The 57,671-nt window shown below is 58.0% G+C and carries 45 protein-coding genes and 2 tRNA genes (1 of these 47 running past the window's edge); 19 read left to right on the plus strand and 28 right to left on the minus strand.

Translation table 11 applies throughout. The annotated features are described in order from the left end of the window. The 10 genes from A0251_RS14090 to A0251_RS14140 form a co-directional block, all read right to left on the minus strand. On the minus strand, positions 1–973 hold a 973-nt coding region (locus A0251_RS14090; protein ID WP_197461945.1), incomplete at its 3' end, for a hypothetical protein. A gap of 344 nt (positions 974–1,317) precedes the next feature. Further along, positions 1,318–1,407, minus strand: a tRNA-Ser gene (locus A0251_RS14100). Positions 1,408–1,510: 103 nt separating this feature from the next. Beyond that, positions 1,511–1,699: a carbon storage regulator CsrA gene (gene csrA / locus A0251_RS14105; RefSeq protein WP_062817490.1), complete on the minus strand. Its 189-nt coding sequence runs from the start codon at positions 1,697–1,699 to the stop codon at positions 1,511–1,513. A 211-nt stretch (positions 1,700–1,910) separates the two neighbouring features. Continuing rightward, positions 1,911–3,137: an aspartate kinase gene (locus A0251_RS14110; RefSeq protein ID WP_062817491.1), complete on the minus strand. Its 1,227-nt coding sequence runs from the start codon at positions 3,135–3,137 to the stop codon at positions 1,911–1,913. 93 nt (positions 3,138–3,230) lie between these two features. Further along, a complete protein-coding gene (gene alaS, locus A0251_RS14115) occupies positions 3,231–5,831 on the minus strand; it encodes an alanine--tRNA ligase (protein ID WP_062817492.1) in 2,601 nt (866 codons plus the stop codon). 234 nt (positions 5,832–6,065) lie between these two features. After that, positions 6,066–6,833, minus strand: coding sequence for a sulfite exporter TauE/SafE family protein (locus A0251_RS14120; RefSeq protein WP_062817493.1), 768 nt, complete (start codon positions 6,831–6,833; stop codon positions 6,066–6,068). 230 nt (positions 6,834–7,063) lie between these two features. Next, positions 7,064–7,531: a regulatory protein RecX gene (locus tag A0251_RS14125; RefSeq protein WP_062817494.1), complete on the minus strand. Its 468-nt coding sequence runs from the start codon at positions 7,529–7,531 to the stop codon at positions 7,064–7,066. Next, positions 7,524–8,561 carry a recombinase RecA gene (recA, locus tag A0251_RS14130; RefSeq protein WP_062817495.1) on the minus strand — a complete coding sequence of 346 codons (1,038 nt, stop codon included), beginning with the start codon at positions 8,559–8,561 and terminating at the stop codon, positions 7,524–7,526. Before recA ends, A0251_RS14125 begins: the two co-directional genes overlap by 8 nt. Before the next feature lie 270 nt (positions 8,562–8,831). Continuing rightward, positions 8,832–9,350, minus strand: a complete 519-nt coding sequence (locus tag A0251_RS14135; RefSeq protein ID WP_062817496.1) for a CinA family protein — start codon at positions 9,348–9,350, stop codon at positions 8,832–8,834. A gap of 69 nt (positions 9,351–9,419) precedes the next feature. Next, positions 9,420–10,772 (minus strand): wax ester/triacylglycerol synthase family O-acyltransferase, encoded by a 1,353-nt coding sequence (locus A0251_RS14140; RefSeq protein ID WP_062817497.1) that lies wholly within the window; start codon positions 10,770–10,772, stop codon positions 9,420–9,422. Between the two features lie 390 nt (positions 10,773–11,162). On the opposite strand from A0251_RS14140, the gene rnk reads away from it, so the two are divergent. Together rnk and A0251_RS14150 are read left to right on the plus strand one after the other, a co-directional pair. Continuing rightward, positions 11,163–11,543, plus strand: a complete 381-nt coding sequence (gene rnk, locus A0251_RS14145) for a nucleoside diphosphate kinase regulator (RefSeq protein WP_082810909.1) — start codon at positions 11,163–11,165, stop codon at positions 11,541–11,543. 72 nt (positions 11,544–11,615) lie between these two features. Continuing rightward, positions 11,616–12,890, plus strand: a complete 1,275-nt coding sequence (locus A0251_RS14150) for a bifunctional O-acetylhomoserine aminocarboxypropyltransferase/cysteine synthase (protein WP_062817498.1) — start codon at positions 11,616–11,618, stop codon at positions 12,888–12,890. A gap of 164 nt (positions 12,891–13,054) precedes the next feature. Here the strand turns inward: A0251_RS14150 and A0251_RS14155 are convergent, their stop codons facing one another. The 4 genes from A0251_RS14155 to A0251_RS14170 all read right to left on the minus strand — a co-directional run bounded on the left by A0251_RS14155 (position 13,055) and on the right by A0251_RS14170 (position 17,501). Then, complete coding sequence (locus A0251_RS14155) at positions 13,055–13,528, minus strand: NYN domain-containing protein (RefSeq protein WP_062817499.1); 474 nt, start codon at positions 13,526–13,528, stop codon at positions 13,055–13,057. A 142-nt stretch (positions 13,529–13,670) separates the two neighbouring features. Beyond that, positions 13,671–14,507 carry an alpha/beta hydrolase gene (locus A0251_RS14160; protein ID WP_082810910.1) on the minus strand — a complete coding sequence of 279 codons (837 nt, stop codon included), beginning with the start codon at positions 14,505–14,507 and terminating at the stop codon, positions 13,671–13,673. Continuing rightward, the gene (locus A0251_RS14165; protein WP_062817500.1) at positions 14,504–16,003 is read right to left on the minus strand and encodes an NAD(P)/FAD-dependent oxidoreductase; all 1,500 of its coding nucleotides are present in this window, start codon (positions 16,001–16,003) and stop codon (positions 14,504–14,506) included. Before A0251_RS14165 ends, A0251_RS14160 begins: the two co-directional genes overlap by 4 nt. Before the next feature lie 178 nt (positions 16,004–16,181). Continuing rightward, entirely contained in the window at positions 16,182–17,501 is a 1,320-nt protein-coding gene (locus tag A0251_RS14170; protein WP_062817501.1) for a hypothetical protein, read from the minus strand. Between the two features lie 190 nt (positions 17,502–17,691). Here A0251_RS14170 and A0251_RS14175 point away from each other — a divergent pair, with 190 nt between their 5' ends. Next, a complete protein-coding gene (locus tag A0251_RS14175) occupies positions 17,692–18,708 on the plus strand; it encodes an AraC family transcriptional regulator (protein ID WP_062817502.1) in 1,017 nt (338 codons plus the stop codon). A gap of 15 nt (positions 18,709–18,723) precedes the next feature. Here A0251_RS14175 and A0251_RS14180 read toward each other — a convergent pair whose 3' ends face one another. Continuing rightward, complete coding sequence (locus A0251_RS14180; RefSeq protein ID WP_062817503.1) at positions 18,724–19,629, minus strand: LysR family transcriptional regulator; 906 nt, start codon at positions 19,627–19,629, stop codon at positions 18,724–18,726. A 100-nt stretch (positions 19,630–19,729) separates the two neighbouring features. On the opposite strand from A0251_RS14180, the gene A0251_RS14185 reads away from it, so the two are divergent. The 5 genes from A0251_RS14185 to A0251_RS14205 all read left to right on the plus strand — a co-directional run bounded on the left by A0251_RS14185 (position 19,730) and on the right by A0251_RS14205 (position 26,224). Then, entirely contained in the window at positions 19,730–20,596 is an 867-nt protein-coding gene (locus tag A0251_RS14185; protein ID WP_062817504.1) for a pirin family protein, read from the plus strand. Positions 20,597–20,650: 54 nt separating this feature from the next. Next, the gene (gene ycaC, locus A0251_RS14190; protein WP_062817505.1) at positions 20,651–21,277 is read left to right on the plus strand and encodes an isochorismate family cysteine hydrolase YcaC; all 627 of its coding nucleotides are present in this window, start codon (positions 20,651–20,653) and stop codon (positions 21,275–21,277) included. 61 nt (positions 21,278–21,338) lie between these two features. Then, the gene (locus A0251_RS14195; RefSeq protein WP_062817506.1) at positions 21,339–22,514 is read left to right on the plus strand and encodes a low temperature requirement protein A; all 1,176 of its coding nucleotides are present in this window, start codon (positions 21,339–21,341) and stop codon (positions 22,512–22,514) included. Positions 22,515–22,677: 163 nt separating this feature from the next. After that, the gene (locus tag A0251_RS14200) at positions 22,678–23,727 is read left to right on the plus strand and encodes an AraC family transcriptional regulator (RefSeq protein ID WP_082810911.1); all 1,050 of its coding nucleotides are present in this window, start codon (positions 22,678–22,680) and stop codon (positions 23,725–23,727) included. 235 nt (positions 23,728–23,962) lie between these two features. After that, positions 23,963–26,224 carry a hypothetical protein gene (locus tag A0251_RS14205; protein WP_156478300.1) on the plus strand — a complete coding sequence of 754 codons (2,262 nt, stop codon included), beginning with the start codon at positions 23,963–23,965 and terminating at the stop codon, positions 26,222–26,224. Positions 26,225–26,258: 34 nt separating this feature from the next. On the opposite strand, the gene A0251_RS14210 is transcribed toward A0251_RS14205, so the two are convergent. Further along, on the minus strand, positions 26,259–27,614 hold the full coding sequence (locus A0251_RS14210) for a wax ester/triacylglycerol synthase family O-acyltransferase (RefSeq protein ID WP_062817509.1): 1,356 nt from the start codon (positions 27,612–27,614) through the stop codon (positions 26,259–26,261). Beyond that, positions 27,611–28,651: an AraC family transcriptional regulator gene (locus A0251_RS14215; protein WP_062817510.1), complete on the minus strand. Its 1,041-nt coding sequence runs from the start codon at positions 28,649–28,651 to the stop codon at positions 27,611–27,613. Before A0251_RS14215 ends, A0251_RS14210 begins: the two co-directional genes overlap by 4 nt. A 275-nt stretch (positions 28,652–28,926) precedes the next feature. Here A0251_RS14215 and A0251_RS14220 point away from each other — a divergent pair, with 275 nt between their 5' ends. Both A0251_RS14220 and A0251_RS14225 read left to right on the plus strand, forming a co-directional pair. Then, entirely contained in the window at positions 28,927–29,937 is a 1,011-nt protein-coding gene (locus tag A0251_RS14220) for an alpha/beta fold hydrolase (protein ID WP_062817511.1), read from the plus strand. Between the two features lie 36 nt (positions 29,938–29,973). Then, positions 29,974–30,261, plus strand: coding sequence for a hypothetical protein (locus A0251_RS14225; protein ID WP_156478301.1), 288 nt, complete (start codon positions 29,974–29,976; stop codon positions 30,259–30,261). A 115-nt stretch (positions 30,262–30,376) separates the two neighbouring features. Here A0251_RS14225 and A0251_RS14230 read toward each other — a convergent pair whose 3' ends face one another. Then, entirely contained in the window at positions 30,377–31,492 is a 1,116-nt protein-coding gene (locus A0251_RS14230; RefSeq protein ID WP_082810912.1) for a DUF1254 domain-containing protein, read from the minus strand. Positions 31,493–31,773: 281 nt separating this feature from the next. On the opposite strand from A0251_RS14230, the gene mutS reads away from it, so the two are divergent. Both mutS and fdxA read left to right on the plus strand, forming a co-directional pair. Beyond that, positions 31,774–34,314, plus strand: a complete 2,541-nt coding sequence (mutS, locus tag A0251_RS14235) for a DNA mismatch repair protein MutS (RefSeq protein WP_062817513.1) — start codon at positions 31,774–31,776, stop codon at positions 34,312–34,314. 354 nt (positions 34,315–34,668) lie between these two features. Next, positions 34,669–35,004: a ferredoxin FdxA gene (gene fdxA / locus A0251_RS14240; protein ID WP_062817514.1), complete on the plus strand. Its 336-nt coding sequence runs from the start codon at positions 34,669–34,671 to the stop codon at positions 35,002–35,004. Positions 35,005–35,651: 647 nt separating this feature from the next. Here fdxA and A0251_RS14245 read toward each other — a convergent pair. The 4 genes from A0251_RS14245 to arsS form a co-directional block, all read right to left on the minus strand. Next, the gene (locus A0251_RS14245) at positions 35,652–35,990 is read right to left on the minus strand and encodes an Hpt domain-containing protein (RefSeq protein ID WP_062817515.1); all 339 of its coding nucleotides are present in this window, start codon (positions 35,988–35,990) and stop codon (positions 35,652–35,654) included. Positions 35,991–36,129: 139 nt separating this feature from the next. Next, the gene (locus A0251_RS14250; protein WP_231874247.1) at positions 36,130–36,774 is read right to left on the minus strand and encodes a TIGR04282 family arsenosugar biosynthesis glycosyltransferase; all 645 of its coding nucleotides are present in this window, start codon (positions 36,772–36,774) and stop codon (positions 36,130–36,132) included. Then, positions 36,764–37,453 carry a TIGR04283 family arsenosugar biosynthesis glycosyltransferase gene (locus A0251_RS14255; RefSeq protein WP_231874248.1) on the minus strand — a complete coding sequence of 230 codons (690 nt, stop codon included), beginning with the start codon at positions 37,451–37,453 and terminating at the stop codon, positions 36,764–36,766. Before A0251_RS14255 ends, A0251_RS14250 begins: the two co-directional genes overlap by 11 nt. After that, the gene (arsS, locus tag A0251_RS14260) at positions 37,450–38,409 is read right to left on the minus strand and encodes an arsenosugar biosynthesis radical SAM (seleno)protein ArsS (protein ID WP_062817518.1); all 960 of its coding nucleotides are present in this window, start codon (positions 38,407–38,409) and stop codon (positions 37,450–37,452) included. Before arsS ends, A0251_RS14255 begins: the two co-directional genes overlap by 4 nt. Positions 38,410–38,958: 549 nt before the next feature. On the opposite strand from arsS, the gene A0251_RS14265 reads away from it, so the two are divergent. Continuing rightward, positions 38,959–39,035, plus strand: a tRNA-Arg gene (locus A0251_RS14265). Between the two features lie 140 nt (positions 39,036–39,175). Further along, a complete protein-coding gene (locus A0251_RS17265) occupies positions 39,176–39,352 on the plus strand; it encodes a PLDc N-terminal domain-containing protein (protein WP_082810913.1) in 177 nt (58 codons plus the stop codon). On the opposite strand, the gene A0251_RS14270 is transcribed toward A0251_RS17265, so the two are convergent. Both A0251_RS14270 and A0251_RS14275 read right to left on the minus strand, forming a co-directional pair. Continuing rightward, on the minus strand, positions 39,309–40,043 hold the full coding sequence (locus A0251_RS14270) for an START domain-containing protein (protein ID WP_062817519.1): 735 nt from the start codon (positions 40,041–40,043) through the stop codon (positions 39,309–39,311). The genes A0251_RS17265 and A0251_RS14270 overlap by 44 nt on opposite strands. A 191-nt stretch (positions 40,044–40,234) precedes the next feature. Further along, positions 40,235–41,680 carry a phospholipase D-like domain-containing protein gene (locus A0251_RS14275; RefSeq protein WP_062817520.1) on the minus strand — a complete coding sequence of 482 codons (1,446 nt, stop codon included), beginning with the start codon at positions 41,678–41,680 and terminating at the stop codon, positions 40,235–40,237. Positions 41,681–42,091: 411 nt separating this feature from the next. Here A0251_RS14275 and A0251_RS14280 point away from each other — a divergent pair, with 411 nt between their 5' ends. Next, positions 42,092–43,450, plus strand: a complete 1,359-nt coding sequence (locus A0251_RS14280) for a KamA family radical SAM protein (RefSeq protein WP_062817521.1) — start codon at positions 42,092–42,094, stop codon at positions 43,448–43,450. A 179-nt stretch (positions 43,451–43,629) separates the two neighbouring features. Here the strand turns inward: A0251_RS14280 and A0251_RS14285 are convergent, their stop codons facing one another. After that, on the minus strand, positions 43,630–45,030 hold the full coding sequence (locus tag A0251_RS14285; RefSeq protein WP_062817522.1) for a PLP-dependent aminotransferase family protein: 1,401 nt from the start codon (positions 45,028–45,030) through the stop codon (positions 43,630–43,632). A gap of 154 nt (positions 45,031–45,184) precedes the next feature. On the opposite strand from A0251_RS14285, the gene A0251_RS14290 reads away from it, so the two are divergent. From A0251_RS14290 to recD, 4 genes are all read left to right on the plus strand, one after another. Continuing rightward, a complete protein-coding gene (locus A0251_RS14290) occupies positions 45,185–45,886 on the plus strand; it encodes a LysE family translocator (RefSeq protein ID WP_062817523.1) in 702 nt (233 codons plus the stop codon). Positions 45,887–46,143: 257 nt separating this feature from the next. Next, the gene (gene recC, locus A0251_RS14295; RefSeq protein WP_082810914.1) at positions 46,144–49,542 is read left to right on the plus strand and encodes an exodeoxyribonuclease V subunit gamma; all 3,399 of its coding nucleotides are present in this window, start codon (positions 46,144–46,146) and stop codon (positions 49,540–49,542) included. Between the two features lie 216 nt (positions 49,543–49,758). Beyond that, complete coding sequence (gene recB / locus A0251_RS14300; protein ID WP_062817525.1) at positions 49,759–53,352, plus strand: exodeoxyribonuclease V subunit beta; 3,594 nt, start codon at positions 49,759–49,761, stop codon at positions 53,350–53,352. A 198-nt stretch (positions 53,353–53,550) separates the two neighbouring features. Beyond that, positions 53,551–55,488, plus strand: a complete 1,938-nt coding sequence (gene recD / locus A0251_RS14305) for an exodeoxyribonuclease V subunit alpha (RefSeq protein ID WP_062817526.1) — start codon at positions 53,551–53,553, stop codon at positions 55,486–55,488. Positions 55,489–55,820: 332 nt separating this feature from the next. Here the strand turns inward: recD and A0251_RS14310 are convergent, their stop codons facing one another. The 3 genes from A0251_RS14310 to A0251_RS14320 form a co-directional block, all read right to left on the minus strand. Then, positions 55,821–56,927: an OmpA family protein gene (locus A0251_RS14310; RefSeq protein ID WP_062817527.1), complete on the minus strand. Its 1,107-nt coding sequence runs from the start codon at positions 56,925–56,927 to the stop codon at positions 55,821–55,823. A 341-nt stretch (positions 56,928–57,268) separates the two neighbouring features. After that, positions 57,269–57,595, minus strand: coding sequence for a YdbL family protein (locus tag A0251_RS14315; protein WP_231874249.1), 327 nt, complete (start codon positions 57,593–57,595; stop codon positions 57,269–57,271). 8 nt (positions 57,596–57,603) lie between these two features. Continuing rightward, positions 57,604–57,671, minus strand: the end of a protein-coding gene (locus tag A0251_RS14320; protein WP_062817528.1) for a YnbE family lipoprotein. The gene runs 121 nt beyond the window's last position; the window shows 68 of its 189 coding nt (coding positions 122–189); its start codon lies off the right edge, out of view; it ends in the stop codon at positions 57,604–57,606.

The raw sequence follows: 57,671 nt of genomic DNA on the forward strand, positions 1-57,671 counted from the left end.
AGTCATCACCCGCTTCGGCGGAAAGATTACCTAGATCGTGCAAGTCAGTTGGCCGGTTATCCATGTAAATCAAGGTTGTGGCTGATTCGGCAAAAACCAACACATCCCACTTTTCGCCATTTTCTTCGCCAACGCCTTCATAAACCAAGGTAAACTCATCGGGATTGTTTTCGAACTTCAGGCTTTTAGCCGTTGCGGTATACCCTTCCGTGGTATTTTCCTCCGGCGTACCTACCTGATTGTACCAACCTCCCTCTTGGGCGTTTGTGAAGCTAATTGTCTCGCCATCATTAAAAGTGACGTTCCGAATACCGGGATCTTCACCAACGACATACAAGCGCCAAACCCCAGTGCCTGACAGAAGCAAATCTTCCATCTGACTATCAAGGTGCTCTTTCGCCGCATCTGCTGTAACCGGAGCTGAATCACCCTCGACAAGCGCCGCCTGAACCCCTGTCTCTGTATCACTTACAAAGTCATTAACCGGCTGGTCGAAATCAACATTAGCCGCCTTGTCAGCAGTCTCTTCCGTTTCGTCAGGAATCTGGATGCCATTGCTGGCATCGCCATCGCTGTCCAAGGATTGCAAAAGAATGGCGATATTCAGACCAAGATCACCACTATCCGCAGTTGATACTTTGTCAAAATCATTGATGGTCACTTTGCCTGTAGCAGGCACAGAAGGAAGATCAACGCCTCTAACCGAGAAAGTCACAGTATCGCCACTTTCAAAATCGAAGAACCCGTTTTCATCTGTGAAACCGGTGGTTCCAGACGGAGAAGCAGTGTAAGCGATATTGGCCACAGCAGAATCCACGAACTGCCCAGAGCGAACCTCCCCGCTTCCTCCGGCATCACCGCCATCGCCACCATCATTGTTGGTTCCTCCACCAGAGGAGCTTCCGCCTCCTCCGCAAGCATATAGAGCAGCCGTTCCACAAATCAGAGCCAAAGCTTTCAACTTAGTATTCATTTCAGTCCCTTAGTATTAGCAAAACCACAATCCCGCCACCTTCCGTGAACAGGCTCACACATTCTGCCGGGCCAAAGTCACATATTCAAATTGGATATACCGGGGTTCTGAAACGTCATAGACAGATTAGAGATGCGCAGAAAAGGCTTTGAACGTTACAGCAATAGGCGAGGACGAGAGAATGCAAGGAGGGCCGTTACAGGCCATTTTGGTGGCTTTAAGGGGGCCTTCAGCTTCTGCCCTACCCCATCAATCCTGCCACGCTCATTTTGCTACAAAGTTTTGCTACAAAACGCCCAACAAAAAGCCCCGTAACTCATTGAATTACGGGGCTTTTCTTTATATGGCGGAGAGGGCGGGATTCGAACCCGCGATACGGTAACCCGTATGGTTCCTTAGCAGGGAACTGGTTTCAGCCACTCACCCACCTCTCCGGAATGCGGTCATATTGTCAGTCTGGAATCTGGGATCTTGCCGGCCTGTTTCCAAACTCGCCGCGCATCATAACGATTTTGCGGAGAAAATACAGCCCAAAAATCAGGCAGACTCACCGTCTGGTGATTTTTCGTGCTGTATACGCTGGTAGATTTCTTCCCGATGCACGGCAACCTCTTTCGGCGCGTTCACACCGATGCGAACCTGGTTACCTTTTACACCCAGAACAGTCACGGTGACTTCATCACCTACCATCAGGGTCTCACCAACTCGACGCGTAAGAATTAACATAATGATCCCTCCTGGGGTCCTTCAATTTCCGTGAGCGCATGCCGTACCCGGGGCTCGCGGGTTGTCGTCCGTGACGACTCCTTGGTGCGGGACCATTTACCCACCCCTGGTACGGGGGCGGTAGTATGCCTGAAGCGTTTTCGTAAGTCTCGCCGTGAAGGGGGGCGAGACCAACCGGTCGTCGCCCCGTACCTACCTGGCAGTATGTGGCTTAGTTGGCAGGCTGATCCAGCTCGAACGCGGAGTGCAGAGCACGCACCGCCAGCTCCAGATATTTCTCGGCCATGACCACCGATACCTTGATTTCCGAGGTGGAGATCATCTCGATGTTGACCCCTTCCTTGGCCAGGGTTTCAAACATCTTGGATGCCACGCCGGCGTGGGAACGCATGCCCACACCCACCAGGGACACCTTGGCGATCTTGTCGTCACCAATGATTTCCGGGTTACCCAGCTCCTCGGAAGCCTTGCGCAGGGCTTCCTGGGCACGGGCAAAGTCGTTGCGGTGCACCGTAAAGGTAAAGTCGGCGGCGCCGTCCTTGCCCACGTTCTGCACGATCATGTCTACTTCGATGTTCTCTGCACTCACCGGGCCGAGGATCTTGTAGGCAATGCCCGGAGTATCCGGGGCGCCACGCACGATGATTTTGGCTTCATCACGGGTAAAGGCAATTCCGGAGATTACCGGCTTTTCCATATCAACCTCGTCGTCGACGGTAATGAGAGTTCCAGGACCATCCTGGAAACTGGACAAGACACGCAGCGGCACATTGTACTTGCCGGCGAATTCCACGGAGCGGATCTGCAGGACCTTGGAGCCCTGGCTGGCCATTTCCAGCATTTCCTCGAAGGTAATGCTGTCCAGGCGACGGGCGTTATCCACCACACGGGGATCGGTCGTGTAGACGCCATCCACATCGGTGTAGATCTGACACTCGTCGGCCTTCAGGGCCGCGGCCAGCGCCACGGCGGTGGTGTCGGAACCACCACGGCCGAGGGTGGTAATGTTGCCGTCCGCATCAACACCCTGGAAACCGGCCACGACCACCACGCTGCCGCCATTCAGATCGGCGCGCACTTTCTTGTCGTCAATCTCTTCAATACGGGCCTTGGAGTAGACACTGTCGGTGCGCAGGGGAATCTGGCTACCCGTGTAGGAGCGGGCATTGATACCCAGCTTCTGCAGCGCCATGGACAGCAGGGCAATAGTGACCTGCTCGCCGGTGGAAACCAGCACATCCATTTCACGCGGTGAAGGGTTATCGCTGACGCCTTTGGCCAGCTCGATCAGGCGATTGGTTTCGCCGCTCATGGCGGAAACCACCACGACCACCTGGTCGCCCCGTTTATGGAAACCTGCCACCTTCTCGGCGACGGCTTGAATGCGTTCGACCGTACCCACTGAGGTACCGCCGTATTTCTGCACTATAAGGGCCATAAAGTCGCTTTATCTGCAAAAAAGAGCGCGTAACCTTAGCAGAAACGCGCTCGGATTTCATGTTGAGGGCTGAGTCGCGGTCTTGACCGCAGCTTACGCCCCCTGCTCAGACACCCAGTTTTTCACGCTTTCCAGGGCCGCCGGCAAGGCGGCGGGATTGTTGCCCCCGCCCTGGGCCATGTCCGGGCGGCCACCGCCGCGACCGTCCACCTGCTCGGCCACATGCTTGAGCAGATCACCGGCCTTGAACCGGTCGGTGAGATCCTTGGTGACACCCGCCACCAGAGCCACTTTATCGCCATCCACGGCAGACAGCAGGATAATCGCCGAGCCCAGTTTGTCTTTCAGCTTGTCCATGGTGACCCGCAGGGTCTTTCCATCGGCACCGTCCAGCTGGGTCGCCAATACCTTCACACCGGCGATTTCCTGCACCTCATCGGTGAGGTCGCTGCCGGCGCCACTGGCCAGCTTCTGCTTGAGACGCTCGATTTCCTTTTCCAGCTCGCGCACTTTCTGCGCCTGGTTGCGCACCCGCTCGGCGGCGTTGTCCGGTGTGCTTTTCACCGTGGCCGCGATCTCACTGAGCGCCCGCTCCTGCTGACGCATCACGCTCAGGGCATGCTCACCGGTAACCGCTTCGATACGGCGCACACCGGCAGCGGCGGACGCTTCCAGGGTAATCCGGAACAGGCCGATATCGCCGGTACGACTCACGTGGGTGCCGCCACACAGCTCCTTGGAGAAACCGTCGCTGCCCATGCTGAGCACGCGCACCTGATCATCATATTTCTCACCGAACAGGGCCATGGCACCGGCTTCCCGGGCGGCATCAATATCCATCAATTCGGTGGTCACCGGGGTGTTGGCCAGAATCTGGCGGTTCACCAGAATCTCGATCTGTTCGCGCTGGGCGTCACTGACAGCTTCGCCATGGGAAAAGTCAAAGCGCAGATAGTCAGCAGCCACCAGGGAGCCCTTCTGCTGCACATGCTCCCCCAATACTTCACGCAAAGCGGCGTGCATCAGGTGAGTGGCAGAGTGATTGCGCATGATGGCGCGACGACGCTCCACATCCACGTAGGCAGACACTTTGTCGCCCACCTTCAGGCTGCCGCTTTCCACCTTGCCCAGATGCACATGGGCCGCCTGACGCTTCTTGGTATCGGACACCGCGAAACGGTTGTCGCCCTGCACCAGGAAACCACTGTCGCCCACCTGGCCGCCAGACTCCGCATAAAACGGCGTGCTGGCCAGCACCACCATGCCTTCTTCACCCGCCTGCAAGGCATCGACTGCTTCGCCGTCCTTGAACAGGCCAACGATCGCGTCGTCATCCGCCAGTTTCTCGTAGCCGGAAAACGCGGTCACCGCCTCGATGTTGAGTCGGTCGCTGTAATCATTGGCAAAGCTGCCGGCACCACGGGCCCGCTCACGCTGGGCTTCCATGGCTTTTTCAAAGCCATCCATGTCCACGGTCAAGTCACGCTCGCGGGCCACGTCGGCGGTGAGATCCGGCGGGAAGCCATGGGTGTCATAGAGGGTAAACAGCACCTGGCCGGGCAGTTCTTTGCCGTCCAGCTCGCCGATAGCCGCTTCCAGTACCTTCATGCCGGCGGCCAGGGTGCGACCGAACTGCTCTTCTTCCGACAGCAGCGCCTTCTCGATACGAGCCTGTTCGCGGACCAGCTCCGGGTAGGCCTCGCCCATCTGTTCGACCAATGCGCCCACCAGGGTGGAAAAGAACGGTTTGTCCTGGCCCAGCTTGTGGCCATGACGCAGGGCACGACGGATGATGCGGCGTAGCACATAGCCACGACCTTCGTTGGACGGAATGACCCCATCGCAGATCAGGAAGCTGGCCGAACGGATATGGTCAGCGATCACCCGCAGGGATTTCTCTTCCATATCCTGGCAGCCAGTGGCCTTTGCCGCCGCCTGCAGCAGGGCCTGGAACAGATCGATCTCGTAATTGGAATGCACACCCTGCAGCACCGCGGCGATGCGCTCCAGGCCCATGCCGGTATCCACGCTGGGCTTGGGCAGGGGTTTCAGCTCACCGTCTTCCTGACGGTCGTACTGCATGAACACCAGATTCCAGATTTCGATGTAACGATCCAGATCGTCATTCTCGGAACCCGGCGGGCCACCGGGCACATCCGCCCCGTGGTCATAGAAAATTTCCGAGCACGGACCGCACGGACCGGTGTCGCCCATCTGCCAGAAGTTGTCTTCGTCCAGACGCGAGAAGCGCTCGGCGCTGACGCCCATTTCCTTCAGCCAGATATCCGCCGCCTCATCGTCGGACACATGCACGGTGACCCAAAGACGGTCTTCCGGCAGGCCCAGGGTGCCGGTGAGGAATTCCCAGGCGAACTTGATGGCTTCGCGCTTGAAGTAGTCGCCGAAACTGAAGTTGCCCAGCATCTCGAAGAAGGTGTGATGCCGCGCCGTGTAACCCACGTTCTCCAGATCGTTGTGCTTGCCCCCGGCGCGGACACAGCGCTGGGAACTGGTGGCACGGGTGTAATCCCGGGACTCACGGCCCAGAAAGACATCCTTGAACTGGTTCATCCCCGCGTTGGTGAACAGCAGCGTGGGGTCGTTATGGGGCACCAGCGACGAGGACGGCACCTTGGCGTGCCCCTGGCTGGCGAAGTAGTCCAGGAAGGCCTGGCGTAGTTCAGCACTCTTCATAGGAGAAACATTATCGGCTGGCTGTCAGAGAGCGCCGAGTATACCGCCCTCAAGGCCCGGTTGCGATGGGAAGAAGACAGGAGCGAGTGACGAGTTTCGAGTAACGACGCGGGCCAGGATTGAGCAGGCCCGAAACGACCTCTTCGCGCACAACTGTCCGTGAATCGCGGCGAGACACAACCCCATACAACCAGAGCCAACTCGCGTCGCAACTCGGTACTCGTCACTCGCCTCTCAGCCCTGGATCGCCGCCGCCAGGCACACCGCCAGCACCATCACCAGCAGAATCCGCTTGAGCACTGTCGGGGATACCCGGTGGGCGAAGCCTACGCCCAGGCGCACGCCCAGCAAGGTGCCGGCCGCCACCAGCAGGCCGGGCAGCCAGGCCACCTGGTCCCGGGCCACAAAAATGCCCAGCGCCAGCACGGTGAAACTGCCGGTGATGGCCAGCTTGAGCGCGTTGCCGCGCAGCAGGTCATAACGCAGCTGCCCCACCAGAACGGCAATCAACACAAACCCTACCCCTGCCTGCACAAAGCCCCCATAGGCACCACAGAAGAACAAGCCGAGCCAGCCGGCTACAGAGTCGTTGGGTTGCAGTGGCACCTCATTCTCAGCCGGTGACATCTGGTTGGGTTTGAACACCATGATCAGGGCCACCACCACCAGGGTAGACAGCAATACCGGTTTGAGGATGCTCTCCGGCAAATAGGACGCTGCCAGCGTGCCGACCAGGGTACCCAGCAGACAGGGCACCAGAATGGCCGGCAGCGGTTTGAACGGCATGGTGCCGCGCTTGTTGAACTGCCGCACCGCCTCGACGCTCTGTATCAGCACCCCCACCCGCATGGTGCCGTTGGCCAATGCCGCACTCATGCCACTGAGCATCAGCAACGGCAGTATCAACAAGCCACCGCCCCCGGCCAGGGTATTGATAAACCCGGCCAATACACCGGCACCCAGCATGGCCGCCGCCAGCCAGGGATCAGACAGGTATTCCATGGGAGATCTCACACAAGACGCAAAAGCGAAGGATACGCCTTGAACCGAATTCAAACCAAGCGGCAAATTACCGAGGGATCCGCTTCTTCACACAAACCAGCCCCGTTGGAGCTTTGCTCGCAAAGCGAAGACTTCAGCAGGCACCGGGATTCATTCTCCCCTTCGCCTTGCGAGCAAGGCTCCAACGAAGTAAGGAATGCAGTGATGGGGAACACGAAGTGAAGGACGTACTACAGCTCATCCTCCGGTGAACACTCCAGTGCAGCAAAACTCTGTTCGGCGTCGAAACCCCGCTGTTGCAGGAAACGCAGCTGGCGGGCTTTCTCTTTCTGGTCCTTGCCCGGGTACTGACGAAAGCGCCGGGCCCGCACCTCCCGGGCCAGGGCAAACCAGTCCACCTCTGCCGCCTCCAGAGCCTGGGCGATCAGTTCATTGTCCACGCCCTTGAGTTGCAGCTCCTGACGGATTCGCAGGGCGCCCTGCCCCCGCTCGATCCTGGAACGCACAAAAAAACCGGCAAAGCGCCGGTCGTCGATAAAGCCATGTTCTTCACACCAGGCCATCACTGTGTTCAACGCCGGATGCTCACCCACCTTTTGACGCAGCTTGGTCTCCAGCTCGCGGCGGGCGTGATCCCGACGCGCCAGCAGGCCCACGGCCCGCTGGCGCAATTCGGATTCAGTGAGCGGTTCACTCATTACCGACTTCAGCTTCCTCTTCCTTGGTAGCCGGCGCCTCAGTGGGATCCGGCAGCAAGCGCGCACGGATTTCCTGCTCGATTTCCTCGGCAATGGCCGGATTCTCCCGCAGGAAGTCACAGGCATTCTGTTTGCCCTGACCGATCTTGTCGCCCTTGTAGGCGTACCAGGCACCGGACTTGTCTACCAGGCCCTGTTGTACGCCCAGGTCCAGCACTTCACCCAGCTGGTTGATCCCCTGGCCGTAGAGAATCTGGAATTCCGCCTGACGGAACGGCGGCGATACCTTGTTCTTCACCACCTTGACCCGGGTTTCGTTACCGGTGACTTCATCACCCTGTTTCACTGCCCCGATGCGACGAATGTCCAGGCGCACGGAGGAGTAGAACTTGAGGGCGTTACCGCCGGTGGTGGTTTCCGGGTTACCGAACATCACACCGATCTTCATGCGGATCTGGTTGATGAACACCACCAGGGTGTTGGCATTTTTCACGTTACCGGTGATCTTGCGCAGGGCCTGACTCATCAGGCGGGCCTGCAGGCCCACGTGGGCATCGCCCATTTCACCTTCGATTTCCGCCTTGGGCACCAGGGCCGCCACGGAATCCACGATCACCACGTCCACGGCGCCGGAACGTACCAGCATGTCGGTGATTTCCAGCGCCTGCTCGCCGGTGTCGGGCTGGGACACGATCAGGTCATCCACGTTGACACCCAGTTTCTCCGCGTAGTCCGGGTCCAGCGCGTGCTCCGCATCCACGAAGGCACAGGTGGCGCCTTTTTTCTGCGCCTGGGCAATCACGCTGAGGGTCAGGGTAGTTTTACCGGAGGATTCCGGCCCGTAGATTTCCACGATACGCCCTTTCGGCAGACCGCCAATTCCCAGAGCGATGTCCAGTCCCAGAGAGCCGGTGGAAATGGACGGCATGCGCTCGCGCTTGCGATCGCCCATGCGCATGACGGAACCCTTGCCGAATTGACGCTCGATCTGTGACAGCGCCGCAGACAGCGCCTTACCTTTATCGCTCATGTGACCCCTCTCCGTTAACTGGTGCGTCATTCATTGACGGCGACCGTATTGTGCCTTGCCGTATCTGGCCTTTTAGCCAGCACTGACAATATGGACAGTATTATGAACAGCTATTGCGGCTCATTGCAACCCCGGCAACCGGGACCGCTTGCAGGCTGATGCGTTGTTGCCATCATCAGTGCGGTAAATCGTTGATTTTCCATGCCCATGGCCTTGTCTGAAGCATCGTCGATGCCCGGCAAGGGAGGCGTGAAAGGTGTCACCCGGCGCTTAAGGCCCGGTGAATGATGACGATTGTGGCGACTTCAGGCGCGCATTCAAGCCCCTAATGGCTTCCACAATCGTCTGCTGACGGACGGCATCCCGGTCACCGGAAAAATGAAAACACTGCGCCTCGGCCTGCCCATTGCGGTGCCCCCAGGCAATCCAAACCGTCCCCACGGGCTTGTCAGGAGAGCCGCCCTCCGGACCGGCGATGCCGGTGACGGCCATGCTTACCTGTCCACGGGAATGCCGTACCGCACCCAGCGCCATCTCCAGTGCAGTGTCTTCACTGACCGCGCCGGTGCGCTCCAGGGTGGCGCTCTGCACCCCGAGCATCTCCTGCTTGGCCTCATTGGAATAGGTCACGAAACCCCGCTCGAACCAGCGGGAAGACCCGGCAAGGGCAGTCAACGCCTGGGCAATGCCGCCCCCGGTGCAGGATTCCGCCGTAACGACCATGATCGATTGCTGGATCAGCTGCTCTGCCAGTTGCCGCACGGCCTGGGCGATGTCGTCGTGATGCACGGTGTCTCCGAATATAATCCTGCCAGCGAACCCGCAAGATACCACCGCCGACCCGTACCGCCCAAGGCGCTATTCCAGCTCGGCCAACGAGGCCTCGAAATAATCCAGGAAGCGCTGGATATGCGGCAGGGTGTCACGGCAGCCGATCACCCCGAACTCCAGACTGTCCTTGTAGCTGACCACGGTGATATTCAGCGCATACCCGTGCAGCACCAGGGATACCGGGTAAGAGGCCAGCAACTCCGCACCATTGAAGTACAGGGTTTCCTTGGGCCCGGGCACGTTGGATATCACCAGGTTGAACATGGGGCTGACTCGACCGGACAGGCCCGTCACCTGTCCCAGGGAGAGAGGCATGTTGGTCATCACCGTATAGGCGTCGATATCCGACTTCTGCATCTCTCCCAGCCGGGTCTTCACCGCCTGCATGGATTCCTGGATGGCGACCAGGCGGCCCAGCGGGCTGGCAATGTGGGTGGCCAAGCTTACCTGTACCGTGGTGATGGCATTGCCACCGCCTTCGGCCTGGTCCGCGCTGCGCAGGGACACCGGTACCTGGGCCACCAGCGGCTCGGCGGGCAAGGCATCCAGTGTTTCCAGGTAACGGCGCATGGCGCCACCACACATGGCCAGAAAAATATCGTTGACGGTGCCATTGTGTTTTTTTGCCGCGGCCTTGATGCGCGGCAGCGACCAGGACTGGGCGGCGAACCGGCGGGCACCGGTAACGCGACGATTGAGCACCGTCTTGGGGGCCCGGTAGATGGTTTTCACATTACTGTCTTTGGGCAGACGCAACAGATCCACCAGTTGCCCGGCACCCCGGCGCACACTGCCCGCCCCATCCAGCACCCCGGCCTTGGCAGCCACTGCCACGCTTTTCTTGCGGGGTTTCTTGCGCTTGTCCCATTCCCCGGACCAGGGCGCCGGCAGATTTTCATCGGCGCTACTGGCCATCCGCGACTGCATCAGGTGCATGCCGGCCATGCCGTCCACCATGGAATGGTGCATCTTGGTATAAAGGGCGAAGCGGTTGCCCTCCAGGCCTTCGATCAGATAGCTCTCCCACAGGGGACGCCCCGGATCCAGACGCTGAGCATGCAGCCGTGACACCAGCGCCAGCAACTCCCGCACCCGGCCAGGGCGCGGCAAAGCGGAGTGGCGTACGTGATAATCAATGTCAAAATTCTTGTCCTCCACCCAGGCCGCATCCAGCCGGCCCGGCAGCCGTGACTGGATCTTCTGGCTGAAGGGCCGGCACACCCCGTCCACCTCGACCATGAAGCGGTAAACGCTTTCCATGTAGTCGCTGGGGGCATCCTCCGGTATCGCAAACAGGGCCAAGCCGCCCACATGCATGGGGGTTTCCCGGGTTTCCATCATCAGCCAGCCGGAATCCATAATGGATAATTTTCGCGCCATCCCGATCTCCTTATTGTTATGGGCCACGGTCGATACTGGTGCCGTGACGATCAACTGCCAATAGCCAAATCATCCATATTCATGGCAAAACAGCATTATGAGATTCGTTGCGTTTGGTTATTTGGCATGGCCGTCAGCGCCCTGCCCTGTCCTCCCGACGCGCTGGTTCACAGCACGCTGGACAAAATAACCGGCTCTGCTAATCTCACTCCATGAATCTGGTTCGCCCTACTATTGCTGTTACTGACAGCTTCATGCCTTACTCCACTGCCGGCGCTTTCGCGCAGGTTGCGAGCACCCCTGCCTTTCTCTCCTGACGCCGAACACCCGATGACACACCGGGGTTCGGCGACCCGGCAAAACCACTGTTAACACCGTCAGGAGAACACCATGAACACACTACCCCCTATTACCGTCAGTACCACAGACCGTGACCGCCTGTTTGCCGTGCTGGATAACTTCAAGGGCGATTCGGACCAGATCGATTACCTTTACGACGAACTGGCCCGGGCCAATATTGTGGAGGCGAGCGCCATGCCAGAGGACGTGGTTACCCTCGGCAGCCGCCTGCGGTTTCGCAATGTTGCCACCGGCAGGGAGCACGAAAGAGTGCTGACCCTGCCCCACGAAACACAGACCGTCAGCGACGCCATTTCCATTCTGACCCCGGCCGGCGCGGCCCTGCTCGGCCTGAAGGTAGGTGACGAGATACGCTGGCCGCACCAGGGACATTTTTTGCGTTTACAGCTGCTGTCCGTAAGCCGGACATAACGCCGGATAACCGGGACTCAGTTTGATACGCTCTCACACTGACTCACTCATACAACAACACAAGGACTGCTCATGAAGATGGAAACCCTTGCCGTGCGTGCCGGCTTTCAGGTGGATCCCACCACCAAGGCAGTGGTGACACCGATCTACCAGACCACGTCCTATGCCTTCGACAATACCCAGCATGGGGCGGATCTGTTTGATCTGAAGGTACCCGGGAATATTTACACCCGCATCATGAACCCCACCAATGCGGTGCTGGAGGAACGGGTCGCGGCCATGGAAGGCGGCGTGGGCGCGCTGGCGGTGGCCTCCGGCATGGCAGCCATCGAATATGCGCTGGAAACCATCACCGAAGTGGGCGACAACATCGTCACCACCAGCAAACTCTATGGTGGCACCTACAACTTCTTTGCCCACAGCCTGCCGCGCCGGGGTATTGAAGCCCGCTTTGTCAGCCACGATGATTTTGATGCCCTGGCTGCCGCCATTGATGACAACACCAAGGCCGTCTTCTGTGAGTCCGTGGGCAACCCGGCCGGCAACATCGTCGACATCGCCCGCCTGGCCGAGGTGGCCCACCAGGCCGGAGTGCCGCTGATCGTCGACAATACCGTGGCCACGCCCTATCTGTGGCGGCCCATCGAACACGGTGCGGATATCGTGGTCCACTCGCTGACCAAATACATGGGCGGGCACGGCAACTCCGTGGCCGGGGTAATTGTGGATTCCGGGAAATTCCCCTGGACCAAACACAAGGCGCGTTTCCGGGTATTGAATGAGCCGGATCCGTCCTACCACGGTGTGGTCTATACCGAAGCCCTCGGTGAAGCCGCCTTCATCGGCCGTGCCCGAGTGGCACCATTACGCAACACCGGTGCGGCCCTGAGCCCCATGAATACCTTCCTGATCCTGCAGGGCATTGAAACCCTGCCGCTGCGCATGGACCGCCACTGTGAAAACGCCCAGAAGGTGGCCGAGTTCCTGCGTGACCACCCCCAGGTCAACTGGGTGAACTACGCCGGCCTGCCGGAAAGCCCGGACAATGCGCTGGCTCAGAAATACATGAACGGCCGCGCGTCCGGCATTCTCAGCTTCGGCATCGAGGGCGGCCAGGAAGCCGGGGCGCGATTCATCGACGCCCTGCAACTAATCCTGCGCCTGGTGAACATTGGCGATGCCCGCTCCCTGGCGTGCCACCCGGCCTCCACCACTCACCGGCAGCTGGATGACAAGGAACTGGCCAACGCCGGCGTCAGCCGCGAGATGGTGCGCCTGTCCATCGGTATCGAGCACATTGACGATATCCTGGCAGACATCAGCCAGGCCCTGGACGCCGCGCGCTAGAACGGGGGTATGGTAGGCAAGCTATCAAAACACCGTTGGAGCTTTGCTCGCAAAGCGAAGCGCTTGAAGAACAGCAACACCCCTTCGCTTTGCGAGCAAAGCTCCAACGGCTCTTCCTCGATACGTAAGACTCCTTACGCCCAGCCCGACGATCGGCCCAATTGCTACAACAGAAGATCATCCCCAATCGGGTGATACTCCGAGGCGCTATCAATCAGAGAACGCGCTGTCAGTGACGCAACCCCATAGACCTCCGTTCGAACGCCAGGATCAACGTTGATCCGCTCCAGCAGCACATCAAAATCGCCATCACCGGATAGCAACACCACGGTATCTACCTGCGGCGCCAGGGTCATCACATCCACGGCGATACCCACATCCCAGTCCCCTTTGCTGGAACCATCACTGCGCTGGATATAGGGCTTGAGCTTTACGGTAAAACCAATGTGTTTGAGTGCATCCTGGAATTTGGTCTGCCCGTCATCGCCGCGATGGGTGGCATAGGCCATGGCGCTGACAACCTCTCCCTGGTTACAGAGCTGTTCCCACAATGCGCGATAATTGAACTGTCGCCCAAAAGCCTGGCGAGTGGTGTAGTAAATATTTTGAACGTCGGCAAAAACGGCGATGCGGGACATAATGTCCCTCCAGATTTCTGTAGAGGCTTATTGGATAGTACACACTATTTTTGCCGTTGATCCGTTCTCGGCAAAGCTGCTACTCACGCCAATAACCTTAACACTTTTGAGCCGTCGCACACCGATAAGGAAAACGGAATCGTTATCCTGCTTGCTGCTCCTTGAAACCCAGCCACTCATGAATAGCGCTCTGAATCTGCGGAAAAAATTCGCCTCCGATGGTCCAGTGACAACAATCAGCAATCTCTATCAATGTAGCTTGCCCCCTGAATCGGTTAGCAATCTGACGCTGTATGCTGATTGGGGTAATGCGGTCAGCAGTTCCTCCGATAATCAGCACCGGGCACTGAATTCGTGAAAAATCCACATGGGCGGAAGAACGGGAGCGTAGCATTAGCCCCATAGAAATTTGCCAGGTCGCCATGCCCGATTCATAAGTACAGTTTCTGGCAATATGCTGTTGCAGGGCCGGACTTTGCGCATTGGCGATGCCATATCTGACCTGCGCTTCCGTCACTTCGGTGACGGCCTTCCATAGAGGAAACTGCCACAAGTTTCGGCCCAGGGTGCGAATGACTGATAAGCCGAGGCCATTGATGCCTGCCGGAGCGGCCGACGACAGCAGGACCAGCCTTTCGCAAGGCACCCGGGCAGCGGCCAGTTGTGCCAGAAGCGCCCCCATGGAATGGCCCACCAGAATCGGTGGGCGGGATTTCTGGCGAATTCGCTCGACGATATGATCCACGTAGTCTTCCAGCCGGGCCGAGGCCAATCGGGCCTTGCGATCATCGTCATAGGCCGATTTTTCATAGTGGTGCGGAAGACACAGGGACTCCACACCATACCCCATTGCCACGAAAGCATCGTGTAGCTCCCGCAGGGTCTCCGGCAGGCTCCACATGCCGTGCACCAGCACTACGTCCGGCTGCTGGGGGAGGCTGTCGCCCCCCGCCTCCGGATTCACATTTTCCGAATTCATCCTGCCACCTTTAACGCTGGTACGTGTTCATCATCTCGACCGGCCCGTGTATCAAACTGCAAAATATCGTCATCCACCGGTTCTTCCAGAAGGACCCGCTTGTCGTTGCCATAATGCATCGTCACTTTCCACGGGGCCTGCTTTCCCTGCCGTGGCATGATGTCTTTCGCTCGATTGATATAGCCGGGAGCAAAGCCGTCAAGCATTCCCTCATCGGTATGATTTCCATAGCGATCTACGGGGGTCGCCACGGTAAAGCCACTTTCTTCCATGTGATCGAAGAGGCGGCACAGGTATTGCCCGCCGATGTCACATTTCAGCGTCCAGGGCGCATTGGTATAACCAAAAATCCAGGCATAGTTGGGCACGTCCTGAACCAGGATGCTTTTGTAGGGCATTTTTTCCGGCAGAGGGACATGATTTCCGTCCACCGATAGTGTCAGCCCGCCCATCAGCTGCAAGTCCAGCCCCGTGGCGGTCACGATAATATCCGCCGCCAGGTGCTTGCCTGACTTCAGAACAATGCCTTTTTCATCAAACTGATCAATGTGATCGGTCACGATATCGGCTTTGCCCGAGCGGAGGCAGGCAAAGAAATCACCATCCGGTGCAGCACATAAACGCTGGTCCCAGGGCATGTAGCTGGGGCTGAAATGACGCTTGTCGATATTCGGCGCCTGCTTGTGCATATGCGATACCAGCAATTTTTTGGCGGGCCTTGGCCAGCGCTGACAGGCGAGATACAGCCCGCGTTGAAGCAGGATGTTACGACCACGGGCCAGGTTAAAGACCCATTTTCGTGGTAGCACCTTGTTCAAGGCCATGGACAGTTTGTCGGTGTCCGGCATTGCCATGATGTAACTGGGTGAACGCTGCAGCATGGTAACCTTTTCCGCTTTTTCCGCCATGGCCGGCACAACCGTAATGGCGGTAGCTCCACTACCGATCACCACCACTTTCTTGCCGTTGTAATCCAGCGATTCCGGCCAGTGCTGGGGGTGAACAATCTCTCCCTTGAAACGCTCCTGACCGGCAAAGTGCGGCTGATATCCCCGATCAAAGTTGTAGTAACCGGCGCAATTGACCATGAAGTCACAGGTAAAATGCCGGTCTTCACCGCTGGCTTCATGCAGTGTGGAAAGCTCCCATCGCTGATCGCGACTGGACCAGTCAGCATGATCGATTTTGAGACCGTACTTGACCTTGTCGTAGAGACCGAACTCCCTGGCGGTATCTGCCACGTAATCACGGATGTCCCCGCCTTTTGCCAACACCTTGTTGGAGTACCAGGGTTTGAAGTTGAAACCGAAGCTGGCCATATCGGAATCGGAGCGAATACCGGGGTAGCGAAACAGATCCCAGGTGCCACCGACTTTTTCACGGCGCTCGATAATGGCAATACGCTTATGGGGATATTCACGAGCGATGTGGCTGGCCGTACCAATGCCGGACAACCCCGCGCCAATGATGATGATGTCGTAGTGCTCGGGGGTCATGACGCCTCCTTGTTATCAATTCTATGCTGGTCACTGACTATTTCAGGATTGGTGAATTCGATATTGACGAATGGAGACTTTTTTTGACGAATCGCGACAACCGCGCATCGCAGTTGCTCCGGCGTCCCAACGCAAAACGGCCCCGGGAAACGGGGCCGTTTTGCTGGCTCATGGGTTTTTATAATGCGTTATAGGCATCACAACCCAACGCTTCGAATTCTTCCGTTGTGAAATATTCGATGGAGGGAAGATACTCTCCCAGCACCTCCGCTTCATCACCGGGCTTTTGGGTATCCTGGATTGCCTGGTCGAAGCCATTCATGGGTTGCATGTTTCTGACAATCACCAGGGCATCATCCGCATGGTCTTCCCGGCCTTCCTCAATAGAAAAGCCATCGCCATTTTCAGGCCAGGGCAGGAAACCCACCCCACATTGCTCACTGGCATTTTCCGGTCTGTCTGCCTCTGTGCTGGTCACAATGGTGAACTTTCCATCAGGGTTAATGGTGATCTGCTCATCGTAGAGGCAGGCTTCTACCCGTTGCGAGTAGTATTCATTCTGGCAGATGGACCAGTAACGCAGCTGCGCCTCTGACGTATCGAAATACTCATCTCCTCCAAGCGTTTTCGGGGTTGCAGGAATCTTTCCGCGAATGACCACGACGGGCTTGATACTTTTGTCCAGGAAGCTGCTCATGTACTGATTATCAAGATTCGCATACCAGCCAACCTGACGGACCGGATCGGTATCGCAGAGATAGTAAAACCCACATTCGAAGCCCCACTGGAAGTTATAAATCGCCTGCCAGATAGGTGGCACTCGGGCCGGGTTGTTCTGTCTCGCCTGGGCATACGCCTCTTCCGGAACGCGCGGAATCTGCACCAGCTTTTGCTGGGCGTCGATTTGTTCACAGGCAGCGTCACCGGTATGCGTTACCCCATCAGCGGTTGTCACAGTAACCTCAGGTAATTCCACTCCACCCAGGATCCCCTTGCCTTCGTCGGGGACATAAATCCGATACATCAGGATGGACTTCCCCTCTTCCGCATTGTCATACAAGGTATTTTCGGCACGATCCTCCGGCACGCTCCCCGCAGCAACCTCAATCTGATAGCCACGATGCTGTCCCTGACGTGGATTGCCATTCACGAAGGGATTCACTGCGCCCTGTTCCGGCACGATATTGTTATCAGCGATCACATCCGCCGGAGAACCGTCACTGCGATAGCTGTTATAGGAAATATAGCGTGAATAGGGAAACTCCCCATCGAGCTTTAGTGTAGCCCCTTCCGGCAGTGAATATTCTGCGGTCCAGTAGGCGGCACCGGAATCCGGATAGGCAAAGTTTGCTGCCGGATTTTCCTTCACATAAGGGCCGTTCCAGAAGCAGGTACTGAGCCTGGGCTCAGCGGCAGTAACCGTTGAAGAGTCGCTGTTTTCTCCTCCACAAGCAGCCAGCCCGGTAACTAACATCACCATAGTGAATTTTTTTATCATTATGTCTTTCTCCTGTTGCGCACATTGATACACCCGGAGGCTGAGGTACCCGGGATCGACAAACTGAAAGCACTATTTCAGAAAGGACCGTTGACTTTCTTGACGAATCAAGACAGTTTTTTGACGTATCGCGACATAGCAATCAGTTGATCTGTATCCGGATCAATGTGGGTATTTTCAGGGAGACAGCATGGCCAACCTGATCAGGGCAACAAACTTGTGGGGCTATGATGAGCTGCTGATCCAGCGAGGCGAGGACCCTCTCCCTTTGCTTGCCAGGCATAATATTCCTGCTGCTGCGCAGCGTGATGACCAGTCTTTTCTGGTCTATCGCGACATGGCAGCGCTTTTCGAGGACACCGCGAAAACGTTGAATTTCCCGGAACTGGGTTTGCGGTTAGCAGAATTCCAGGGCATGGATATTCTCGGCCCCATTACCGTGATTGCCCGTAGCGCCCCAACGGTAGGCGATGCCTCATACAGTATCGCCCGCTATTTGCACCTCCATTGCCCGGCACTCAAGCTCAACTACATTCCAGGGATGTCGGGCAAACAAAGGACAGTCCACCTGAATTTCACGATTGAAGACGGCAACGGCCCCTATCAACTTCAGGCCTATGAGCTGAGTCTGGCCAATATGCGCCAGGTGATGACGCTGCTTTGTGGAGAAGATTTTCGACCACTGAGTGTCCATTTCATGCACGACCGGGCCAGTGACAAGACCATCTACGACTCGGTCTTCCAGTGCCCCAGCCACTTTCGTCAACCCTGGTGCGGCTTCGAATTACCCGAAGCTGCCTTTTCGCTACCGTTATCCAGTGCCGACCACCAGACCTGGCAGCTGGCCGAACACTACCTGGCCGCCCAGCAAGCGCCCAATCCGGTGTCCATGACCGAGAATGTGGTGCGACTGATCCACACATTGCTACCGATAAACCAGTGTCACAGTGAAGTCATTGCGGCGGAACTGTCGATGCACAAGCGCACCATGCAACGAAAGCTGAAAAGTGAAGGCACCACCTTCGAGGAAATTCTCAGTCAGGAACGACAAGCTCTAGCCACACGATACCTGGCTGATCCCAACATGCCTTTCAGCCAGATTGCGGGGTTGCTGGGCTACTCGGAGCAATCCGCCTTTAACCGCGCCTGCCGCGTCTGGTTTGGCAAAACACCGAGACAGTACCGTCTGGAACATGCCAGGGATTAACGCTTCCCCCCGGAATCATTCCTCATCAAAGGACTCATAGAATTCCACAAGACTGTCAATCAGGGTTCTCACCGCGGGGAGGACACCCCGTCGTGACGGGAACACCACATGGATAATATCCCGGTGTAACGCCCAGTGGGGCAGAACCCGCACCAACTCACCGCGCTCCAGTTGTCTTTGCACCGTCAGTATGGGCAGCTGCACCACCCCAACTCCCGCCATGGCCGCACGGCGCAGGGCAATCATGTCCGTGGTAACGAAACGAGGCTGGTGAAAAACACTGATCTGGCTGCCATCCTCGCCCCGCAACTCCCAGCGAAAATCCGGCCGCGGCGAACCCAGTCCCAGGCTGGGCCACAGCTCCAGTTCTCGTGGATGGCACGGCATACCGAATTGCGCTACCAGCTCCGGGCTGGCAACCAGGGCCAACCCCCTGTCGGATAACACCCGCAGTCGCAGATCGCTGTCCTGCAGCGGGGGTGGGCGCACCCGAATGGCCACGTCCACTCCTTCATTGATCAGGTCCACCCGGCGGTTGGTGGCCTCCAGATGGATGGTGATATGGGGGTATTTCCGCAGAAAGTCGGCCAGAAAAGGCCCGATATGCACATGCAACAGCGTGATCGGACAGGTTAACCGAATCACGCCACGGGGCTCCGCCCGGACGGCATCAATGGCTTCCTGGGCCGATTCGGCTTCGATCAGCATGGCATTGCAGTGCTCGTAGTACTGCCCACCAATTTCAGTGACTGAAAATTGACGGCTCGATCTGTTTAGCAAGCGAACGTCCAGACGCTCTTCCAGGGCGGCTACCCGCCGACTGAGCTTGGACTTGGGGACTCCAATGGCCCGCCCCGCCGGGGCAAAACCGCCGTATTCCACCACCTTGGCGAAATAATACAGGTCGTTAAGGTCTTCCATTTATCGTTCCAAAAATGCAACGCTGCATCACGATTTTGCCACCTATTAGCAGAAACGTTCCACCCCTATCATTCATAGCAGATTGATAAGGAGGCCGTCGATGAAAAAAATTCTGGGTGTCTATTCTGCGCCTCAACCCCACTGGGTCGGTGACGGTTTTCCGGTTCGCTCCCTGTTTTCCTATGAAAGTCACGGCAAGCAACTGAGCCCATTTCTGTTACTGGACTATGCCGGGCCTGCCCGCTTTCCCCCAGCGACCAAGCCTCGCGGTGTGGGTGAGCATCCCCATCGCGGCTTTGAAACCGTCACGATTGTCTACCAGGGCGAAGTGGCGCACCGGGATTCCACCGGTGAGGGTGGCGTGATCGGGCCCGGGGATGTGCAGTGGATGACTGCCGGTGCCGGCATTCTCCATGAGGAGTTTCATTCTCCGGCATTCACCTACCAGGGCGGACACCTGGAAATGATTCAGCTGTGGGTCAATCTGCCCGCCGCCGACAAGATGACACCGCCTTCGTATCAGGGGATTACCGGTGAACAGATTCCCGTGGCGCCCCTGGACGACGGCAAGGGCGAAATTCGGGTCATTGCCGGTGACTATCAAGGGCACAAGGGCCCAGCCAGGACCTTCTCTCCCATGCTGGTCTGGGATGTCACCGTGCAGGCTCATGCCAATGTGATCCTCGAGGTACCCGATGGCTGGAATACGGCTGTGATCGCCAGAAACGGGTGCTGTCTGATCAATGAACACGCTCGTGCCGCCGTCGGCCAGATGGTTGTGCTCAGCGCACAGGGTGACCAGGTGCAAATTCAGGCGGAGGCAGACAGCCAGCTTTTGCTGATCGCCGGCGAGCCACTGAACGAACCCATTGAAGGCTATGGCCCTTTTGTCATGAACACCAAGGAAGAAATTCGCCAGGCGATCCGGGATTTCCAACAGGGTGATTTCGGAAAGATGTCATCGTAACGATTTCAATTACGGGTAACGGGATCGTTACCCTCTACCACCAGGAGAAAGACTATGGGTAAGCAATACAATCGCCTCGACAAGGACAATGCGGCAGTGCTGCTGGTCGACCATCAGGCCGGTCTGCTGTCTCTGGTTCGCGACATTGATCCGGACAAGTTCAAGAACAACGTGTTGGCCCTGGCCGATCTGGCCAAGTACTTCAACCTGCCGACCATTCTCACTACCAGCTTTGAGACTGGCCCCAATGGTCCGCTGGTACCGGAGCTGAAAGAAATCTTCCCGGATGCGCCTTACATCGCGCGCCCGGGGCAGATCAACGCCTGGGATAACGAAGACTTCGTCAAGGCAGTAAAAGCCACTGGCAAGAAACAGCTGATCATTGCCGGTGTGGTCACCGAGGTGTGCGTGGCCTTCCCGGCACTGTCCGCCCTGGAGGAAGATTTCGAGGTCTTCATCGTCACTGACGCTTCGGGTACCTTCAATGCCATGACCCGTGACGCGGCCTGGGATCGCATGACGTCTGCCGGCGCCCAGCTGATGACCTGGTTCGGTACCGCCTGCGAACTCCATCGTGACTGGCGCAACGACATCGAAGGCCTGGGTGCGCTTTTCTCCAAGCACATTCCGGATTACCGTAATCTGATTACCAGCTACAGCACCCTGACTGAAGGGAAGTGATCCATCCGGCCCCGCCTGGCGGGGCCATCCCTGCCATATCAAGCATCCAACAGGAGCAGCCATGCACTCCCCGACACATGGGCTCTTTCGCCCCAAGGGCGATCATTCAGAACACAAGGTCTCTTTCTCCGAGCTGTTCTTTGATCTGGTCTTCGTCTACGCAATTACACAAAGTGCTCACCTGCTGATTGCCCATTTCACCCCTTACGGGGTCTACCAGGGTTTGCTGGTGATATTGGCCGTCTGGTGGGTGTGGGTCTTCACCACCTGGGTCACCAACTGGCTGGACCCGGAGACCGTTGCCGTTCGACTGATGCTCTTTGTATTGATGCTGCTGGGGATGGGCCTTTCCATTGCCATTCCCGATGCCTTTGGAAAACACGGCCTGTTGTTTGCACTTTGCTACGTTGCCATGCAAATCGGCCGTACCGTTTTTATTTGCCTTTGCAGCCGACAGCACCGACCGGAACTGCATCGCGGCTTTATCCGCATGACCATCTGGTTCGCTGTCTCGGGCGTTCTCTGGATAACCGGCGCCCTTCAGGAAGGCACAACCCGAACCGTCCTCTGGAGCCTGGCCCTGCTCATCGAGTATGCCTCCGCCTCCCTGTCCTTCGCGGTACCCGGACTCGGCCGCTCTGACACTAAGGAGTGGGATATCTCCGGCCCGCACATGGCGGAACGCTGCGGACTCTTGCTCATCATTGCCCTGGGGGAATCACTGCTGGTGACGGGCAATACCTTTTCGGGCGCGCACTGGGACCTGGCCACCTTCACGGCGTTTATCAGCGCCTTTGTGGCCACCGTGGCCATGTGGTGGATCTACTTCAGTCTCAGCGCAGAAAAAGCCAGCGAGGTTATCGCCAGCAGTGATAACCGTGGACACCTTGCCCGCGTGGTCTACACCTATGTGCATCTATTGTTGATTATTGCCATCGTGCTGGTGGCCGCTGCTGACGAGTTTGTTCTCGCCCATCCCCTTGGGCATACCGGTATCGGCACCATGGTCGCCATGATCGGAGGCACCGCCCTCTACCTTATCGCCAACATTCTGTTCAAGCGATTGGTGTTCAACGGCCAGCCGCTTTCCCATTATATTGGACTGGCACTTCTGGCTATGCTCTGCGTTGCCGCCTTCCATGTACCACCCGTCGCCGTCGCGGTAGCTACCACCCTGATTCTGGTCCTGGTGGCCATTCAGGAAACGGTGGTGGTGATGCGCAAAAATAGTCATTAAACGCGTTTCATTTTTGTTAATGACAGCTGTTTTGGCCTGAAATGTTTATTCGGGGGCCGATCAGGCCCCTGTAATCCCTGCGCTAACTGTCTATATTTCATGCAACCGTGTGTATTGCCACGGATTAACAAGAACGAATAAACGGCATTACTCCCTGACCCTCATGGCAGACAATAACCCCGTCTTCTCGCTACTTCCCGTTCAGGCCGGCCTGCTCCGACATCTGTCTCTCAGCTTGCCCGACATGGGTCTGGACCTGGACACCCTTCTCGAACGGGAGGGCTATACCAGCAGTCTATGGCTGGATAACCAGCAAGAAGTGCCGGCGCTGCTGCTGGAAAACCTGCTTAGTCATTGCCTGAACGAAACCGGGGATGAGTTATTCGGATTCCATCTTGCCCAACGGGTCAGGCCCGAGGGATTTGGTGTGCTGGGTTATATTCGTCAGGCTTGCCAGAATCTGCAGGATTTCATCCTTCTCTGCATCCGCTACGAGCATCTGCTCAGCGGCTTTGGCAAAACCGGGCTGCAGAAAGAACCGGGACGCTGCGTCTGGTCATGGTCCGCTTATACCCTGAATCCCACCTTCGAACGCCATGCGTCAGAATTCATCCTTGCAGCATTCAGTACTACCCGCAGCCTGCTCAAGGATCCCCAATGCCCCTGGCTCACCGAAGTGCGATTCACCCACTCGGCGCCACAAACGATGGCGGCAAGAAAGGAAGTAGAGGCTCATTTTGGTTGCCGTGTTCGGTACAACCAGAAACACAATGGGCTGGTCATGCCTGTTGAAACCCTGTCCCAGCCTTTCAATAGTGCGGACCCGGGCTTGATGCATTCGCTGGAGCAGCATGCCCAATCACTGGAAGCATCCCGCACCGTGAAGGGGTTCTACTATCGTGCCTACAAGATAACCCGGGAACAGATCCTGTCCAGGCAGGCGTCAAAGGAGAATCTCGCCAGCGCATTGGGCATCAGCAGTCGTCATCTTCACCGGCAGCTTTCCAGGGAAAATATCAATTATCGCGCTCTCCATGAGCAAGTCATGCTCACCCTGGCCATCGAATACCTTTCCACCAGTGACCGAACCATCGAAAACATTGCCATGGCCCTGGGTTATACCGAAAGCCAGTCATTCATTCGCTGGTTCAAGAAACAGACCGGGCAAACGCCCAGTCGTTATCGGGACATCTCGCTGTCGCGTAAACCCTGACGCCCCCGGCAAGGTTGGTGATGAATCACAAAGCGAGAACGCTGGTCGTGCCGGGTGCTGGTGTGAGTGACGGCACGGCAATCGACGATCAAAGGCATTAACCGCATGGTTACAATTTTCCGCATTCTTCCACCCCGATTCACTTCCTGATTCATGTACAAATTTATTGAGGGCCGTGACGTGAGCTGATCCTTCCCGTCCAGGCCTGCTCATGATCACCATCAAAAGGATAATAATGATGCGTTACCTGAAAGGATTGTCATTTCTTTCCACCGTGGCCCTGATTGCTGCGTGCGGTGGCGGTGGCAGTTCGTCCCCGGCGCCTGCCCCGAACAATAATCCGGCCCCGCCTCCCACTACGGACCCCCCCGAGCCGACCCCGCCGATCACCGGCATTTCCTGCGACCGTGACAGCTGGGTGGCGGGTACCGTGGAGCTTTGTGATGGCGCCCTGATCTATCGAGACTACATCTATGATGATTATGGCGCCGATGGAGGGCTGGTGGGGATTTCCCCTACAAACGGCATCGACCTGCTCAATCTCCTGACCCGGGCTGGTGGAATTGGTAGTCCAATCGCCACGACACCGGGTCTGCTTTCCCCCACCGCCGGCGATCAACGCTACCCGGCCGGCCTGGAAAACACCGCGGACCTGGCCAAATTGACACTACAGCTCGACGGAGATCAGATTCATGTCAGCTTCGAGCTGAATACGCTTTATGGCAGTGACGATGCCCTGGCGGCTCTGGCCATTGATACGGACAACGATCCTTCCACCGGCGGTGGCGACTGGGACGGCCTTGGCATTCGCAGCGATGGCTGGGACAAGCTCTATCGTTTCGAGCAAGGTGATCCGGTAAGCAATACCTTATCAGGGAGCATTCCGGCTCCCGACAGCCCCAGTTGGCGCATCCAGGCTGTGGTAGCCCAGGCCAACGGCACCGTTATGAATGTGGCCTTCCGAGGCCCACACGAACTGGCGAGAGCAGGCGCACTGCCGGAACAGATCCTGCCGGATGGAGGAAATTTCTGGGAAGACATCCAGGCCCGGGTACTCGCCAATGGTGATATCTCGGAGTTTGGTCATACCGTGGAACGTGCCGACCTGGAGAACCGGGCCCAGGTGGCACCTGCCGACGTGAAAGGCTTCCAGCAACGGGTCTATACCTCCGAGTACACCCTGCCCCCCGGCGAGGGGGTCTCTCTACGAGGAGTTCCCGGACGCCACGGCGACACCAATATTCCCTGTGAACAATATTTCCATTACCTCGGCCGCTATCAGCCCTATGGGTTTTATGTGCCTGAGGGCGATGGTCCCTTTGGTTTGCAAATGATCCTGCATGGCTGTGAAGCGAACCATGCCAGCCAGATCAATCAGCCAAATTTCCAGACCGCTTTCGCCGAAAATCAGAATCGCATCCTGGCTGCCCCCCTCGGACGCGGGCCACGGGGTTTCTTTTCCGATATTTCAGAGAGAGATGTTCGTGATGTACAAGCGGATGTAGAACGTCATTACCCGATTGACTCCGCAAAACGCATCATTAGTGGGTATTCCATGGGAGGCTATGGTGCCATGAGATTAGCGGCACTCTACCCGCAGGATTACGCCGCCGGCGTCAACTGGGTGGGCTTTACCGGCAGCCTGCTGAACCTGCCGCTGACCCATGAACTGATCAATGACGGCCAGATCCCTGTGGCAGGCAGTTTACTCGACAGCCTCATCAATAATATTCCCGTCGTTGGGGATCTGGTCAATCTGGAAGATCAGTTGTCCCTGGCGCTATCGCCGATTCATGAAATTCAGGAAGTCTCCAGCATCGGCGCGGTGGACAATGTCTATGATTATGTGAGCAATCTGCAACACATCCCCTTTGCCCATGTGTATAGCGGAGCCGACGAAATTGTCCATGTGACGACGGCTCTGGGGCTGGAAGAACAGTTGTTGAAGGGAGAGATGCCCTATCAGTTTTATCTGCATCCGGTGGCAGAGCACCTGACGTATATCCTGATCGACAAATGGAGCAAGGAAGCCCGTTACATCACGGACCGCACCCAACAGGAAAACCCGTCGAGAGTGACCTTCCGCTACGAACCGGAAAATGCCTATCCCGAATATGATATTGATCATAATCGCGCATACTGGCTGTCCGGGTTAGCCGGACGAAGCCAGGAGGCTGTAAAAGTCGACCTCACCACCCAGGCCTGCGGTGCCGAACAGTACGCCGTGGAGAAAAAGGTGCTCGAAGGCGGCACGGAAGTGTTGCCCTGGGTCGGCAGCCATCGGACATTGACGCTGACGGGAGAAGAGCCCGTCAATGCCAGCCTGACCGGAACGCTGGAAAACCTTCATCAGGGGACCATTGATGTCTTAGCCACTTGCCTGGAGCAGGGATTCGAATATGACATCATCAGCGACGGACCGGCCACACTCATGCTGAGTGACGGGCGCTCCATTGATCTAAGCCAGGGCCAGAACCAGGGCTATCTGGCGCAGTAAAAAACACCGGCGCCTCAGTCTCTGAGGCGCCGCATTACTCAAGCTCAGCCAGCCCCTCCTCCAGATACTGCAGAAATCTTTGCAAATGCGGCACTGTCCGCTGACAACCTATAAGACCGAATTCCAGATTCCCCGCATAGCTGGTTAACGTGATATTCAACGCCACACCGTCCATGACAATCGAGACCGGATAGATACCCTCAATGACGGCCCCGTTCCAATAACGAGGCTTATCAGCTCCAGGCACATTGGAAACGACCAAATTGAACGCCTGCCAGGCAGGGTTAATGCCCAAGGCCATATTCGTCCCATGGGCTGTCATTATTGCTGAGGTATAGGCCATGCTCTCAGCCTGATTCATCCTGGAAAACCGCTCTTTACTGTTATTCACAGACCCCTGAATCGATTTCAACCGATCCATAGGGCTCTCAAGATGGGTGCCGAGATCTGCCAGAATGACTGCGACCTGATTGCCCCCCTCAGAGTCGTCCTTGCGTAACGACATGGGCACCATGGTCACCAGGGGCTTTTCGGGCAAGGCATCTATATCAATGAGATATCGGCGCAGTGCGGCACTACACATGGAAAGCACAATATCATTCAATGTTGCTCCATGACGCTTTCCCACTGCGCGGATACGATCCATCGACCATGACTGCGCGGCGAAACGACGACTGCCAGATATACGCTGATTGAAGATAGTACGGGGAGCCTGAAAGATGGAAACATAATCCTTGTCTTTATTGCGTCGACGGATCGAATTGGCTACCTCTGAAACAACCTTGCCCGCTGAAGTTGCCATTTTTTTGGCGCCTTGAGCCTGTTGAATAAGCTGACGAACCGGATCCAGCGCCAATTCATCCTGATCCTGCTTGCTTCTCTGTTTTTTCGGCAAGGCCCAAACAGGGATGATTGTCTCATCAGGGTCAGCAGTAGTTCCCCGCTCAAGAAGTCGCATGGCTGACACGCCATCCACCAGGGCATGATGAATCTTGCTATAAACGGCAACGCGTCCTCCTTCGACTCCCTCAATGACATACACCTCCCAAAGCGGCTTATGGCGATCAAGCAATGCACTATGCAATTTTGAAATCAATGCCAGCAGTTCACGAATTCGGCCAGGTTTTGGCAATGCCAGGTGATAAACATGCGACTCCAGGTCAAAGTCCTCATCCTCTGTCCAGAATTGGAAACCACCACGCGTGACTAATCGCTGATTGAATGGCGGAGTTGGAACCTTATACCCCATAACATGACCAACAAGGTCTTGAACGAATGAGGGGCCAGCATCTTCAGGGGGCTTAGCGAGGAAAAGACCGCCAACATGCATGGGCTGGTTACGGCGCTCAAGCAATAAAAACACCAGATCCATCGGATTGACAGGCTTCATTTCTCTCTCCTTGCAGCAGGCTGGTTCAATGATTTTTTATATTGTGAGGGGGATATGCCTGTCCAATGCCGAAAGCGCCGCTGAAAAGCCCTAACATCAGCAAAACCCAGCATGGATGCCACATCCTTGATTTTGTAATGAGGTTGGGCCAGATATTCATGGGCAAGCTGGCTTCGAATCGAGTCCACCAACTGCTGCCACGTTACCCCCGCTTCAGAGAGTCGGCGGTCTAACGTCCTGGAAGAAACCCCCAGCCTTTCTGCAACACTCTCTCTCCGAGGTGGAGCACTACACATCAAATCCTCTATGTGAAGTTTTATCTTCCCAATAACATCCTGCTGCTTTTTTTGAGCTTCAAGCTGCTCATCGGCGAGCTTCCTGGCCATTTCAAGACTGTATTTTCCATAATCATGTAATCGTAACTCCGCTTTCTTCCTGGCAATGATGGCACCATTAAAACTGGCACCAAAATGAATGGGAGAGATGAAAAAATCCCGAATCTCTTTCTCGGATTTTTTCGAAGGGGAGTTGTGCTCAAAGAATATTTTTTCCGGGTACAGTGACTTGTTATGGAACCGGAAAGCCTGAAACAGCAAAGCCCCAACAGCCTCGATCCAGTGACGCCTTACCACATGATTACGGTAGGCCAGCAAGCCGAGGAAGATCTTGTCGTCCCCACTATCTCTGAAGTCAAGCCCACCAGCAGAGCCGACGACCAGAGGAGAATATTGAATAGCCAAACGGACCGCATCTTCAACACTCTCGGCGCTCATGATCAGCATTGACAGCGAACCATAAAGTGCCGGCATGATTTGCTGGCCAATATGGAGACCGAACAACTCATCCCCGGAAGCCAGAATCAACTCAAGCAGGTAGTTTTCAAAAAGGGGCAAAGGTATTTCACTGGAAGGTTCAAGAGCCTGTACCGGATCAATGCGACACGTTTTCATGATATCAAAGGCAGGAACACCCAGCCTTTCTGCACCGTAAGCCCACTGAGCTAGCGCCACGCCTCTTAAAAATGGCTCTTCTGACATAAAAATCCTGAAGCTATTTTTTCTTATAAATTAGTAACATAAAAAAACAAAAAACAATGTCGTCTTTTTATTAACCAACGAGGGTTTTCATGAAAAGTATACATCAGCCACACCCACCAACAACGTTGGCATAGCGGCTTTTCGAGACACAAAAGGAACCCATCTTGCCTCTGACATAAAAAATTACAGATCCACCAATGAATTGCTTTACTCTAAGACGCCTAATAATCCTCGAAATTTAAAAATACTCATAAAACAAGAACTTGGTTTATTTTATGGTTAAAGACGTTCTTTCAGCTTTTGGCCAGAAAGTTGATATATGGAAGCATTCCGCACTCTCATCATCATCGCCATTACCCGAATTTTATATTGCCTATCCCGGCGTCAATCATACTCGCATCATTAAAACCCCGGACGGTCTGAATCTATATGGGCAATGGTGGGAGCCTCAGCGTAATACGCCGACCGCTATCGTCCTGCTACTTCATGGCACCGCGGCCCATGCCGGCGTCTATGCCCCCTGGGCCATGCACCTGGTAGAAAATGGCTATGCGGTTTTCGCCTATGACATGCGAGGCTGGGGCCAATCACAGGGATTTGGTCGTGCCGGATTTACCTGCTCCGTGGATGATTATGTCAACGACGTCGACCTGGCCCTGGAAGAAGTAACAGAAAGGTATCCTGGCGTCCCTGTTTACCTGCAAGGGGAATCATTGGGTGCCAGCGTCGCATTACAATGGAGTATTCGTGGCGGCGAGAACGCGGCTGGGCTGATTCTCAACGCCCCTCCGGTCATTGTTAATTTAAGGGCCGCTCCCTTTCCCGTACCTGACTGGTTATCTAACTTCCTGGTCTGGAATGCCGGCCTGGTGGGGCGCATCGCCCCAAACGCACCGGTTTACCCCCTGAATGGGCTGGCCGGAAGCTGGATATGGAACAAGGCGATTTTTGATTCTCTGGTCAGGTCACAGGTGGCCGTGGAAGTCAATGTTACCCGGTCCAGTATTGCCGCCAGTTATATCACCAATCTGCAAAAACTGTCGTCCAGCATCCGAAAGAACGTTGACAAGATAAAACTGCCAATGATTGTTCTTCAGGGAAGCAACGATCATCTCGTATCCGCCAAAGCCGCCGAACACCTCACTAAAAAGGCAACATCCAGCCCTCACCGTCAGTGGCACCTTTACCCAGGAAGATCCCACTGCGCACTTCACGACACCAACAAAGAGGATGTATGGCGAGACATCATAAGCTGGCTCGGGACCATGACTTCAATTAACCATTGATAAACTGACACACGGTACAATTCAATGACTATAAAAATGACTGACTTTTCTTATTTCAAGCTGACTTTCCCTTTTAACGCTTCTACAGGGAAGTCACTGAACTCCCAAAAAACCGAAATCCGTGAAGACATGTCCGGTCTCCTGAAGAATCTCAATCTGAGATTGTCCACACGTAGCCAACGCTCCCTGGCCAAGGCAATGGAGCAAGCAGCGCAGTTCTTCGCAACAGAAGAAAAATCGTTTTCGGTGAGAGTGGCACATCAAATGCGGGGGGACGAGCTAGTACCGATTGTGTACATGCAGTGCGAGGAGCAAAGAGACTGAACGCCTCAGAGAGGGCAACACCCGAGGAACGACGTTATCACTCCGACAACAGGGCCTGTTCAGCCCCTCATCGCGACAATGCCCGGCGCCTCATACTGAGACGCCGGGATCATACTTACTGACCCTCACTGACCAGAACCGCCTCCGGGAATTGCCACTCCCCCTTGAGGATACTGTCATCTGGCCGATACAAGCGGACCATATAATTCCACCCCTCTACCACTGGAAGGCAATTGGGAACCGCATCCCCACAGTCGCCAAACTGGATAACCATTTCACCGGAATCATTCTTGACTCCGGTCACACTGTTCACTGTGTAGGCATTCTGATCATTGGGCTCGTAATAACCCTCACGGTTGTAAACGCTGATTGACCAGAAGGCCTCCACAGGCACCTCTTTCACCGTGAGCTGGTAAACACTTTTCCCGTCATTCTGTTCCGGGTTCACATTCAGATAAATGGCATCCTTGTCAGGATTCAGTCCCCAACCAGCCGCTGAGGCAATCAGACGACGAACCGCATCGACGTCCTCTGGGCCAGCGCCTGCGGAGTAGCGCATATCTGGAAGGGATCCTGCCAGCTGCAGCAGGGCGGCTCGCACTTTTGCCTGGCTAGCCTGATCCCATGAGGGAATATCAAACTTTCCCGGGCCTCCGGGCTGACTGACAACAATGGCATCCTGAAGCGCTCTTGCCGCTTTCATGTCTGCTTCATCATTGGGGTTAGCCAGTGTCCGGATAGCCACCATGCCATAGCGGGTTCCGACCCGCTCTCGCGATAAAACATAGTCGCCAGCCTCGTAGCCCACCAGAGGGTTATAATGATCCTGATTGATCACCAGCATGGACATGAAGCGCCCTTGGGAATCCGGTAGCGTCACCGTCACCGGCCCGGCATCGAAATCAAACACGGCCGCCGAATAGATAGTGTCCCGGTTCAACCGAATCACGAGCTGGTTATCAACCGGTGCCACATCCCTGGTGTGCTTAAACTTCCCAAAGGCGCCATCCGCCACTTGGCCAGCCAGATACAGGTCAGATTCAGCGCGAATGAAATTGTCCGGCGTTACCACGATGCTGCCATCCGTCGTACGCTGCCAAAACTTCTCAGAGCCCAGATCCGGTACAGTAGAGGCAGAGGTTTTTGTTGCTTCCTTTTCTGGCGTCTGCTGACCACAACCTGCTATTAACAGCATCATTGCCGATGCAAAAAACAGATTTTTCCGTTTCATAAAACCTCCTAATTTCGATTCAAGACGCTCACTGCCCTGTTTCTTCAGGTAATACCATCAATAAATTCGCACCAGCGAGACCTTTCCATAGGGAAAACATCACTTTTACCACGAATATCCAAGCAAAACTCGGTGAACAATCATCGTTCACTCGACTTAATCGATGACACGCATAACCTGGCCCCGATAATTCCTGCTGCCAATTTTTATATCATGCCTGCTTTCACTTTTAGTATCTCCTTGGAGGAATCGTGAGCGAGAATTTGAGCCAACATACGCCGATGATGCAGCAATACCTGGCGATCAAGGCCGAACACCCGGATCAGCTGGTGTTCTACCGCATGGGGGATTTCTACGAGTTGTTCTTTGGCGATGCCCAGAAGGCCGCGCGGTTGCTGGACATTACCCTGACGCAGCGGGGCCAGAGTGCCGGCAAGCCAATTCCCATGGCCGGGATTCCCTACCATGCCGCCGAGAACTACCTGGCCAGGCTGGTGAAGCTGGGGGAGTCCGTGGCCATTGCCGAGCAGATCGGTGATCCGGCGCTGGCCAAGGGGCCGGTGGAGCGCAAGGTGGTGCGCATTGTCACGCCGGGCACGGTCAGCGATGAGGCCCTGCTGGAAGAGCGCCGCGACAACCTGCTTTGTGCCGTCTATGAGGACAAGGGCCAGTATGGCTGCGCCAGCCTGGATGTGGCGGCCGGACGCTTTGTAGTGACCCAGGTGGAAGGCGGCGAACAGCTGCAGGCGCTGCTGGAGCGCTGGTCACCGGCGGAGCTGCTCTATAGTGAAGACAAGTCTCTGCCCGGCCGCTGGGGCGAAAAACCCGGCAGCCGTAAACGCCCGGACTGGGAGTTTGATGGAGAGTCAGCCCGCCGCCAGTTGTGTCAGCAGTTCCAGGTGCAGGACCTGGCCGGCTTCGGCGAACCGACGCCGGTGGCCGTGGCCGCTGCGGGCGCGCTGCTCGGTTATGCCAAGGAAACCCAGCGCGGTGAATTGCCCCATGTGACCGGACTGGTGGTGGAAAGCTTCGATGACACCGTGGCCATGGACGCCGCCACCCGCCGGAATCTGGAATTGACCGAAACCCTGGATGGCCAGGAGCAGCACACCCTGGCCTGGGTCCTGGACAGCACCAAGACCGCCATGGGCGCCCGCCAGCTGAAACGCTGGGTGCATCAGCCGCTACGCAACCGCACCACCCTCAATCAGCGCCAGGACCAGATCGACGCGTTGCGCCAGGGCTGGTGTTTCGAGTCCACCCGCGATGTGCTCAACGACATCGGCGACATGGAACGGATTCTCGGCCGGGTGGCCCTGCGCTCGGCGCGGCCCCGGGATCTGACTCGCCTGCATGCCAGCCTCAAGGCCATGCCGGCCCTGATCGGCACCCTGCCCGCTTCCGATGCCTTCTATGAACTGATCGAGCGCATCGGCCAGTTCCCGGAGCAGGTGGACCTCCTCGGCCGGGCTGTCATCGAGAACCCGCCCATGCTGATCCGCGATGGCGGCGTGATTGCCCCCGGATACAGCGAGGAACTGGACGAGCTGCGCTCCATCAGCGAGAACGCCGGTCAGGTGCTGGTGGACATTGAAACCCGCGAGCGTGAGCGCACCGGCTTCTCCACCCTGCGGGTGAAGTACAACAAGGTCCACGGCTATTACATCGAGTTGTCCCGGCGGGAGGCCGATGATGCGCCGGTGGATTACCAGCGCCGCCAGACCCTGAAGAATGCCGAGCGCTTTATCACCCCGGAGCTGAAGGAATTCGAGGACAAGGCCCTGTCTGCCTCCAGCAAGGCGCTGACCCTGGAAAAGCGTCTGTATGAGGAGCTGCTGGAAAAAGTGGCCGCCGACCTGCACCCCCTGCAACGCTGCGCCGCTGCCGTGGCTGAACTGGATGTGCTGGCCGCCCTGGCAGAACGCGCCGAGGCATTGAACTGGGTACGCCCGCAACTGGTGGACGAGGAAGCCATCATCGAGATTGTCGATGGCCGCCACCCGGTGGTGGAGCAGGTGCTGGATGACGCCTTCGTGCCCAACAGCCTGCATCTGGACGATGCCCGCCGCATGGTGATCATCACCGGCCCGAACATGGGCGGTAAATCCACCTACATGCGCCAAACCGCGCTGATTGCCCTGCTCGCCCACCTGGGCAGCTGTGTGCCTGCGGCCAGTGCCCGCATCGGCAACCTGGACCGGATCTTTACCCGTATCGGTTCGTCCGATGACCTGGCCGGTGGCCGTTCCACCTTCATGGTGGAGATGTCGGAAACCGCCAACATCCTCAACAACGCCACCGCCCAGAGCCTGGTGTTGATGGACGAGATCGGCCGCGGCACCAGCACCTTCGATGGCCTGAGCCTGGCCTGGGCGGCGGCGGAACATCTGGCCCGCAATCTCAAGGCCTTTACCCTGTTCGCCACCCACTACTTCGAGCTGACCCAGCTGCCCGCGCAGTTGCCGGGCATCTACAACGCCCATCTCACCGCCAGCGAACACGACAACCGCATCGTGTTCCTGCACCGGGTACAGGAGGGCCCGGCCAGCCGCAGCTATGGTCTCCAAGTGGCACAGCTGGCCGGGGTGCCGCAAAGTGTGATTCAGCAGGCCGGGGAAAAGCTTCGCGAGCTGGAGGCAGGCAAACCGCTGGCAGCCGCTGATCGCTCAACACCGCCAGCCACACCGTCACCGGCTCCCGCCCAGGCCAGTCTGTTCGCCGAGCCCAGCGCCGTGGAGCACGCCCTCAAGGAACTGGACCCGGATGATCTGACCCCGAAGCAGGCGCTGGAGGCACTGTATAAGCTGAGAGGGCTGCTGTAGCGTTGCCTGCGCGCGCCCCGCGGGAGGCGGCGCGATAGGCCAGTCGCGAGTTTCGAGTTACGAGAAGCGAAAATCGTCAAGCTTTACCGTGGTTTCGGGTTTGCCTTTCGAAACTCGCTTCTCGCAACTCGACACTCGGGTTATCGCGCCGCTAGCGACGCTCCTGCAAGGGTCTGCAGCCGCCCAGTTGTCCTCCGGTAACACTCTGGGCTATTACCTTATATCAAGGCTTTGTTTGCCTGCCCTTGACCATATCGCTAGACTAGCGCCACCCCAAGCGAGACCGCACCGGATGCTGCTATAATTGGCAGTCTGGCGCTGTACAAAGATCAAGACACCTGGCGAGGACAGGCTATGACGTTCGTAGTAGGTGAGAACTGCATTAACTGCAAGCACACCGATTGTGTAGAAGTATGCCCGGTAGACTGTTTCTACGAAGGCCCCAACTTCCTGGTAATCCATCCGGACGAGTGCATCGACTGTGCACTGTGTGAGCCGGAGTGTCCGGTCAACGCGATTTTCTCTGAGGACGAGCTCCCCGAGGGCGAGCAGGAGTTCCTGGAAATCAATGCGGAACTGGCCGAGAAGTGGCCGAACATTACCGAAATGAAAGACGCCCCGGACGACGCAGAAGAGTGGGACGGTGTGCCCAACAAGCGTGAGAAGCTGGTGCGCGAGTGGGAAGGCTAACGCCTTCCCGCTGAGCCGGTGAGGCCACTCACCGGACTCTGGTGTTTTTCAGACAAAGAAAAAGGGCGGCATCCTGCCGCCCTTTTTTGCGTCGAGTCGTCCTGACCCTTTTGCGCTCACCGCAACTTCCCTGTGTGCTGTCCTTGCTTGTCCCTGTGCCCTTGTCCCTGAACACAAATCCACTATAGCAATGGCTCTCGGCCGTTTGGGTAAAATAAATATTAAAACTCTACTGCCAAAACACCCCGAAAAGCACAAAACCCTTATAAATCATGATTTTAGGCAAAATAAATCGCCTGAAACGGGTTAAATTCGCCCCAAAAAGACTGCTTTTTCCTACAGCTTTGTAAGAGATCTCTTACAAGCGACCAGGGGGCACTCATTGATATCCGGGAAATAACGCTGACCCGCGCAACATGGTGATGCCAAAAGACGCCTACGTTTTTACATTTTCTCACCCGTTTTTACAGCACCCATAGGCACTTACGGTTAGCATTGTTTCCATGAAGTGACGGGCCATTTTTGTCCGGCAGCACTTCAAACAGTATCCCCCCAAGGCGCTAGCAATAGCGCTCACAACCCCCCTCTTCCACCCCCTTATTCGGAAGAGGGTTTTTTTTGTCTGAAAGTCAGGAAAAGCGCTCGGCTCAGACCTTGCGCAGGGCGGTACAGGCTTGTTCAAACGCCGTCTGGAGTCGTGCCAGCAAGTCAGTTGCTTGTCCCAACTCCCCTTCCCGAGCCAGGCTTTCCAGCTGCATGCACAATTCGAATACCTGCACCGCGCCCAGATTCCCGCTACTTCCCTTGAAGCTGTGCGCCTGACGGCGCAGAACCTCCTGATCACCGGCGGCCTGGGCGGCCTGCAAGGCGGCAAGCCGTTGTGTCCCGTCCCGGTGAAAGGAATCCACCAGCATCTGGAAATCCTGGCCCATCACGTCCTGTAGTTCCTTAACGACCTCGTCGTCGAGAATCGCTGAATTTTGCATACTGGCTCCGTCGTCCTTTACGGGAGGCAACCCTAACGATTAATCATTAAATCTTATGTGGACTACCGCGAAAATCCAGAAGAATTTAGTAGAGATGTACACCGACTCTGCCGGCTTCGCGCCACCGCCAATGCCACATTCAATCAACGGCTGGCGGTATCCTGGGCAAAACACCACAGCGCTGGGCACGGATTACGTCATCATGGGTATCCACGTCCCACAGGGTCGGCAGGCGTGCCACCCGCTCTCCCGGAAAACAGGCGACGCTGTCGGCCAGGGCATGCTCGCCGCCAAAACGAACCCCCTGGAAGCGCTGGCGTTGCCACAAATTCTGCCGGGAACTGCCAATTAACACGTAGCCGCCATCCTCGCTGGGACCGAATACCACCGGCGCCGTCTCCAGGGCAGTCAGCGCCTGTTCGAAATACTCCTGGCCCAGTACCGCGCAGTCACTGCCGATCAGTAACACCCGGTCCGCTTGCGACAAGCCCATATTGAGCGCGAGGGCCATCTTCTCGCCCAGGTCGTCACCCTGTTGCTGATGGCAAGACCAGCCATTGCGCTCCGCCAGATTCTGTAGCTCCGTGTCCGGCTGATCCAGCCACAGCTCCACTCGCCCCGGAAAACGGCAGGCGGCGGCAATGGTGCGGGTCAACAGGAAGCGATACAGCTTCAGCGCGCCCTGTTCGCCGAACTGGGGAATCAGGCGGGTCTTTACCCGGCCGGCCTGCAATGCCCGGGCAAAGAGAATCAGCAACGGCTGCGACCGCGGCTCAGGGCTCACCATAATAATCCCGATACAGTTGTTCCGGCGGCGCCCCCCGCCAGTAGCGGTAACGAAGGGACCACATCAGCCAGATGGTCGGCCAGGCTCCCCGGGTATCCCAGCGCCGACTGCTGGTGATCAGCGGAGGGCGCAGGCAATGGGGTCGGCCCGTTTGCTGCTTCAACAAACGGCTCAGGGCGATATCTTCCATCAAGGGTTGGTCCGGGAAGCCACCGGCAGCAGCAAAGAGGTCGCGGCGGACAAAAATACCCTGGTCCCCGGTGGCAATAGCAGTGATCCGGGAACGCAGATTGATCATGGCGCCGATGACCCGGTAGAGGAAACGCCGACCGCTCAGACGCACATCAAAGCGGCCCCATCCGGCAGCTGCCGGCACGCCTGCCAGTGATTGCCGGTGGGCAGGCCCCAGCTGGCTATCCGCATGCACAAACCACAGCCAGTGGCCATTGGCCTGTCGGGCACCGGCATTCATTTGCCGGGCCCGGCCCGGTTCACTGAGGACCACCCGGTCCGCCAGCCCACGGGCAATTTCCACACTGGCATCGGTACTGCCACCGTCTACCACCACCAGCTCATCACCATCCTGCAGGGCATCCCGGAGCATGGTCAGGATAGTGGCCAGGCTGCCGGCTTCGTTGCGTACCGGCACGATCACAGTGACAGTGGCTCCGCTCACCCCAGGGCACCACCGCAACTGCTGCCGGCACCGGCGGTGCAGCCAAAGCAATGGTCCGCCACATAAATGGGTTCCCCTTCCAGGTCATGGTCCAGCAACACGGAAAGATGTTGATGCCCATCATGATGCCCCTGGGGCATATCAAGCATCTGGTTGAAGTCGCAGTCGTACAGGTAACCCTGGTAATCCACACTCACGGTGGCCCGACACATCACTGCCGGCAGGGTGTCGCGGTTGAAACTGTCGCGCAGCAATTGCATGTAATCGTTGAACTGATTGTGGGCCAGCAGTACGGCACCGAAACGGCTGATGGGCATATTGGTGATGGTCAGCAGACTGTTGAAACGCAACCCGAACCGCTCATCCAGTTCCCGCTTGTAATCCGCTTCCAGCACCGCCTGGGGCGGCGGCAAAGAAGGGCCGGTAGGGTTGTAGACCAGATCCAGCAGCAGCCCATCGCTGCCATAGCCCAGGGCATTAAGCCGGCGAATCGCCTCGATGCTGCCCTGATAGACGCCTTTGCCGCGCTGCTTGTTCACATTTTCTTCCAGGTAACAGGGCAGCGACGCCACCACATGCACCTTGTTGTCCGCCAGAAACTGCGGCAGATCTTCGTAACCCGGCTCCAGCAAAATGGTGAGATTGCAGCGATCAATGACCTCCACATCCATGGCTCTGGCCTGTTCCACCAGGTAACGGAAATGAGGGTTCATCTCCGGTGCCCCACCGGTGAGATCCAGCACCTGGATGTGGCGAAGGCGGATCACCTCCAGCACCATGTCCACGGTTTCCCGGTCCATCAATTCCGTGCGAGTGGGGCCCGCGTTCACATGACAATGCACGCAACTGAGATTGCACAGATACCCCAGGTTCACCTGCAAGATGGACGTGGCATGGCGCCTCAACGAGGGAAAGTCTGTGCTGCTGCGCACCAGTAAATCGTGGGTATCCTGCATACATCACCTGTCTCAATTTCTTCAATGCTAGCAATTGGATGCGGCGTTGTCGCAAAGGTTACGTGAACGCAGCAAGCGCCACGCGACATGTCTGACGTCTGACGTCTGACGTCTGACGGAATTTTGACCGCTTTCTCCCTCAGGACTGGCACCACGAGTCAAAGTCCTTACAATCATCACTGCTTCAGCCCCGGTAGCTCAGTTGGGTGAGGTCGGGGGTTTCCAAAGCGTGCTTTGGCCGAACGAACGCGAAGCGGATATCGCCGCTTTGCCGGCGCCCGGAGGGCGAGTAAGCGCCGACAAAATAGCCGCTTGCGGCCCGGAAACTGGCACCGCCACTAAAAGTCCTTACAATCGTCAATGCTTCAACCCCGGTAGCTCAGTTGGGTGAGGTCGGGGATTTCCAAAGCGTGCTTTGGCCGAACGAACGCGAAGCGGATATCGCCGCTTTGCCGGCGCCCGGAGGGCGAGTAAGCGCCGACAAAATAGCCGCTTGCGGCCCGGAAACTGGCACCGCCACTAAAAGTCCTTACAATCGTCACTGCTTCAGCCCCGGTAGCTCAGTTGGATAGAGCAAGCGCCTCCTAAGCGCTAGGTCACAGGTTCGACTCCTGTTCGGGGCGCCATTTCCTTTTCTTTCCTGTTGAATACCGGATATTGCCTGCGTTAAGGGCCATAAGATCCTCTTTTACATATCAGTGATTTACCCGGTGGAACGGCTGCTCTAGATTGAGGGTTCCATTTGGGTACGAGAAGGATCTTGCTGATGAAACTCCTGGGACTGCTACAACTGGCCCTGGCAATTTATGCCATCGTGATGATCATTCAATCCAGCGCGGAAACCCTGCACAAGGTGCTGTGGGTGTTGCTGGTACTGATCTTGCCACTGGTCGGGCTGATTATCTGGGCGCTGATGGGGCCCGGGTCGCCGCTGAAGCGTTAGCGACTTCCTGCTTCTCTTCCGGCTCCTGCCAGCTCTCCGGAGTCTGGTAGTAGCCGTGGGAGATGCCCTGGAAACGCGGCAAATTCACCACCCGACGAAGACGCCGCAGTGAGAAATACGGAATATCCCGCAAAATGATATTGGCCAACCAGGCCGGTATCGCCCCACCCGGATCCAGTATCACTTCAATGGTGACCTTCACCTCCCCCGGCGACAGCGGCTCGAACCGGTAATAGCCCTCCATCTGCGGCATGCGCACATAATCCGACTGCTCGGGGAACACCTCGGGATTAAGGGAAAACGGCATCACCAGGTCGTAGCTATCCGGCTCCTGATAGAAGGTGACTCGCAGGGGCGCATCCCGATCCTTCACCGGCCAGGGCAAGCGCGTGGTCACATAGACATCTCGCTGGTACGGCGATGCCCGGTGCAGGTCGCGAATTTCCGAGACCATGTGCATGAAGGAGGCGACCGCCTCGTAATCATCCATCAGCGCACCAATGGCATTGAAATCCGCCACCGGTACGAGACCCACGCCTCGAAAGGTTTTCAGGCGCGAGCTGTCATCGTCCTGCCGATACACCTGGATACCATCCCGATCGGTGACCAGTACCCATTTTGCCGTGTCCGCCACGGACAGGGCGGATCCGCCCAGCAGGAGCAGGCCGAATAAAAACCGTTTTATTATCATTCTGTTTCCCTGACGCATCCCCACCGCCGCACTTGAGACAGTCCGGCGAGTGATCACTTTATAACCTGCCAGACAGCGCCAGACCTGCCTGACGAAGAAAAATGTGACATAGACAACCCGAAAATGCGACTTGTCGCACAGCCGGTGCGCTGGAAACGCCGCTGACTGGTGCGTCATGGCACAGGTTCAGATCAAAGATAGGGTTCCATGAGATGCGAGAGCGCGTTGCGCAAACGACGCCAGGGCGCCATGTCGCGGAAATGCTCCGACTCCATGCGGGTAGACAGCAGGATATGGCGATCCAGCATCTTGTCCACCCGGGTGGTCAGGGTGGCGCTGTAACACTCCAGATCGAATTCGAAATTCAGGCGCAGGCTGCGCGCATCCCAGTTACCGGACCCGAGCATCAGCCAGTGCTGATCCACCGTCATCATCTTGCTGTGATCAAACGGCGGCGGCGACAGATACAGCTCGGCCCCCTCGCCCACCAACCACCGCAGCGCATGCAGACTCGCCCAGTTCACCATGCGCAGGTTGCTCTTGCTGGGTATCACGATCTGCACCTGCACGCCTTTCAATATCGCCATCTGCAGGGTGGCCATAAGGGTCAGGTCCGGGACGAAATAGGGAGTCACAATGCGGATGCGCCGCTCGGCGCTGCCAATGGCCGCCAGCAAGGTAAGCCGGCGCTTATCAAAATCCGCATCCGGACCGGCGCTGATACCCCTCGCCTGCACATCGCCGACCAGGGCCGGACCGCGATAGCTGGTTTCCAGCACTTCCCCGCAGGTGAATACCCAGTCGGCAGCGAAACTGCGCAACAGCTGACCCACCACCGGCCCTTCGACCCGGGCATGCAGATCGGTGGTGCGAGCGGGTTTGTGCAGGTAGCCGGCGCGAATATTCATGCCCCCGGTAAAGCCCAGAGCGCGATCCACAATCATGATCTTGCGGTGGTTTCGCAGATTGATATACGGCATGCGCCAGGGCGCCAGGGAGTACAGAAACCGCTGCACCGGCACCCCGCGCCGGCGCAGGCGCCAGACCACCGATGGCAGGGAGTAGTGGGCTCCCACACCATCGATCAGCACCCGCACCTTTACCCCACGCTGGACGGCGGCCGCCAGGGCATCCACCAGGGGTTTGCCGGCCGCATCATTGCCGAAAATATAGGTGGCCAGATAGATGCTCTCGGTGGCGTTTTCAATGGCATCCAGCATGGCCTGATAGGTTTGCGGGGCATCCAGCAACGCCAATTCGTTGCCATCGGTCAGCGGCAGGTGCGTCAGGCGCCCTACCAGACGGCTGAGGACCTGCAGGTGTGGCACGGTGGGCACCGCCTCTGCGGCCACCCGCCAGCCGTCATCGCTGTCGATCAACCCGCCAGTCAGTTGTCGGGCGCGACGCTGAATACGATTGACCCCCAGCATGAAATACAGCACCGCACCCAGCACTGGCACCAGCCACACCAGGCCGGTCCAGGCGGCGGCGGCACGGGCATCGCGCTTGTTCTGGGCCACATGGGCGGTGACATAAATCGCCAGGAAAAGGCTGATGGCCGCAGCCAGATAGGGCCAGAACGGCTCCAGCACCGCCAGCCCCTGATCCCAACGGCTTTTCCAGAATGTCAGATCCAAAGGTTTTCAGCTCCGTATCCACCCGTAGCCTGCCGGGACCGCATGCCCCCAGGCTGGCAATATTGCGTCAACATAGCATATCCCCCCGGGCCCCGTTTCCGGGAAAAAACCCAGTCAGATCAGCGGTTTTGCGCTTTGCGGGCCAAGTCACTAAAATACGCCCTCTTTTGGAACGCCGGGTGGCCTCGCTGGCCCCACGCCTGCCCCGAAAATCGCTGGGTAGCGTCATGTTCCAGGTCCTCCGCGTCACCTCGTGGACGCACGTAACAGCGGGCACATGCCCAATTTCAGCGCCAGCCACCGCTGGCCATCAGCAGCAGTAGCACAAAGACAAGTCCTGCTGGTTTAGCAACCAGTGTACCGGTGTTGACGCCAGTGTCGTCATGCCGGCGCATGATGAGGAGCGATACCATGCCCGAAACCAATGCCGTCATTCCGCTGCATCAGAGCACGGAAACGCAGTTTGAAGAGCCGCGCCGTTTCAAGGTATTCACCGCGCGCCAGCTCGACAAGATCGAGCCACTCAAACGCCTTGACGACGAGACCCGCTTTGCCATGGAAGTCGTTGCCAATGTGCTGCCTTTCCGGGTCAACGAGTACGTCATCGACGAACTGATCGACTGGGACAAGGTGCCCAATGATCCCATCTACCAGCTTACCTTCCCGCAGAAAGGCATGCTGGCCCCGGAGCATTTCGACAAGGTGGCCGAGGCCATGCGCGGCGGTGACAAGGCGGAAATCAAGGCCGCCATCGCCGAAGTCCGTGACGCCCTGAACCCGCACCCCGCCGGGCAGATGGAACACAACATGCCGGAAGTGGACGGCGAAAAAATCGACGGCGTCCAGCACAAGTACAACGAGACCGTGCTGTTCTTCCCCAGCCAGGGGCAGGTGTGTCACAGCTACTGCACCTTCTGCTTCCGCTGGGCCCAATTTATTGGTGACAACGATCTGAAAATCGCCACCAAGGAAGCCGGCCAGCTGAAGAAGTACATCCAGGCGCACCCGGAAATCACCGATGTGCTGATCACCGGTGGCGATCCGCTGGTCATGAAGACCAAGAACCTGCGCGCCCATATCGAGCCGCTGCTGGAACTGGAACAGATCCGCACCATCCGCATCGGCTCCAAGGCGCTGACCTTCTGGCCGCAACGTGTGGTATCCGACGACGACGCTCAGGATCTTCTGGATCTGTTCCGGGAAGTGCAGGCCAGCGGCAAACACCTGGCGCTGATGGCTCACTACAACCACTGGCAGGAACTGGAAACCGACATCGCCCGGGAAGCGGTACGCCGGGTCCGCGCCACCGGCGCCGTGATCCGCGCCCAGGGCCCGCTGCTGGCACACATCAACGACAATGCCGATGACTGGGCCCGCCTGTGGCAGACCCAGGTCGAGCTGGGCATCATCCCCTACTACATGTTTGTGGAACGGGACACCGGTGCCCGTCGTTACTTTGAAGTCCCGCTGGCCAAGGCCTGGCAGATCTACCGTGATGCCATGAAGCAGGTCTCCGGTATCGCCCGTACCGCCCGTGGCCCGAGCATGTCCAGCCACCCGGGCAAGGTGGAAATCCAGGGCGTTACCGAAATCAACGGCGAGAAAGTGTTCGCCCTGCGCTTCATCCAGGGGCGTAACCACGACTGGGTTCAGCGTCCCTTCTTCGCCAAGTACAACGAGGATGCCACCTGGCTGAATCATCTGGAACCGGCCTTCGGCGAAGAGAAATTCTTCTTCGAAGACGAGCTGGCAGAGATGGAAAGCGAGTAAATTCAGTGAATAATTAAAAATTAATAATGAATAGCGGCGCGTGACAGCGCCGTTGATGTTGACACGCAAGAGGCCGCGTCCAAGGTTTGGGCGCGGCCTCTTGCGTTTGGAGCTAACCATCCACGAGGCCGTTGGAACCTTGCTCGCAAGGCGAAGAGGGGCATCTTTTCAACAGCCTGTCAAAGCAAGCGCGACAAGGTCACCAGCGCCTGTTCCACCCGGTTGTCCCACTTCACGGCGCAGTTCAGCCGCAGACAATTGGCGAATTTTCCGGAGGCGGAAAACAGCGAACCGGGCGCAAAACTCACCCCGGCTTCCAGTGCCTTTTCCATCAGCTCGGTAGTATCCACCTCCCCCGGCAATTCCACCCACAACACGAACCCTCCCGCAGGCCGGCTCACCCGGGTCTGTTGCGGAAACAGTTGCGTCACCCGCTCGGTCATTCGCACCACACCCCGGGCGTGCTCAGCGCACAGCTGGCGCAGGAACCGGTCGTAATGGCCCCGCTCCAGATAGCGTGCCAGCACCAGCTGTGAGGGTGTGGCCACCGATACCGTATTGATGAATTGCAGATGCTGGGCCTTTTCCCGATGACGCTCCGGCGTCACCAGCCACCCTACCCGCAGGCCTGCAGACAGGGTTTTTGACGAAGACGAACAGTAATACACCAAACCATTCTTGTCCCAGCTCTTCACCGGCCGGGGCCGGGGGCCGCTCAGCGGCAGATCCCCGTAGATATCATCTTCCACCAGCGGCACCTTGTGCTTCGACAACAGCGCCAACAGGGCCTGTTTGCGTGCGTCGGAAAGCCTGACCCCAAGCGGGTTGGAAAAATTCGACACCACCACACAGGCCGATACCTTCCAGCGCTCCAACGCCAGGGTCAGGGCTTCCAGGGAAATCCCCTCCACCGGGTCGGTGGGAATTTCCAGTGCCTTCAGGCCCAGCGAATCGATCACCTGCAACAAGCCATAATAGGTGGGCGATTCAATCGCCACGGTGTCGCCGGGTTGGGTCGTCAGCTTGAGCGCAATGGCCACGGATTCCTGGCAGCTATTGGTAATCAGCACATCCTCCGGGCTGACCTCGCACTGCAGCCCCGCCAGCCGGCGGGCAACCTGGGTGCACAGTTCCGGCGCCCCGGGCGGAAAGGCATAGCCCACACAGCGACGTCGTTCCTCACGCAGCACGCTGTGAAACATCCTTTCCATGGTGGCCACCGGCATATATTCCGGCGCCGGCACCGCCGCGCCCAGGTTCACCACCGACGGGTTATTCACACTCTGCAATATCTGCAGCACCCGCTCCTGGCCGGTAATCCGGCGCGGCCGCCGACTTGCCGTGGTCACCCGGGGGGCCTCGCGCACCACCGGCGGCTGGCGCACGTAGTAACCGGATCGCGGACGGGCTTCCAGCACACCACGCTGCTCCAGCTCCCGGCAGGCATTCACCGCCGTGGACACACTGACCTGTTGCTGCTCCGCCAGCACCCGCACCCCGGGCAGGCGACTGCCCACCGGGTACACCTGATCCCGGATCAGGACCTGCAGACGATCCGCCAGGCTTTGATACAACGTCATGAGCTCCACACCCGATACAGTTTTTCGCATAACAACCAGTACAGATTACTCTTCTTACAATCTGTACCGCTTCAATATTATTTTCTTATATCTGTATTGATATGCGTTGTCCACCTAGTCTGTTGAACCATCTTCAGAAAAGAAGGATCGCGTCATGTCGACGGAACAGTTAGTGGCACTTATCGGCTTTGTTGCCGTGATGACCGGCACCCCCGGCCCCAACAACCTGATGCTTATGGCATCCGGTGCCAACGCAGGTTTCCGCCGTTCCTTGCCGCACATTCTGGGCATTGCCATCGGCTGTCAGGTAATACTGGTGTGCGTGGCGCTGGGACTCGGCCAGCTACTGACCCGCTTCCCGCAGGCCGTTACCGCACTGCGTGTGGGCGGCGCCTTGTACCTGCTGTATCTGGCCTGGCAGCTAGTGCGCACCCGCAACCTGAAAAGTGATAGCTACAACGCCAAACCGCTCACCTTCATGCAGGCCGCCCTGTTCCAGTGGGTCAATCCCAAGGCCTGGATGATGATTCTCACCGGGGTAGCCACCTTTACCCAACCGCAGGACTTCACCTTGAGCGTGGCCATTGTGGCCGGCACCTTCCTGATCGTCGGATTACCGCTGATCAGCAGCTGGAACCTGTTTGGCGCGGTGCTGAAAAACTGGCTGCACCGGGGCCGGCGCCTGCGCGCCTTTAATCAGGCCATGGCGGTGCTGCTGGTAGCGTCGCTCTATCCCACTTTTGGCATCAAGCCCAGCCAGGCCAGTGAAGCCGATACCCCGCCAGCGCAAGAAAGACAGGAAACACCGCAACCGCAAAAGCGTGAACGACTAAACTGGTGGATGAGCGTGCTGTAGTGATTCAGTAGCGAGTGACGAGGAGCGAGTTGCGAAAGTCAAAACCTTCAACCGAAGAATGGTTTTTGTTTTTCGAGACTCGAAACTCGTTACTCGCCCCTGCCACCCCATTATTTCCCCACAACAAAACCTGGCTACCTTCGTGCTTTAGCAACCCCTCCTTTGCCCCACATGTGGCTAGCTGTTGTAGCACGGCAAGCGCTTCTCCCTTAGGCTAGACCCTTTCGCACAAACACAATTTCGCGCAAGGAATGTCCATGCAAAACGGGCTGATGGTGCTGCACGGCAACCGTCTGGAAACCCTCACCGAGCTGGTGGCCGACTGGCTGCAGCGTGAGCCACTGTCACCACTGGAAACGGAAACCTTCCTGGTGCAGTCCAACGGCATGGCCCAGTGGCTGAAACTGCAACTGGCGGATGCCCTGGGAATCAGCGCCGGTTTTCAGTTTCAGATGCCCGCCCGCTTTTTATGGAGTGCCTATCGCACCGTCCTTGGCGAAGACCAGGTACCCCGTACCTCGCCCTTCGATAAATCCCGGCTGCTATGGCGTCTGTACCGGTTATTGCCGACGCTTCTCAATAACGACCATTTCGGCCCATTGCGGCATTTTCTCGCCGACGATGTGGACGGTCGCAAACGCCATCAGCTGGCCGAGCGGCTGGCGGATCTGTTCGATGCCTATCAGGTCTATCGGGCGGACTGGCTGGCGGACTGGGAAAACGGCAACGACCGTCTGCGCAAGGCCCAGGATCGCGACGCTTTTGATGAGTTTCCCAGCAGCCAGCTGTGGCAGGCGCATCTGTGGCGCGCCCTGCTGGCGGACATGGATGACAGCAAACAGGGGCTTAGCCGCAGCGCTATCCATCGGGATTTTATCGCGGCACTCACTCAACAACAGCAACAGGGCACGCCACCGCCGGGCCTGCCCCGCCGCCTGATCATCTTCGGTATCAGTGCCCTGCCCCAGCAAGCCCTGGAAGCGTTGGCGGCGCTGAGTCAGCACTGCCAGATCCTGATGCTGGTACAGAACCCCTGCCAGCATTACTGGGCGGATATTGTCGAAGACAAACAACTGCTGCGCCGCCAACTGGACAACCGCAAACGCCACCTGACCGCCCTGCCGGAAAATCGCGTCAATCCACTGCTGGCCGCCTGGGGCAAACAGGGCCGGGACTTTATCGGCCTGCTCTACGACCACGACGACCCGGACAGTTATCGCAGCGCCTTCCAGAATCAGATCGATCTGTTTGAACACCAGGAACCGCAAACCTTGTTGCAACAGTTGCAGCAGGACATTCTCGATCTGGAACCCTTGCCGGCGCCGGACCAACGCCCCTCTCTGGCGATCGATGGCTCGCTCAGTTTCCGCATTGGCCACAGCCCCCAGCGGGAAGTGGAAATCCTGCAGGATGAATTGCTGGACCGGTTCAGCAACGACCCGAGCCTGCAACCCCGGGACGTTATCGTGATGGTGCCGGACATCGAAGCCTATGCGCCGCACATTGATGCGGTGTTCGGCCGACTGGAACGGGACGATCCCCGCTATCTGCCCTATACCCTCAGTGACCGAAGTGCCGGGGCCGCGTCCCCCCTGGCCCAGGCGGTGGAATCCCTGCTGCACCTGCCCCAATGGCGCTTCACCGCCACCGACATTCTCGACCTGCTGGATGTGCCCGCCGTGCGCGAACGTTTCGGCATCGACGAAGGCGACCTGCCGCAACTGGCCCGCTGGATCGACCAGGCGCGCATTCGCTGGGGCCTGAACAGCCAGCAGCGCAAGACCCTGGACGTACCCGGCTTCGAACAGAACAGCTGGGCCTTCGGCCTGAAACGGATGCTGGCCGGCTACCTGCTCGGCGACGGCCCGGCCTGGATGGGCATCGAGCCCCTGGACGAAGTGGCCGGGCTGGGCGCGGAGCTGGCCGGCCGCCTGTCGCGCCTGCTCGATACCCTGGAACACCACTGGCAACGATCCCGTCAGGACGCCAGCGCCAGGGAGTGGCAACAACGCTTCACCCGGTTACTGGATGACCTGTTCGCCCCGGTGGACGAAACCGACCAGACCCTGGATGCGGGCCTGCGCGACGCCCTCAACGACTGGCTGGCGGCCTGCGCCGAAGCGGATTTTGACAGCGTCCTGCCTCTCACCGTGGCCCGCCGCCCGCTGCTTGATGCCCTCAACGCGGAAAGCCTGTCGCAACGGTTCATGGCCGGGCGCATCAATGTCTGCACCCTGATGCCCATGCGCGCCATTCCCTTCCGCCATGTCTGCCTGCTCGGCATGAAGGACGGCGACTACCCCCGTCAGCAGCAGCCCATGGATTTCGATCTGATGCGGCAATGGGGCAACTACCGCCCCGGCGACCGATCCCGCCGGGATGACGACCGCTACCTGTTTCTGGAAGCCCTGCTCAGCGCCCGGGACAGCCTCTATATCAGCTGGACCGGCCGCAACGTGCGCGACAACAGCGAACGGCCGCCCTCGGTGCTGGTGGCGCAACTGCGCGACCACATTAACCAGCGCTGGCACACCGACCAGGGCGAACCGGTGGATGCCCTCACCGTGGCGCACCCGCTGCAACCGTTCAGTGCCCGCTATTTTTTCCACAGCGACCAGGATGCGGCCAACGATTCACTGCACACTTATGCCAACGAATGGCGCGCCCTCCACGATGGTCAGGCACCTGCTGTCAGCAATGATCAGCCCTTGCCGCCACTGGACAGCGACGAGCCGATTACCTGCGCCGCCCTGGGCCGTTTTCTCAAACAGCCGGTGGCGCATTTTTTCGAGCAGCGCCTGAAGGCCCGCCTGAAACAGCAACGCCAGGTACTGGATGACAGCGAACCCTTTGCCTTCGACGGCCTGCAACGTTTCCAGCTCCAGGACCAGTTGCTCAGCGAGGCCCTGCGTGCCGGTCCGGAGCATGCCGGCGACGCCATGGCCCACACCCTGGATCGCCTGGCCGGCAGTGGCGATCTGCCCCTGGCGCCCTTTGACGAAGGCAGCCGCGACAGCCTGCTGATGCCCCTGTCGCAGCCACTGGAACACTACTTTGCCCTGCTGGCCGAGTGCGGCGCACCGCAACCGCAACAGGAAATCCGTCTTAATGCCGGGCCCCTGCAGATCGAAGACTGGCTCACGGATTTGCGTGGCTCCGCAGCGAATAGCCAGCGCTTGGTCCTGCACACCGGCAAGCTCAAAGAGCGCTTCGACAAACTCACCCGGGACTGGACCCTGCACCTGGCCGCCTGCGCCGCCGGGTTCCCGTTAACCACCCACGTCCAGGGCCAGGATGGCCGCATCACCCTGCCTCACCTGAACCGCAGCGACGCCCAGCACTGCCTGGATCAATTGGGCCATGCCTGGCAGCAGGCCCTGTGCGAACCGCTACCCATCGCCTGCGCCACCGCCTTCGCCTGGCTGAAAGGGGAAGAAAAAGACAACGGCGACAACGAGGCCCGCAAGGTGTTCGAATCCGGTTTTATGCACACCGGTGAACAGGACAAGGAACCGGCCCTTGCCCGCGCCTGGGCCGACTTCGATGACATGCTGGCTGTCCGCCACGGCGACGAGCGCGCTTTCGACTACTGGACCGAGCAACTCTATGCCCCGCTCTACCAGCACGCCCAATGGAGTGAACATGGTGACCATTAAACGCACCCATTCTCCTGTTTCCGTAGGGTGCACTGAGCCTAGGGCGAACTGCACCGTTAAACAGCGACAAGCTACAAGCTGCAAGCTGCAACGCGAGAAAGTGCGATACCTGGCTGACAGTTCCTTAGCCGCGATTCGGTTACTCTGCCGACGGTGGAATGGTGCAGTTCGCCTTGGGCTCAGTGCGCCCTACGCAGTTGCAACCGGGGGTAGCGCATGAATGCTGAACGTCCGCTCCCGATTACCTTCCCGCTGCACGGCACCCGGCTGATCGAAGCCAGCGCCGGCACCGGCAAGACCTTTACCCTGGCCGCGCTGTATCTGCGTCTGGTGCTCGGCCATGGCGACGACAATGCCTTCGCGCGCCCGCTGCTGCCGCCGGAAATTTTGGTGGTGACTTTCACCGAAGCGGCCACCGAGGAACTGCGCGAACGGATCCGCGACCGCCTGGCCGATGCGGCACGTATCTTTGCCGATGCCAATGCAAAAGCCGACGACCCGGTGCTGGCCGAATTGCTGAACGACTATAGCGATCCGCAAGACCGGGCCCGTTGTGCCCAGCGTCTGGATGCCGCCGCCCAGTGGATGGACGAAGCCGCCATCTACACCATCCACGGCTTCTGCAACCGCATGCTCAAACAGCACGCCTTCGATTCCGGCAGTCTGTTCAGCCTGGAGTTGCAGGAAGACGCCAGCGACGAACAACAAATGGCGGCGCGGGATTACTGGCGTTCCGTGATCGCCGATTTCCCGGTGAGCGCCGCCAATGCCTTGCAAAGCGACAACCTGGGCAACCCGGATGCGTTGCTGGAGGCCTGTCGCCCCCTGCTCGGTTTGAAAGAAGCGGACCCGGAAGCGTTACCGCAAAGCGTCACACACTGGCTGACACAAACCGGCCCCCAGGCGGACAAGGATCAACACGCCCGCCAGCAACTGGCCGCCGAACTGCCGGACTTTCTCGAGTGGGTGCGCGCCGCCCGCGACAACAAATGGCTCAACGGCAACAGCTACCGCACCACCAGCCTGCCCGGCATGCTGCAAACCCTGCAGCGCTACGCCAATGGCGAACGGCTAAACGACAAGGCCTACGACACCCTGGCAAAGTTTTCCCATGAAGGTATGAAACTCACCAAGGCCGGCCAGGAACACCGCCCGGACTTTGCCTTCTGCCAGCAGCTGGATGCGGTCATGGAAGGCCGGGCAAATACACAGTTGCCCCGCACCGACCTGCTCGCCCATGCCGCCGCCTGGATCGACCGGCGCGTGGATCAGGTCCGCCGCCAGACCGCCACCATGGGCTTCGACGACATGCTCAGCCGCCTGCACGATGCCTTGAAAGGCGGCAACGGCGAACGGCTTGCCCAGGTCATCCGCGACCAGTTCCCGGTGGCATTGATCGACGAATTCCAGGATACCGACCCCACCCAGTACGGGATTTTTTCCGCGCTTTATGAAGGGCAAGCCGGTACCGGCTGGTTCATGATCGGTGACCCCAAGCAGGCCATCTATGCGTTCCGTGGTGCCGACGTCTTTACCTATCTGAAAGCCCGCCGGGCCACCGCAGGCAATCACTACACCCTGGATAAAAACTTCCGCAGCGCCGACGCCATGGTCAAGGCGGTGAACCATCTGTTCACCTACAGCCAGAATACCTTTGGCGATGTGTTCATGATGGACAACGCTATCCCCTTCGAAGAGGTTGACGCCAACGGACGCAAGGACGTTCTGTTAGTCGACAACAACGAAAAATCCGGCATTACCCTGTGGGTAGACGAGCAGGAAAAACCGGTCAGCGCCGGCCAGTACCGGGACGAGCAGGCGGCACGCTGCGCCAGTGAAATTGCCCATCTGCTTAACGGTGCCGAAAAAGGCGTCACCGGCTTCCGCAAAGCCGACAGCTTCAGGCCCCTGCATCCCAACGACATTGCCATCCTGGTTCGCGACCGTACCGAAGCCAAAGCCATCCGCGATGCGCTGATGGAACGGCAGGTGCGAAGCGTCTATCTGTCTGACCAGGATTCCGTGTTTGCCCAGCCGGAAGCCCATGACCTGCTGCTGATCCTGCACGCCTGCGCCACCCCGGAATCCGACACCCGGGTGCGCAGCGCCCTGGCCTGTGCGGTGCTGGACCTGGCCTACGCGGAACTGGATACCCTCAATCAGGATGAAGTGCGCTGGGAAGAAACCGTGGAGCAGTTTCACGGCTATCGCCAGCAATGGCAGACCCAGGGCGTGCTGCCCATGCTGCGCAGCCTGCTTATGGATTTCCATGTACCCGCCCGGCTCAGCCAAAGCCTGGACGGCGAACGGGCCCTGACCAACCTGCTGCATCTGGCAGAGCTGCTGCAGCAGGCCGCTACCCAGCTGGACGGCGAACAATCATTGATTCGTTATCTGGAAGACACGGTTGAAGAAGGTCGCGGCAGCAGCAAGGAAAGTATCCTGCGACTGGAAAGTGATGACGACCGGGTCAAGGTGATCACCATCCACAAGTCCAAGGGCCTGGAATACCCGCTGGTGTATCTGCCCTTTATTTGCAGCTTCCGCCCGGCGGACAAGAACAAGCCGCCGCTGCGCTACCACGAAAACGATCATCTCAATGTGTCGCTGGAGCCGGATGACGATGTCGAAAACAAGGCGGACCACGAACGACTCGCCGAAGACATGCGTCTGCTCTACGTGGCCCTGACCCGCGCCTGCCACACCTGCACCCTGGGGATCGCGCCCTATATCAAGGGCCGCGGCAAACAGAACCAGCTGGAAAAAAGCGCCATCGGCCGTTTGCTGTTCGGCACCGGCGTGGCCAACGACGGCCTGCGCGACGCGCTGGTGCCGGTAGCCCATGAGGCGGTGTCCATCATCGCCGCACCGGACAGCAGCACAGAAACCTATCAACCCCAAGCCGAAGCGCGGACCCTGCGCACGCCTCTGATTCCTGTGGCCCGGCAACGACAACCCTGGTGGATTGCCAGCTACAGCGCGCTCAAACAGGTACAGGAAACCCTGGCCCCGGCGGACCCGCGCGGCGATCAACTGGCCGAGCAGCAGGATGACACCGTTGTCGATGATGCCGAGCCCCTGCCAAACAGCATTCACGCCTTTCCCCGTGGCGCCGCGCCGGGCACCCTGCTCCACGATGTGCTCGAGCAGGCCGCCAACCAGCGGTTCACAGAGACCCTGGCCGACCCGGCCGAGTTTGAAACCAGCGTGGAAGAAAAACTGCAGGCCCGGGGCTGGCAGGATTTTATGGAAGTGATCCGCCACTGGTGGAAGCAGGCAGTCACCACTGCCCTGCCGCTGGAGAACGACAAGATCGCCCTCAATACCCTGCACACCTATGTGCCGGAACTGGAATTCCTGTTCCCCGCCCACCAGGTAAAAGTGGCCGAGATGGACACCCTGATTCGCCAGCACATCCACCCACAGCACTCGCGCCCGCGACTGGAAGCGGACACCCTGAACGGCATGCTCAAGGGCTTTATCGATCTGGTGTTCGAACACGACGGCAAGTACTACGTGCTCGACTACAAATCCAACTGGCTGGGCGTGGATGACAGCGCCTACACCCTGGAGGCCATGACCGACGTGGTGCTGGAAAAACGCTACGAAGTGCAATACGTCCTCTACCTGCTGGCCCTGCACCGCCTGCTGAAAAGCCGACTGGCGGATTATGATCCCGACCAGCACCTGGGCGGCGCCGTCTATGTGTTCCTGCGCGGCCTGCAAGGGCCGGCGGCGGGCACGGTGTTTGATCGACCGGACACGGCATTGGTTGAAGCGCTGGATGCGATGTTTGGAGGGAACGAATGAGCGCGATGACAAACCATCTCAACGCATGGAGCGTCTCACCCTCTCCCCCAACCCCTCTCCCCTCAAGGGAGAGGGGAGCTAACCATGCGCCCTTCTGGAGGGTCCCCTCTCCCTTGAAGGGAGAGGGACAGGGAGAGGGTGACGCTACGAAGCGCATTGCTATCCGGCCTCTCAATCGGCCAATCGCCAGGAGAGTTCATGCAAACTGACCTGTTCTCCGCCCTCACCTGGGAAGACGCTCTTCTCCTGCTGCGCGACAACAATCTGCTGCGCGATCTGGACGTGGCCATTGCCCGTTTCCTTAAGCAGCAATGCCCGCAGGCAAGCTACGAAGTGCTGCTGCTCGCCGCCTTCACCAGCAATCAACAAGCCAGCGGCCACCTCTGTCTGGACCTGAAAAACCGGGAACTGGCCACCCAGCTGTGGGGCACCAGCCCACCGCCGGAGCTGGTCACGCTGCTGCCCGGCAAACCGGACGACTGGCTGCATGATCTGCAACAGAGTCCGCTGGTCTGCCAGAACGGCAGCACGCCGTTGGTGCTGGATGGCAGTCGCCTTTACCTGCGCCGAAACTGGGCCCGGGAAGTGGCGGTGGCCGAGGCCATCGGCCAACGACTGGCCACCGTCAGCCCCTTGCCTGCCGAGCGTCTGCGCGACGCCCTGGCTCGATTATTCCCGAACGCCGGCGACCAGACCGACTGGCAACAGGTAGCCTGCGCCCTGGCCAGCCGCAGTGGTATTGGCATCATCACCGGCGGTCCGGGCACCGGCAAAACCACCACCGTGGTTCGCCTGCTGGGGCTGCTGCAAAGTCTGGCCATGGCGGACAACCAGCGTCTGCGGATCCGCCTCGCCGCTCCCACCGGCAAGGCGGCGGCTCGGCTCACCGAATCCATCGGCGAACAAGTGCAACAACTGGACGTGGACGTCGCGGTACGCGACGCCATCCCCACAGACGTGACCACCCTGCACCGCCTGCTCGGCACCCGCCCGGACAGCCGTCACTTCCGTCACCATGCTGACAATCCGCTGCATGCAGATCTGGTGGTGGTGGACGAGGCCAGCATGATCGACATGGACATGATGGCCAGCCTACTGGAAGCCCTGAGCCCGCACACCCGGCTGATCCTGCTGGGCGACAAGGACCAGCTGGCCAGCGTGGAAGCCGGCGCGGTGATGGGCGACCTGTGTCGCCATGCCCACCAGGGCCGCTATCAACAACGCACCATCGATTTCATCAAGGACACCTGTGGCGCCGACATCAGCGACTATCAGGAAACCGACCAGGCCCCGGGCAACGCCCTGGCCCAGCAGACCGCCATGCTGCGCACCAACTGGCGCTCCAAGGACAGCCCCGGCATCGGCGAACTGGCGCGGGCGGTGAACGACGAAAACCTGCCCCAGGTACGCAAGGCGTTTCAAAAATACGGCGACAGCCTGCATCGCCATCCCCTGCGCAGTGATGACCGGCAACTGGAAACCTTGCTGCTGAACAGCAGCGGCGATCACCAGGGTTTGCGTGCGCTCTTTCAGACGGTGGCAACGCCGCCGTCGCAACGGCAGGATTTCGATGCCTGGGCCGCCGGACTGCTCAAGCAACTCACCCACCAGCAATTGCTCAGTGGTTTGCGCAGCGGGCCATTCGGCGTGGAACAACTGAACCAGCGCATCACCCGTCACCTGCAACAACAGGACCTGGCCCCGGAACGGGAGTGGTATCCGGGCCGCCCGGTGATGATGACCCGCAACGATTATCAGCTGGGGTTGATGAACGGCGATGTGGGCCTGACCCTGCCGCTGCTGGAAGAGAGAAATGGCAAACCGGAGTTACTGTTGCGCGTCGCCTTCCAGTTACCCGACGGCCGCATCAAGTGGGTTCTGCCCAGCCGCCTGGACGGGGTGGAAACCGTCTATGCCATGACCGTGCATAAATCCCAGGGCTCGGAATTCCGGCATACCCTGCTGGTGCTGCCTGATGCTCCCCATCCGCTGCTCACCCGTGAACTGATTTACACCGCCGTCACCCGTGCCCGCGATCGTTTCACCTTGCTGGAATTCGGCAAACCCACAGTGCTGGACAGCGCGGTGAAAAAACGCACCTGGCGAGCGTCGGGGCTGGCAGAGCGGCTAATGTAGGAGCGTCGCTTGCGGCGCGATTAACAACGCTGGAATCGCGCCGCAAGCGACGCTCCTACGGCAAACGACAACATTGGCCCAATGTATTTAATGGCCGGGTGAATAAATGCCTCGGAAGGAATATAGACTGTAGGAACCATGCTCGTCCCCCCAGGGGATCTACGACATGCGAACCGAGCCCTAGCGAGGAAAAAAGCAGTTAGCCGTTCGCCATGCTCGCATAGCGCCTACAAACAGAACCCTTGGTCGAAGAGTGGGCAGTAACCTTCACCGATGACCCTAAAAAAACGGGATGCCGAAGCATCCCGTTTTTTGTTTCCCGAATCACGCGGTTACTTGAACTGCGCTTTCTTCTCTTCGGTTTCCACGATGATTTCCGCACGACGGTTCTTGGCGCGGCCTTCGCGGGTGCTGTTGTCCGCTACCGGCTTGTTCTCACCATAGCCTTCCGTGCTGATGCGATCGCCGCTGACGTTGAAGTCTTTCATCAGACGGTCTTTCACGGACTGGGCACGACGCTCGGAAAGGCCCTGGTTATAGTCCGCCGGGCCGGTGCTGTCAGCATGGCCTTCCACGCGGATATGGCCCTGCTCACCCCCGTTCAAACGCTCTGCCACACCGCGAATCTCATCAGTAAATTGTCCCTGAATGGTATCGCGGTCAAAACCAAAGTAGATCACCGAGGTTTCACGCTGCTCCAGGCTCTCATAGACCTGACAACCATCCGCATCCACCACCGCACCGGAGGCGGTGTTCGGGCAACGGTCACGGTCATCGTTGACCCCATCACCATCGCTGTCACCGGTTACCACTTCAGCCGGGGTAGCCGCTACCACCTCATCTTCAGCGCTGTCGTCGCTGTCGTTACTGATACCAAACGCCAGATTAAGGCCCGCATACACCTGACCTTCCCAGTACTCGCGGTCGGTGCTGTAGGCGTGACGGGTGCCCAGATCCAGAATCACATGCTTGAAGAAGGCACGCTGAACACCCAGCTCGACCCCCGTCATCAGCTCGTCATTCTTGTCACTGTTGGGGTTATTGAGACTCTCAATGTACTGCTCCCCCACATTGATACCCGCATAGGGCTCAAAACCGAGGAGACTGGTATCGTTAAAGTGATAACGACCGCTGACAAAGTAGTTGGTCATGTCCACACGACGACCGGAATCGTATTTGCTTTCCGCATCGCCTTCGACCTCGTCATACCAACCCTGCACAGACCAGTTGGGATGGAAACGCCAGCCCAGCTGACCGCCATAAAAAGGCACATCATCCAGACCGTCGACACCATTGCCGATCACGTCGTTATCGTAAAAAGTGTAATAACTGGCATGGCCACCAATATACCCATAACGGTCCGGAACATTTTCTCCGGCCATGGCGAGGGGGGATAGAAAAAGCGGGATCGCCGCACTAACACGCAAGATCGTTTTCATGGCAGAATTCCTTCAAAGTTGCTCCCTGTGATTCTGCAAATGTAACCACAAGGTGAAGGAACCCATAGCCCAGAGAGGGCGCTGAGTGCTTGAATTTACTGAAATTTAACCACTCTCAGACAAAATATTACCAATGGATTAGGGATTTCGTCTCAGTTAGAACGTTCGCTCCAATGCTGTTTATATAGAAATATTTTTTTATATTTTTATGGGAGGTATCAAAACATTTCGGGAAGGATCCACTCATTCACATTGAGTGGATCACAATTCTTCCCTCCCGCTCCGGGCTCACTTTTCCGGTGAGAACGAGCCGGGATTCATCCTCCGAGGAACACCGGTATTTACTTGGTGACCCACTGGCCATCGGGAGTCCGCACATAGTCTCCAGCGTCGGTTTTATCGATGGCTTTCTGCCCGGCCAGTCGCGCCACCTGATCCAGGGTAATACCGTTCTGTTTGGCGATGCGTTCATAGGCATCACGGCGTTTCTGGTTGATATCCGCCACCAGCTCCACGGCGGCCGGGGTCGCCTTGACCACGCCCAGATACCCGTCCGGTTGTTCACCCACCATGCCCTGGCTCTTCGCCGCATCCAGATCCAGTGCAAACGCTGCCATGCTCAACAGCAAGGCCAGGGTGGCAATCAGAGTTTTTGCAATTTTCATCATCCCTACTCCTAAAACAGGTCGCTGTCTTCGCTGAACAACTGATCGATATCCTTTTCCACCTTGAGGCGGATTTCGT

Origin of the sequence: Alcanivorax sp. NBRC 102024 (assembly GCF_001602235.1) — a bacterium.
In the GTDB taxonomy this organism is placed as follows: domain Bacteria; phylum Pseudomonadota; class Gammaproteobacteria; order Pseudomonadales; family Alcanivoracaceae; genus Alcanivorax.

Excerpts from the sequence above, each read along its gene's own strand:
- csrA (WP_062817490.1), bottom strand. The coding sequence starts at position 1,699 with ATGTTAATTCTTACGCGTCGAGTTGGTGAGACCCTGATGGTAGGTGAT.
- A0251_RS14110 (WP_062817491.1), bottom strand. The coding sequence starts at position 3,137 with ATGGCCCTTATAGTGCAGAAATACGGCGGTACCTCAGTGGGTACGGTC.
- alaS (WP_062817492.1), bottom strand. The coding sequence starts at position 5,831 with ATGAAGAGTGCTGAACTACGCCAGGCCTTCCTGGACTACTTCGCCAGC.
- A0251_RS14120 (WP_062817493.1), bottom strand. The coding sequence starts at position 6,833 with ATGGAATACCTGTCTGATCCCTGGCTGGCGGCGGCCATGCTGGGTGCC.
- A0251_RS14125 (WP_062817494.1), bottom strand. The coding sequence starts at position 7,531 with ATGAGTGAACCGCTCACTGAATCCGAATTGCGCCAGCGGGCCGTGGGC.
- recA (WP_062817495.1), bottom strand. The coding sequence starts at position 8,561 with ATGAGCGATAAAGGTAAGGCGCTGTCTGCGGCGCTGTCACAGATCGAG.
- A0251_RS14140 (WP_062817497.1), bottom strand. The coding sequence starts at position 10,772 with ATGGCGCGAAAATTATCCATTATGGATTCCGGCTGGCTGATGATGGAA.
- rnk (WP_082810909.1), top strand. The coding sequence starts at position 11,163 with ATGAACACACTACCCCCTATTACCGTCAGTACCACAGACCGTGACCGC.
- A0251_RS14150 (WP_062817498.1), top strand. The coding sequence starts at position 11,616 with ATGAAGATGGAAACCCTTGCCGTGCGTGCCGGCTTTCAGGTGGATCCC.
- A0251_RS14155 (WP_062817499.1), bottom strand. The coding sequence starts at position 13,528 with ATGTCCCGCATCGCCGTTTTTGCCGACGTTCAAAATATTTACTACACC.
- A0251_RS14160 (WP_082810910.1), bottom strand. The coding sequence starts at position 14,507 with ATGAATTCGGAAAATGTGAATCCGGAGGCGGGGGGCGACAGCCTCCCC.
- A0251_RS14165 (WP_062817500.1), bottom strand. The coding sequence starts at position 16,003 with ATGACCCCCGAGCACTACGACATCATCATCATTGGCGCGGGGTTGTCC.
- A0251_RS14170 (WP_062817501.1), bottom strand. The coding sequence starts at position 17,501 with ATGATAAAAAAATTCACTATGGTGATGTTAGTTACCGGGCTGGCTGCT.
- A0251_RS14175 (WP_062817502.1), top strand. The coding sequence starts at position 17,692 with ATGGCCAACCTGATCAGGGCAACAAACTTGTGGGGCTATGATGAGCTG.
- A0251_RS14180 (WP_062817503.1), bottom strand. The coding sequence starts at position 19,629 with ATGGAAGACCTTAACGACCTGTATTATTTCGCCAAGGTGGTGGAATAC.
- A0251_RS14185 (WP_062817504.1), top strand. The coding sequence starts at position 19,730 with ATGAAAAAAATTCTGGGTGTCTATTCTGCGCCTCAACCCCACTGGGTC.
- ycaC (WP_062817505.1), top strand. The coding sequence starts at position 20,651 with ATGGGTAAGCAATACAATCGCCTCGACAAGGACAATGCGGCAGTGCTG.
- A0251_RS14195 (WP_062817506.1), top strand. The coding sequence starts at position 21,339 with ATGCACTCCCCGACACATGGGCTCTTTCGCCCCAAGGGCGATCATTCA.
- A0251_RS14200 (WP_082810911.1), top strand. The coding sequence starts at position 22,678 with ATGGCAGACAATAACCCCGTCTTCTCGCTACTTCCCGTTCAGGCCGGC.
- A0251_RS14205 (WP_156478300.1), top strand. The coding sequence starts at position 23,963 with ATGATGCGTTACCTGAAAGGATTGTCATTTCTTTCCACCGTGGCCCTG.
- A0251_RS14210 (WP_062817509.1), bottom strand. The coding sequence starts at position 27,614 with ATGAAGCCTGTCAATCCGATGGATCTGGTGTTTTTATTGCTTGAGCGC.
- A0251_RS14215 (WP_062817510.1), bottom strand. The coding sequence starts at position 28,651 with ATGTCAGAAGAGCCATTTTTAAGAGGCGTGGCGCTAGCTCAGTGGGCT.
- A0251_RS14220 (WP_062817511.1), top strand. The coding sequence starts at position 28,927 with ATGGTTAAAGACGTTCTTTCAGCTTTTGGCCAGAAAGTTGATATATGG.
- A0251_RS14225 (WP_156478301.1), top strand. The coding sequence starts at position 29,974 with ATGACTGACTTTTCTTATTTCAAGCTGACTTTCCCTTTTAACGCTTCT.
- A0251_RS14230 (WP_082810912.1), bottom strand. The coding sequence starts at position 31,492 with ATGAAACGGAAAAATCTGTTTTTTGCATCGGCAATGATGCTGTTAATA.
- mutS (WP_062817513.1), top strand. The coding sequence starts at position 31,774 with ATGATGCAGCAATACCTGGCGATCAAGGCCGAACACCCGGATCAGCTG.
- fdxA (WP_062817514.1), top strand. The coding sequence starts at position 34,669 with ATGACGTTCGTAGTAGGTGAGAACTGCATTAACTGCAAGCACACCGAT.
- A0251_RS14245 (WP_062817515.1), bottom strand. The coding sequence starts at position 35,990 with ATGCAAAATTCAGCGATTCTCGACGACGAGGTCGTTAAGGAACTACAG.
- arsS (WP_062817518.1), bottom strand. The coding sequence starts at position 38,409 with ATGCAGGATACCCACGATTTACTGGTGCGCAGCAGCACAGACTTTCCC.
- A0251_RS17265 (WP_082810913.1), top strand. The coding sequence starts at position 39,176 with ATGAAACTCCTGGGACTGCTACAACTGGCCCTGGCAATTTATGCCATC.
- A0251_RS14270 (WP_062817519.1), bottom strand. The coding sequence starts at position 40,043 with ATGATAATAAAACGGTTTTTATTCGGCCTGCTCCTGCTGGGCGGATCC.
- A0251_RS14280 (WP_062817521.1), top strand. The coding sequence starts at position 42,092 with ATGCCCGAAACCAATGCCGTCATTCCGCTGCATCAGAGCACGGAAACG.
- A0251_RS14285 (WP_062817522.1), bottom strand. The coding sequence starts at position 45,030 with ATGACGTTGTATCAAAGCCTGGCGGATCGTCTGCAGGTCCTGATCCGG.
- A0251_RS14290 (WP_062817523.1), top strand. The coding sequence starts at position 45,185 with ATGTCGACGGAACAGTTAGTGGCACTTATCGGCTTTGTTGCCGTGATG.
- recC (WP_082810914.1), top strand. The coding sequence starts at position 46,144 with ATGCAAAACGGGCTGATGGTGCTGCACGGCAACCGTCTGGAAACCCTC.
- recB (WP_062817525.1), top strand. The coding sequence starts at position 49,759 with ATGAATGCTGAACGTCCGCTCCCGATTACCTTCCCGCTGCACGGCACC.
- recD (WP_062817526.1), top strand. The coding sequence starts at position 53,551 with ATGCAAACTGACCTGTTCTCCGCCCTCACCTGGGAAGACGCTCTTCTC.
- A0251_RS14310 (WP_062817527.1), bottom strand. The coding sequence starts at position 56,927 with ATGAAAACGATCTTGCGTGTTAGTGCGGCGATCCCGCTTTTTCTATCC.
- A0251_RS14315 (WP_231874249.1), bottom strand. The coding sequence starts at position 57,595 with ATGATGAAAATTGCAAAAACTCTGATTGCCACCCTGGCCTTGCTGTTG.